At 43.2% G+C, this 57671-nt stretch carries 41 protein-coding genes; 22 read left to right on the plus strand and 19 right to left on the minus strand.

The window, feature by feature from the left end; genetic code table 11:
• The first annotated feature begins 65 nt into the window (after positions 1 to 65).
• Positions 66 to 1472 (plus strand): aldo/keto reductase, encoded by a 1407-nt coding sequence (locus E5331_RS02755; RefSeq protein WP_123484057.1) that lies wholly within the window; start codon positions 66 to 68, stop codon positions 1470 to 1472.
• Between the two features lie 278 nt (positions 1473 to 1750).
• On the opposite strand, the gene E5331_RS02760 is transcribed toward E5331_RS02755, so the two are convergent.
• Positions 1751 to 2098, minus strand: a complete 348-nt coding sequence (locus E5331_RS02760; protein ID WP_275441041.1) for a hypothetical protein — start codon at positions 2096 to 2098, stop codon at positions 1751 to 1753.
• A complete protein-coding gene (locus tag E5331_RS02765; protein ID WP_135986403.1) occupies positions 2095 to 3327 on the minus strand; it encodes an AAA family ATPase in 1233 nt (410 codons plus the stop codon). The genes E5331_RS02760 and E5331_RS02765 overlap by 4 nt, the downstream gene beginning before the upstream one ends.
• A 414-nt stretch (positions 3328 to 3741) precedes the next feature.
• Here E5331_RS02765 and E5331_RS02770 point away from each other — a divergent pair, with 414 nt between their 5' ends.
• The 6 genes from E5331_RS02770 to E5331_RS02795 all read left to right on the plus strand — a co-directional run bounded on the left by E5331_RS02770 (position 3742) and on the right by E5331_RS02795 (position 13549).
• Positions 3742 to 4959 (plus strand): glycoside hydrolase family 76 protein, encoded by a 1218-nt coding sequence (locus tag E5331_RS02770; protein WP_123484059.1) that lies wholly within the window; start codon positions 3742 to 3744, stop codon positions 4957 to 4959.
• Positions 4960 to 5062: 103 nt separating this feature from the next.
• Complete coding sequence (locus tag E5331_RS02775) at positions 5063 to 5299, plus strand: hypothetical protein (RefSeq protein ID WP_123484060.1); 237 nt, start codon at positions 5063 to 5065, stop codon at positions 5297 to 5299.
• A 325-nt stretch (positions 5300 to 5624) separates the two neighbouring features.
• Complete coding sequence (locus E5331_RS02780) at positions 5625 to 8684, plus strand: glycoside hydrolase family 2 TIM barrel-domain containing protein (RefSeq protein ID WP_123483489.1); 3060 nt, start codon at positions 5625 to 5627, stop codon at positions 8682 to 8684.
• 167 nt (positions 8685 to 8851) lie between these two features.
• Positions 8852 to 10246, plus strand: coding sequence for a hypothetical protein (locus E5331_RS02785; RefSeq protein ID WP_123483488.1), 1395 nt, complete (start codon positions 8852 to 8854; stop codon positions 10244 to 10246).
• Between the two features lie 238 nt (positions 10247 to 10484).
• Positions 10485 to 10820 (plus strand): hypothetical protein, encoded by a 336-nt coding sequence (locus E5331_RS02790; RefSeq protein WP_123483494.1) that lies wholly within the window; start codon positions 10485 to 10487, stop codon positions 10818 to 10820.
• 62 nt (positions 10821 to 10882) lie between these two features.
• Positions 10883 to 13549 carry a calcium-translocating P-type ATPase, PMCA-type gene (locus E5331_RS02795; protein WP_135985813.1) on the plus strand — a complete coding sequence of 889 codons (2667 nt, stop codon included), beginning with the start codon at positions 10883 to 10885 and terminating at the stop codon, positions 13547 to 13549.
• 141 nt (positions 13550 to 13690) lie between these two features.
• On the opposite strand, the gene E5331_RS02800 is transcribed toward E5331_RS02795, so the two are convergent.
• From E5331_RS02800 to E5331_RS02810, 3 genes are read right to left on the minus strand one after another with little or no spacing between them, the layout of a single operon-like run.
• Positions 13691 to 13921 (minus strand): hypothetical protein, encoded by a 231-nt coding sequence (locus E5331_RS02800; protein WP_123483486.1) that lies wholly within the window; start codon positions 13919 to 13921, stop codon positions 13691 to 13693.
• A complete protein-coding gene (locus E5331_RS02805) occupies positions 13899 to 14396 on the minus strand; it encodes a DUF3990 domain-containing protein (RefSeq protein WP_123483485.1) in 498 nt (165 codons plus the stop codon). The genes E5331_RS02800 and E5331_RS02805 overlap by 23 nt, the downstream gene beginning before the upstream one ends.
• Positions 14396 to 14611, minus strand: a complete 216-nt coding sequence (locus tag E5331_RS02810; protein WP_123483484.1) for a DUF3791 domain-containing protein — start codon at positions 14609 to 14611, stop codon at positions 14396 to 14398. The genes E5331_RS02805 and E5331_RS02810 overlap by 1 nt, the downstream gene beginning before the upstream one ends.
• A 309-nt stretch (positions 14612 to 14920) precedes the next feature.
• Here E5331_RS02810 and E5331_RS02815 point away from each other — a divergent pair, with 309 nt between their 5' ends.
• A complete protein-coding gene (locus tag E5331_RS02815; RefSeq protein WP_135985815.1) occupies positions 14921 to 15298 on the plus strand; it encodes a helix-turn-helix domain-containing protein in 378 nt (125 codons plus the stop codon).
• Between the two features lie 179 nt (positions 15299 to 15477).
• Here the strand turns inward: E5331_RS02815 and E5331_RS02820 are convergent, their stop codons facing one another.
• Complete coding sequence (locus E5331_RS02820; protein ID WP_135985817.1) at positions 15478 to 15714, minus strand: DUF2442 domain-containing protein; 237 nt, start codon at positions 15712 to 15714, stop codon at positions 15478 to 15480.
• Between the two features lie 12 nt (positions 15715 to 15726).
• Positions 15727 to 15978 carry a DUF4160 domain-containing protein gene (locus E5331_RS02825; RefSeq protein WP_135985819.1) on the minus strand — a complete coding sequence of 84 codons (252 nt, stop codon included), beginning with the start codon at positions 15976 to 15978 and terminating at the stop codon, positions 15727 to 15729.
• Positions 15979 to 16599: 621 nt separating this feature from the next.
• Here E5331_RS02825 and E5331_RS02830 point away from each other — a divergent pair.
• Together E5331_RS02830 and E5331_RS02835 are read left to right on the plus strand one after the other, a co-directional pair.
• Positions 16600 to 17718 carry a DUF4221 family protein gene (locus E5331_RS02830; protein ID WP_135985821.1) on the plus strand — a complete coding sequence of 373 codons (1119 nt, stop codon included), beginning with the start codon at positions 16600 to 16602 and terminating at the stop codon, positions 17716 to 17718.
• Between the two features lie 529 nt (positions 17719 to 18247).
• Positions 18248 to 20128: a hypothetical protein gene (locus E5331_RS02835; protein WP_135985823.1), complete on the plus strand. Its 1881-nt coding sequence runs from the start codon at positions 18248 to 18250 to the stop codon at positions 20126 to 20128.
• A 278-nt stretch (positions 20129 to 20406) separates the two neighbouring features.
• Here the strand turns inward: E5331_RS02835 and E5331_RS02840 are convergent, their stop codons facing one another.
• A complete protein-coding gene (locus E5331_RS02840; RefSeq protein WP_168355113.1) occupies positions 20407 to 21972 on the minus strand; it encodes a transglutaminase domain-containing protein in 1566 nt (521 codons plus the stop codon).
• An 868-nt stretch (positions 21973 to 22840) separates the two neighbouring features.
• Between E5331_RS02840 and E5331_RS02845 the strand changes: the two genes are divergently transcribed.
• From E5331_RS02845 to E5331_RS02900, 12 genes are all read left to right on the plus strand, one after another.
• The gene (locus E5331_RS02845; protein ID WP_123484595.1) at positions 22841 to 23200 is read left to right on the plus strand and encodes a hypothetical protein; all 360 of its coding nucleotides are present in this window, start codon (positions 22841 to 22843) and stop codon (positions 23198 to 23200) included.
• 13 nt (positions 23201 to 23213) lie between these two features.
• Positions 23214 to 24107: a DUF1573 domain-containing protein gene (locus E5331_RS02850; RefSeq protein WP_123484596.1), complete on the plus strand. Its 894-nt coding sequence runs from the start codon at positions 23214 to 23216 to the stop codon at positions 24105 to 24107.
• 362 nt (positions 24108 to 24469) lie between these two features.
• Positions 24470 to 25549 carry a BF3164 family lipoprotein gene (locus tag E5331_RS02855; RefSeq protein WP_123484597.1) on the plus strand — a complete coding sequence of 360 codons (1080 nt, stop codon included), beginning with the start codon at positions 24470 to 24472 and terminating at the stop codon, positions 25547 to 25549.
• 154 nt (positions 25550 to 25703) lie between these two features.
• The gene (lepB, locus tag E5331_RS02860; protein WP_123484598.1) at positions 25704 to 26588 is read left to right on the plus strand and encodes a signal peptidase I; all 885 of its coding nucleotides are present in this window, start codon (positions 25704 to 25706) and stop codon (positions 26586 to 26588) included.
• A 2-nt stretch (positions 26589 to 26590) separates the two neighbouring features.
• The gene (locus E5331_RS02865) at positions 26591 to 28141 is read left to right on the plus strand and encodes an O-antigen ligase family protein (RefSeq protein ID WP_168355115.1); all 1551 of its coding nucleotides are present in this window, start codon (positions 26591 to 26593) and stop codon (positions 28139 to 28141) included.
• A 130-nt stretch (positions 28142 to 28271) separates the two neighbouring features.
• Complete coding sequence (locus E5331_RS02870) at positions 28272 to 28499, plus strand: hypothetical protein (protein WP_123484600.1); 228 nt, start codon at positions 28272 to 28274, stop codon at positions 28497 to 28499.
• An 80-nt stretch (positions 28500 to 28579) separates the two neighbouring features.
• Complete coding sequence (locus E5331_RS02875; RefSeq protein WP_135985826.1) at positions 28580 to 29617, plus strand: BF3164 family lipoprotein; 1038 nt, start codon at positions 28580 to 28582, stop codon at positions 29615 to 29617.
• Positions 29618 to 29878: 261 nt separating this feature from the next.
• Positions 29879 to 31432 (plus strand): hypothetical protein, encoded by a 1554-nt coding sequence (locus E5331_RS02880; RefSeq protein WP_135985828.1) that lies wholly within the window; start codon positions 29879 to 29881, stop codon positions 31430 to 31432.
• Between the two features lie 144 nt (positions 31433 to 31576).
• Entirely contained in the window at positions 31577 to 33046 is a 1470-nt protein-coding gene (locus tag E5331_RS02885) for a TolC family protein (protein ID WP_123484603.1), read from the plus strand.
• 155 nt (positions 33047 to 33201) lie between these two features.
• A complete protein-coding gene (locus E5331_RS02890) occupies positions 33202 to 34257 on the plus strand; it encodes an efflux RND transporter periplasmic adaptor subunit (RefSeq protein ID WP_123484604.1) in 1056 nt (351 codons plus the stop codon).
• A gap of 37 nt (positions 34258 to 34294) precedes the next feature.
• A complete protein-coding gene (locus E5331_RS02895; RefSeq protein WP_123484605.1) occupies positions 34295 to 37306 on the plus strand; it encodes an efflux RND transporter permease subunit in 3012 nt (1003 codons plus the stop codon).
• 19 nt (positions 37307 to 37325) lie between these two features.
• On the plus strand, positions 37326 to 40448 hold the full coding sequence (locus E5331_RS02900) for an efflux RND transporter permease subunit (RefSeq protein WP_275441042.1): 3123 nt from the start codon (positions 37326 to 37328) through the stop codon (positions 40446 to 40448).
• 58 nt (positions 40449 to 40506) lie between these two features.
• Here E5331_RS02900 and E5331_RS20235 read toward each other — a convergent pair whose 3' ends face one another.
• From E5331_RS20235 to E5331_RS02955, 11 genes are all read right to left on the minus strand, one after another.
• Complete coding sequence (locus E5331_RS20235; RefSeq protein ID WP_168355116.1) at positions 40507 to 40665, minus strand: hypothetical protein; 159 nt, start codon at positions 40663 to 40665, stop codon at positions 40507 to 40509.
• A gap of 263 nt (positions 40666 to 40928) precedes the next feature.
• Entirely contained in the window at positions 40929 to 41789 is an 861-nt protein-coding gene (locus tag E5331_RS02905; protein ID WP_123484608.1) for a DUF7281 domain-containing protein, read from the minus strand.
• Complete coding sequence (locus E5331_RS02910) at positions 41786 to 45442, minus strand: ATP-binding protein (RefSeq protein ID WP_135985830.1); 3657 nt, start codon at positions 45440 to 45442, stop codon at positions 41786 to 41788. The genes E5331_RS02905 and E5331_RS02910 overlap by 4 nt, the downstream gene beginning before the upstream one ends.
• The gene (locus E5331_RS02915; protein WP_135985832.1) at positions 45426 to 45977 is read right to left on the minus strand and encodes a condensin complex protein MksE; all 552 of its coding nucleotides are present in this window, start codon (positions 45975 to 45977) and stop codon (positions 45426 to 45428) included. Before E5331_RS02915 ends, E5331_RS02910 begins: the two co-directional genes overlap by 17 nt.
• Complete coding sequence (locus E5331_RS02920) at positions 45974 to 47164, minus strand: hypothetical protein (protein ID WP_135985833.1); 1191 nt, start codon at positions 47162 to 47164, stop codon at positions 45974 to 45976. The genes E5331_RS02915 and E5331_RS02920 overlap by 4 nt, the downstream gene beginning before the upstream one ends.
• Positions 47165 to 47261: 97 nt before the next feature.
• Complete coding sequence (locus E5331_RS02925) at positions 47262 to 48062, minus strand: Fic family protein (RefSeq protein WP_275441043.1); 801 nt, start codon at positions 48060 to 48062, stop codon at positions 47262 to 47264.
• 595 nt (positions 48063 to 48657) lie between these two features.
• The gene (locus E5331_RS02930) at positions 48658 to 50121 is read right to left on the minus strand and encodes an RNA-binding domain-containing protein (RefSeq protein WP_135985835.1); all 1464 of its coding nucleotides are present in this window, start codon (positions 50119 to 50121) and stop codon (positions 48658 to 48660) included.
• Between the two features lie 435 nt (positions 50122 to 50556).
• Positions 50557 to 52413: a hypothetical protein gene (locus E5331_RS02940; RefSeq protein WP_135985837.1), complete on the minus strand. Its 1857-nt coding sequence runs from the start codon at positions 52411 to 52413 to the stop codon at positions 50557 to 50559.
• Positions 52414 to 52638: 225 nt separating this feature from the next.
• On the minus strand, positions 52639 to 53823 hold the full coding sequence (locus tag E5331_RS02945; RefSeq protein WP_135985839.1) for a hypothetical protein: 1185 nt from the start codon (positions 53821 to 53823) through the stop codon (positions 52639 to 52641).
• Between the two features lie 2 nt (positions 53824 to 53825).
• Positions 53826 to 56216, minus strand: coding sequence for an N-6 DNA methylase (locus E5331_RS02950; RefSeq protein ID WP_135985841.1), 2391 nt, complete (start codon positions 56214 to 56216; stop codon positions 53826 to 53828).
• A gap of 76 nt (positions 56217 to 56292) precedes the next feature.
• Positions 56293 to 57297, minus strand: coding sequence for a helix-turn-helix transcriptional regulator (locus tag E5331_RS02955; protein WP_135985843.1), 1005 nt, complete (start codon positions 57295 to 57297; stop codon positions 56293 to 56295).
• Positions 57298 to 57671 lie beyond the last annotated feature (374 nt).

Here is a 57671-nt window from a genome sequence, read left to right on the forward strand (position 1 = left end):
TAAACCTTAAACCATTTAAGTGAAGCAAGTTGGAAAACTTGCGAAACTTAAATAAGATAAGAGATATGAAAAATATAGACCGACGGGAATTTCTGAAGCGTCTCGGTATGGGCACGGCGGCTATCTCTGCCGCAGCTCTTGCAGGATGCGACTCGAAACAGAATACTGTGACGGGCAACCGGACTTCAACCGGGGAGATTCCGACCGACAAGATGACGTATCGTAAGAATCCGAAGACGGGAGAACAGGTATCGATTCTCGGATATGGCATGATGCGTCTCCCGACGATAGAGAAGAGTGAGGGCGAGGAGGTGAATAAGGATGAGATTGATCAGGAGACGGTCAACCGTCTTGTGGACTATGCGCTGGAGCATGGCGTGAATTATTTCGACACGTCGCCGGCATACTGCAAGGGGCGTTCGGAGCGTGCTACCGGTATCGCGCTTAGCCGCCATCCGCGCGACAGCTATTTCATTGCCACAAAATTGTCGAATTTCGCGAAATCCACATGGAGCCGGGAGAAGTCGATTGAGATGTACCGCAATTCTCTGAAGGAGCTTCAGACCGATCATATCGACTATATGCTGCTTCATGCCATTGGCATGGGGGCGGATGGACCGCAGGAGTTCCGTTCGAGATATATCGACAATGGTATTCTCGATTTCCTCATGGGGGAGCGTGAGGCGGGACGCATACGTAATCTCGGTTTCTCTTATCATGGCGACGTGCGTGTGTTTGATGATATGCTTGCGCAGCATGACAAGTATAAATGGGATTTCGTGCAGATTCAGATGAATTATCTTGACTGGGCTCATGCCAAGGAGATAAATCCGAGCAACACAGATGCGGAGTATCTTTATGGAGAGCTGGAGAAGATGGGAATCCCGGCTGTCATCATGGAGCCGTTGCTTGGCGGACGTCTTGCGAATGTGCCTGACAATATCGTGGCGCGTCTCAAGCAGCGTGAGCCGGAACGCAGTGTGGCGTCGTGGGCGTTCAGATACGCCGGAACCATGCCGAATGTGCTCACCGTGTTGAGCGGTATGACGTATATGGAGCATCTTCAGGATAACCTGCGGTCATATTGTCCGCTTCTGCCGCTTACGGATGAGGAGATGAAATTCCTTTATTCCACGGCAAACCTAATTGTCAAATTCCCGACGGTGCCGTGCAACGATTGCAAGTATTGCATGCCCTGCCCTTACGGACTTGATATTCCGGGAATATTGCTTCATTACAACAAATGCGTAAATGAGGGTAACACTCCGGAGAGCAGTCAGGATGAGAATTATAAGGAGGCACGTCGTGCGTTTCTTGTGGGCTACGACAGGAGCGTGCCGAAATTACGTCAGGCGAGCCATTGCATAGGTTGTGGAGCCTGTGCACCGCATTGTCCGCAGGGTATCAATATCCCGAATGCGCTTGCAAGGATTGACAAGTATGTGGAGAATCTGAAACAGGATAAATTATGACAGACATACGTATGCGGATATAACGTATGCGATATGATAGAAATAGACGAGGACACTGAAAGAGTATTGATTTTTCAGTGTCCTCGCTTCTCTATCAGAACTCTGTTTTATCAGGATTCTGTCATTCGATATTTATCCTATTTTCAATTCTCAAAATATACTTGGTTTCTGAGAAGAAACGGTCCATCCTTACAGCTTGCCCTGTCCTGAACAAGGGTCTTTCACTATTGGCTATATATGCTTTCTTTTTGGAAAAATTACGGGACTCATCCTGCTGTTCAAAATATTTGATAGTGGAACGCAATTGTTTTTTCTCCCTCCTTTATCCAATAGTTGTCCTTACCGCCTCGTTGTTTAAGTTCCACAAAGATGATTGCGTCTTCATAAAACAGACATCCATCACAACGATTGTCCATCTTCCCATTCTCTTTGCGCAGTTCGATGCAATGATCTATCGGTACAAAATTCACTTTAATCTGATAATGATTATCTACCACCGCAATCCAATCCTGACCTTCGTTTTCTGCAATGTAGGCCTTATCTGCGGCAGGAGCAGGACGGTCGCATATACCGAATTTTCGCTTACTTGATGAAGCAATATGTTCTATTGGGAAAAAATCGATCATAATTCTTGTTGTATTTCCAATAAATCTGCAAAATCATTGTTTGTCTTATCCAACATCCTGTTAAGGAAATTGTCATCTGAAGGCAGAGCATGATAAGTATCCAAAACAGTTACAGTTCCGTCTGATTCATTAAACTCATAAATGGCAATATCATCCGGTTGTATGGTAGCCTCAATAGGATAAACGGCATTCAATCTTTCACGTACACCATCGGGTATATTTCTGTATGCCGACAACATTCCTGTCTTTACAGCTATTGTCAGACTGTTTATAAGGTAAGGACTATGTGTCGTGACAACCAATCTGTTTGCATCTAATGAATTATTAAAAGCCAATAATTGCTTCATTATCATCCATTGTGATTCCGGATATAGATTTTGTTCCGGTTCTTCCACTATATTTATGAAAGCTGACTTATTAAACCTTGCAGAAAGAGTTGAAAGGGCTATCCTGCGTTGCTCATCCGTAAGATTTGGAATGTTCCAGATATTGGCGACTTCCGCTTCAAACCGTTTTGTCTCATCACTACTCATTTTATGAGCATGGCTTGCCTGACTTTTTACAGATTCGGATAAATACAACGAAACCAAATAAAGGGGAACCATTGACTGGAAGCCACTTGATGCCTCCATTAACTTCACCTTGTAGTCCTCACCTTTGACTGAGACTACATCATTCTGTTTGTTGTATTCCAATTGCGCATTATTGATCGGCAATTCCAGACCACCTTTTATAAATTGCTTGGCATTGTTATACTCCGTCAGGAATACAAGCAATGCATCCGGCAGGTCTTTAATCAGATTCGGTCTGTTGACCATGCTGATGAAATTACGTTCGGCAGGGATATACATGATTTGAGGAAGTGAATAATCATTCAATGTGTCCTCTCTCTTTTCTATGATAAAATCTCCATCTTTAGTATAGGTAAACTTGTAGGTGTCTCCCTCGTAGAAAATTTCGGTCTTTTCCTTTATAAAGTAATTGGATATTCGATGATAGGCGCAATATTTGTTCTTAAAACGTGCCGCCGTAAATTCCTTATCTTTGAAATCTCCTCGTGTCAAAACCTTCTCCATCCATGTAAAGGTGGAAATCAGTTTAGCGACTGTGCTTTTGCCGCTACCCTGATTACCTGTAAAAATGGTCACTTTTTTTATGTCAATCCATCCATCGGTTGAAGAGGTTATACACTTTACCGGACCGAAATTTTTAATTTTGATTCTACTCATATAATTTTGTATAGACTTGTGCAAAGATAGTGTTTCCAAATGATATAACCTAACAAAGATGTATATATATCATTTAAGTTTCGCAAGTTTTCCAACTTGCTTCACTTAAATGGTTTAAGGTTTAATGTTTATGGTTTATGATCATTAAATTTTGTATAATGAAAAGATTCGTGGATTTTCGTGAATCTTAAACCTTAAACTATAAACTTTAAACCACTGAAGTGCAGCTTGCGAAACTTCAGTATATCATAAATTACTGTCATTATAGTCGGGAGATGTGGGGTGTGTCGGTGTCTGCCAAATTTGTATGCGATAGGGATGATTCGGGGAGTGTTATGTTTTTGGCGGGGATGTGGACTCTTGTATGGGATATTAGGTATATTTTTGCAAGAAACTGAGAAATTTCTTTTTGATATGAGAAAAATTTATGGCACGGTTCTGATGCTCTCGGCAGCGGTAGGGATTAATCCGGTGGCAGTAATGTCGCAGGGGGATTCCCGTCATTATGCAGCGATGAGTGAGGAGACATTAGATTCGATATATTCCCGATATGGTATTCCGGGTACAGGATTGCTTCGCGAGAACTATCCGTTTGACAGCGGATATAAGGCGGGCTATCTCGCCGGGGATGACGGTGTACAAGGTAATCCCTATTCCTATCTGTGGCCCTTCTCCGGCACATTGTCGGCTGTGTCGGCAATCTATGAGGCAACATCGGACAAGAAATGGCTTCAGGTGCTTGATGAAAGGGTTATGCCCGGTCTGGAGATGTATGCCGATGAGAAACGGATCCCTCCGGCATACGCATCATACGTCAACACGGCGGCACAGAGCGACCGTTTCTATGACGACAATATATGGCTCGGCATAGATTTCGTCGACCTTTACAACTCCACAAAGGATGCCATCTGGCTACATCGGGCGCAGAAGATATGGGAGTTCATAGAGTGCGGTACGGATGACGTGTTAGGTGGTGGCATATACTGGTGTGAGCAGAAAAAGGGGAGTAAGAACACTTGCTCGAATGCTCCGGGTGCGGTGTTGGCACTGAAACTGTATGGCGCGACATCCGACAAAAGGTATCTGGAGAAGGGTAGGAGACTTTACGATTGGACCAAGAGAAATCTTCAGGATCCTGAAGATGGTCTTTATTTCGATAACATCAACCTGAAAGGGGAGATTGGACGTTCAAAATTTGCGTACAATACGGGGCAGATGATTGAGGCGGCAGTGCTGCTATATCGTCATACCGGCAAAAAGGGGTATCTGCGGGAAGCAGAACGTGTGGCGGAGAGCGGCTACCGTCATTTCTTCAATGGCGGAGAGGGATTGGATGAGAAGGGTAGTTTCCGTCTGCTGAATCCGAGGGATGTATGGTTCTCGGCAGTCATGATGCGCGGATATGCCGCTCTTGAAAGGGTGAACCATAACCCTGTCTACATGGATGCCTTCTGCCGAAATCTTGATTACGTATGGAGAAACATGCGCGATGCGTCGACCGGACTTGTTGACAGTGACTGGTCGGGCACGGTGAAGGATGAGAAGAAATGGCTCCTCACACAGGCGGCATACAGCGAAATGCTTGCGCGTGCCGCTTATTACAGGAAATCAAATAACCACCAACATCAATAACATGAAGAGATTGACAACGGCGATGATCTGCATGGTTGCCATTATTTGCAGCTACGGGCGAGACGTATGGAGTTAAGGCTGCTCCGTTGTCCTCCATCTCATCGTGTCGGCTGGCAGTGAGAATCCGGGCTATATCACGTCTGCCTGTGTCCTGTATGGCAAGAGCGACAAGGATTCCGATTGGGAGACGCTGGATTACGTCACTTCAAACAAGAAGAACAAGCTGCATCGTAAGTTGCAGAATCCGCGCAGTGTGCGCTACCTGCGTCTGATGGTATTGCAGCCGTTGCAGACTCCGGAGGTTGTGGCTACACGAATTTATGAATTTTCAGTGCACTGAATCTTTATTTTTTAGGATGTATTATTTTTAGGTAGAGAGGAAAACTTGACCGGCTTCCCTCTTTTTTATGTTTTAACATTTCGGAATAAAGTCAGATAACTTAGATCGATATATGAATTATTTCAAATTTTATAGTATCTTTGCGGTACACAATACATTCTTCTACGGAATGAAGTTTAGACAACTTTAATGTATTGTGCTTTAATTGAAAAAGATAATTTTGAAGTTTAGGTAACTTCGTTATATAAATATAACTTGTATGCACAATGTACTGAAACTACAATCGCGATATCTTTTGGGAAACTTTATTGCTGCACTGTCCATAATGAATGGAACCGTAAATGCAAAAGATATTGTAAATGATTGGGAGAATCCCGATGTCTTGGGAATTAACAAGAGATCGTATCACGCCACGCTTATCCCTCCATCAAAAAAGAAAGATAATGCATCGGTAATAAGTCTTGACGGTATTTGGCGATTCAAATGGTCGGCAGATCCTGAACATCGCCCTGTGAATTTTTATAAGGATAATTATGATGTGGGGGAATGGGATTCAATACAAGTGCCGGGTAATTGGCAGATGCAAGGCTACGGCATACCGATATACACCAACATCAATTATCCATTTGCTCCGAATGTGCCCAAAGTTACAGATGAGCCACCATCGGATTTTTATAGCAACAGTCATAGGAATCCGGTAGGATCATACGTCCGTGATTTCAATATAGGTAAGAAAAATGCGTCGAAACGTTATCTTCTGCATTTCGAAGGGGTAAAGTCAGCTTTTTATCTATGGGTGAATGGTCGGCGTGTCGGTTACAGTCAGAATTCCATGTCGCCGGCAGAATTTGATATCACGTCTTATATCCGATCCGGAGATAACCGTATCGCGGTGGAGGTGTATCGTTGGAGTGACGGTAGTTATCTTGAAGATCAGGATATGTGGCGTTTCTGCGGAATATTCCGTCCTGTGGAATTATGGGTTCGTCCGACAGTCATGATGTCGGATTATTCTATTGAGGTGGTTCCTGCAAATGATTTCTCTTATGCTGTGGTGAAGGGATCGGTGAGAGTGGATAACTGTAGTGGCAAAAAAGCGGAAGGGGTATCTCTGTCGTTTGAAATTGATGATGGCTGCACTGTCGCAGATTATAACAGATGCAAGAGAACCACTACCACTCCTGTAACCTTGAAAAAGGGTGAAAGCCGGATGCTGATGGTGGAGGATACGATATATAATCCGCGCTTATGGTCAAGTGAGTCACCGGAGTTGTATGATGTGCGCCTTACCTTGTCTGACAGGAATGGAGAGTGTGAATCATTTGCCTCTTATTTCGGAGTGCGTAAGGTGGAGATAAAGGGAGAAGTGCTTTACGTAAACGGTAAGCCTGTTAAAATTAAAGGCGTGAACAGGCATGAGCATCATCCGCGCACAGGCAGATATGTCGATTCCTTGACATTGCTTACGGATCTGAAACTGATCAAACAGGCAAATATCAATATGATCCGTACGAGTCATTATCCCAATATGCCGCTTTTTTATGAACTTTGCGACCGTATGGGCATCTACGTGATGGACGAGGCAAACAATGAGAGTCACGGATTCGGGATAGGCAATAGAAAATTGGGTGATGATCCTACTTGGCGGAAAGCACATGTTGACCGTGCAGTGTCGCTTGTCATGCGCGACAGAAATCATCCGTCGGTAATAATGTGGTCGCTTGGTAATGAGGGAGCGGCTGGTGATAATATAAAGGCAATGGCTGATACAGTTCGTGCGATAGACTCCACAAGAGTGGTATATTATGATTCCGACCGCAGTGTATCCGATATTTATGATGAAGGCTATTTGCTGCCGGATGCGTTGCGGAGTCTTGCCGAAAGGGTGACAGACCGTCCGGTAATGATGCGGGAATATGCTCATGCGATGGGAAACTCAATGGGGAATTTACGTGAATATTGGGATGTTATATATGCAGATCCCTCAATTGCCGGCGGTGCGATATGGGACTGGGTGGATCAGGGAATTGCGAAACGTATTGACGGTTCGCCTCTTGAATATTCCGGCAATGTGGCGAATCTCAAATTGCGCGAAGGGGAATTCTGGGCTTTTGGTGGAGATTTCGGAGATCGTCCTAACGATGGAAATTTCAATATAAATGGACTTGTCGCGCCCGACCGCACTCCCCATCCGCATTATTATGAGGTGAAGAAGGTGTATCAGAACATTGATTTCGTCAAGGACGGGGATAAAATTAGATTGATAGATAGACATTGCTTCACTCCATTGGATAAGTTCCGCTACACGTTTGATGTGCTCGTCGACGGGATTGTTGTCTCTTCGGGAGAATTGTCGCCTGATTCCGGATATCTTCCACTCCCTTATGTGGATTGCAGCAAGGGTGAGACTTATATAAATGTCTATGCCCGTCTGAAGGAATCTACGTCATGGGCAGATGCCGGTTTTGCTGTTGCCTCGGAGCAGATATATCTCGGTGGTGAAATTGCGCCTGTTGAATGTGCTGTAATCGGTGAGGTCTCGGTGGATAGGGAAAAGGATAAGGCGATTGTGAGATTTGCTGACAATATGGTAGAGATCGGTTCTGACGGCTCTTTACTGAAATGGGTAAGGAACGGTTCGGAAATATTTAAGTCGCCGATGAAACCTTATTTTTGGAAACCTGCCAATGACAGTCAGAAGCATAATGGCTATAACGAACGTCTTGGTGCATGGCGTGATGCCGCCGACCGTCGGGAGATCATATCTTTCCGTGTCGAGAGGCTGGATTCATGTGTGGAGATAGCATCATCTTCAAGATTGGATATTGGGGCGGTGCTTGATCTCACTTACAGAGTGTCGGGAAATGGATATATTGATGTGGAGATGCGATATTCTCCGGACGAACAACCTAAACCGTTTATTCCGAAATTTGGAATGAATGTGTCGCTGCCGTCAGATTTCAAGAAGGTTGGCTGGTATGGATGCGGACCACATGAGAATTATCCTGACAGGAAAGAATCTGCGTTCATCGGACGGTATGAAATGCCGCTGTCGGAATTTGCAACATATTATGAGGCACCACAGGATAATTCCAACAGATGTGATGTGAAAGAGATTACTATTGAGGGTGATTCTATCCCGGCAATAAAGATTCTTGCGCCTGAGCGTGGTGTTTCATTCCGTATATGGCAATATTCTGAGGATGATATAGAGCGGGCGGCTCATCATTACATGCTTCCGGTTGCGGATGTGTTTACGCTTAATATTGATTCGGAAATACATGGTGTGGGTGGTGCTGATGCATGGGGAGCTCGCACTCTTGAGAAATATTCGGTTGACGGGAATGTTCCGCATCATCTTCATTTCAGGCTCTTTGCCGACTGATTATCCGCTGTCATATATGTTGGTAAACTTACATGTATGGTGTAAAAAAAACAGTATGGTTTGTGGATAGTTTACGTTTTTTTTCATAGTTTTGCAAAGTGTAGCCCGTTGTCATGCTGTTGTCTGTAAGGCAGAGGGATTGACGCAAATGAAATAACCCAAAAGAGATGAAAAGTAATGAACGCATAGCATACTGCCGGGTTTTCTCCGACCTGATAATGGCGGACTCGGTTATCGATGCCGGTGAGATGGATTATTTCACCGGCTTCCGTGCTGATTTCCGTCTGTCGCGACAGGAGGAGATCGAGGCAAAGGGGATGACGCTTGCCGAAGCAATCGGCATATTGCGTGAGTCGGACAAGGAGACGCGTGAGGAGCTTGTAAGCCGATGCCGCGCACTCTCCGTCAGCGACGGCTTTTGTGCGCGTTTGGAAGCATTGCTGATAATGGGGGTGGCGAGGGCTCTTGATGACCTGTATGGAGAGGTGAGCCATATATATTCCTTCCCGAAGAATATTTTCGACATACCTACATCTTGCCTTATCTACATAGAGGGTGAGCCGGCGGAGTGCGTTGATAATTTGGTGGAGCGCAATTATCGTGGACTCTTCTCGGAGTTCCGTCTGGGTGGCTTCGAGTTTATCTACATACCGGAGATCATACGCCATTACCGCGAGGCGGAACCGGGACTTATGGAGAGAATAGCCGGATTCATTGCACCGCAACTATCGGAGGAGCGGCGACGGGAAGGGGTGGAGAAACTTCTGAGAATGACCACGTATGAGTTTACGAAGGATATATTGTGCAACAAACTCGGTATGGATTCATTGCGCAACACCACTCCTGCATTCTTTCTGAAGATCGGCACATCATTCGTTGGCGACACCATCTATTCCAACTATCTGAAGATGGATATAGAGGGGGATCTGATGCGCGACGTCCATGAGTTTCTTGATGAGTTCACGTCAATGCTAAGTTCGGACGTGGTCATCGTCAGCAACAACCGTGAGCAGCACAACCAGTTCCTGTATGCCGGTTTCTACAAACTGCTTCTTGACATGCACCTTATGCGTCGCAACGTTCGCAGCCGTATATTCATTAATCCCTACAAGGAGGAGATCTCATTCCCGGATATAGACACGGTGCTTCACGGGCTTCACCGCAGGGAGAAGGCGTTGTATCTGACCATGCTTGTGATGTCGAGCCGTGGAGGCGTCAACTTCGCTTCGCCTGCCACTTCGCGTCAACGGGAGGCGTATGACCGGCGTATGAACAAGTTGCAGGAGATGTATCGTCATTTCTATGGGATTTTCGGAGGGGATAAGGATAAGGCGCCGGATTTGCGCCAGTCTGACATACGTCGCCCGATGCTCAGCCTTATCAAACGTCAGCTTGGAAAACTGTCCGGTCAATTGCTCAACATAGGGGATTACGTTGTCAGCAAGGATAAGGACAACACTCTCTTCATTCATCTTGACAGCAGTCTGGTGGAGGTGAAGGATGGCATGACGGGGGATATGGTTCCGCTGACGGAATGGATTAAGACTTCATCTCAATTTTGATATGGAGCATAAGAGGGTTGCAATGTTGCAACCATAATGACGTGAATATCGTTTAAAAGAATGAATATGTTGCAAAAATACGTGTTCATATCGTAAAAATAGCGAAATTCGCTTATTGAAGAGTATTAACCTATAAAAATTGAGTATGTATAACAGCAATAACAATGTGAACGTCCCGACACAGGTGACGAAAGGTATTATTTGGGGAATCGCGGGAGTGGTTTTCGTGATAGTAGCAATGGCATTTATCCGTCCGTGGTATAATGTCTGGTCGCAGGAGATGGAGGGTAAGGCAGAGTTTGCCAAGGCGGAGCAGAACCGTAAGATCAAGATAGAGGAGGCGCGAGCCAACCTTGAGGCGGAGAAACTCAACGCACAGGCGGAGATAGAGCGTGCGAAGGGTGCGGCGGAAGCGATCCGCATAGAGAACGGCTCAATCACGCCGACCTACATACAGTATCTCTGGGTGCGCCAGCAGTCTGACCTCAGCGACAAGACAGTCATCTACGTGCCTACTGAGGCTAACTTGCCCATATTGGAGTCGACAAGGGGATTGTCGTTGCCAAAGGAATGAAGTTTAGACAACATCAATAGGTAATCTTTCAAAAAGCAACCAAAAGCAAAAATATAAACTATATGCAGACAAATCATCTGACAGGCTTGACCGATGCCCAAGTGGCACAGAGCCGAGAAAAGAATGGTGCCAATATTCTGACGCCACCCAAGAAAGATTCTTTGTTTAAGAAATTTCTTGAGAAATTCGGAGACCCGTTGATAATAATCCTGCTTGTGGCGGGAGCATTGTCGATCGGTATCTCATGTTATGAATATTTCGGATTAGGAAAGGATGCTGGAGTATTCTTCGAACCTATCGGCATATTCATTGCCATATTGCTTGCCACCGGGCTGGCATTCATATTCGAATTGAAGGCTGACAAGGAGTTCTCTCTGCTCAATCAGGTGAATGATGACGAGCCGGTGCGCGTGCTGCGTAACTCAACCACCATAGAGATTCCCAAGAAGGACGTGGTTGTGGGTGATGTGGTATATCTCTCCACAGGTGATGAGATTCCGGCTGACGGCACATTGGTGGAGGCGGTGACTCTCACGGTGGATGAATCGACTCTCACCGGCGAACCTGCCTGTCACAAGACCATCGACCCGAATGATTTTGATCCGGATGCCACCTATAAGAGCAACTACGTGTTGCGCGGCACAAAGGTGATGGAGGGTCATGGCATCTTCATTGTGGATAAGGTGGGTGATGCCACGGAGAATGGCAAGGTGTTTGAAGAGGCACAGATCGACGACAGCGTAAAGACTCCGCTCAACGAGCAGCTTGACGGTCTGGGTGATCTCATCAGTAAGGTGAGCTATGCGATAGCCGCACTGATTGTGGTGGGGCGTTGCGTGATGTATTACTTTGATCCTCATTTTGCAGAGACAGGAGGTTTCTTCACAGTAGATTTCGGTGCCTACCTGCTTCAGAGCATCATGATAGCCGTGACGCTGGTGGTTGTGGCTGTGCCGGAGGGTCTTCCTATGGCTGTCACTCTCTCGCTTGCTTACTCCATGCGCCGTATGCTCAAGACCAATAACCTTGTGCGCAAGATGCACGCCTGCGAGACGATGGGTGCGACTACGGTGATATGTACTGATAAGACCGGTACGCTTACGCAGAACCAGATGCAGGTGGCTGAGGCTAATTTCTACGGCGACACCCCACAGGCTATCATTGAGGAGGGTATAGCCGTAAACTCTACTGCCACTCTCGACTTCTCCGGTAGCAAACCTAAGGCTCTTGGTAATCCCACCGAGGGTGCGCTTCTTCTCTGGCTCAATGCTGCCGGGAAGAACTACGATGAGATAAAGGCTGCGGCTCCGCGTCTGGAAGAGCTTCCGTTTACTACGGAGCGTAAGTTCATGGCTACAATTGTCAAGTCAGCCGTTACAGGTAAACCGATGCTTTACGTCAAGGGTGCGCCGGAGATTGTGCTTGGACTCTGTAAGAATGTGGCTGGCAACGTTTCGAGGGATGAGATAGCCAAGCAGCTTCTTGCATATCAGAATCAGGCTATGCGTACACTCGGTTTCGCCTATCAGGAACTTGCGTCGGTTGATGGCGTGATAGAGAATGGTAAGGTCAATGCCGACAACCTCACGTTTGAGGGTATCGTGGCTATCTCCGATCCCGTGCGTGCGGATGTCCCGGCGGCTGTGAAGGAGTGTCTCGATGCAGGTATCAACGTGAAGATTGTGACTGGTGACACACCTGCCACGGCACGTGAGATCGGTCGTCAGATCGGGCTCATCACTGAGTCGGATGGTAAGGAATGTGTAATCACAGGTCCGGAATTTGCGGAGCTTTCCGAGGGTGAACTTCGTAAGCGCGTGGGCGATTTCAAGATTATAGCGCGTGCGCGTCCTACTGACAAGAAGCGTCTCGTGGAGGCTCTTCAGGCAAACAATCAGGTAGTGGCGGTGACCGGCGACGGCACCAACGACGCCCCGGCGTTGAAGGCAGCCCATGTGGGTCTGTCGATGGGCGACGGCACATCTGTGGCTAAGGAGGCATCCGACATCACAATCGTCGATAACTCATTCTCGTCGATTGGACGTGCCGTGATGTGGGGACGTTCACTGTTCCAAAATATACAACGTTTCATACTGTTCCAGATGACAGTCAACGTGGCGGCGTGTCTTATCGTGCTTGCCGGTGCGTTCATGGGTACTGAGTCACCGCTTACGGTCACTCAGATGCTGTGGGTGAACCTAATCATGGATACATTTGCGGCTATGGCACTCGCGTCGCTTCCGCCGTCGGAGAGCGTAATGCGTGACAAACCGCGCGACCGTAATGCGTTTATCATATCGCGCAGCATGTGGACGTCGATCATCAGTGTCGGAGGTCTGTTCTTTGCCGTGTTGCTCGGTCTGCTATATATCTTCGAACATTCCGACATCACCTCCATGAGTCAGCTTTGCGGACTTCAGCTTGGAGCGCGTGATTCGCTCACTCCGTATGAGTTGAGTCTGTTCTTCACGATCTTCGTATTCCTTCAGTTCTGGAACATGTTTAATGCACGTGCGTTTATGACCGGACGTTCTGCCTTCCATTTCAAGGGATGCCGCGGTTTTGCGATGATTGCGTTGATAATACTTATCGGACAGGTATTCATTGTTGAGCTTGGTGGTGAGTTCTTCAATGTGACACCGTTGAAGTTCATGGACTGGGTGTGGATCATCGCCTCCACCTCAGTAGTGCTCTGGATAGGTGAGTTGATCCGCCTCTTCAAGAAGTAACCACCTACACCGCATAACGCGAATACACCGTATAACGCGTGTGTGAAATTAAACCGCAGAGAGCGCGGAGATCACGGAGAATTTTGTTTATGCAGAAAACTTCGTGTTCTCCGCGTTCTTCGTGGTTAAATTTGCACGAGATTACTCCATGATTGATTCCTTAGTTGGATAACGCTTCAGTAATTCGTATGCATACGCCGAACTTTGAGAAGTAAGGTCATCATCATTGTCTTGAAGCCAATTTACAACAGGTGATTGATATACCCGTTTCATTGCCGTCAATATATCACACTCCTTATCATGCATGACATTTTTTACAAGATTATCAATAATGTTTGATGCAAGGAATTTATGTTGTTGTAATTTTGTCATAATCTATTCTATATAAATGTTTGATTGCTTTATATGTACCAAAAAATATTTGGTTATTAAGTTTTGAATATCGTAATCCTTTTACAACATCTTCCATTGAAAAAGATCCCTCCAGATAACGGTTTAAAATATATGCCACTCCATCATCAGCCACAGGACCAATTACAATATCATAAGAATGCTCAAAAGGTGGATTTGTTTGTTCTCTGTTTGAGAGAATAAATTCAGCCCATTCTTCATTAGGTTCTTCAAACTTAAGGACTTTACAATCGCCTTCGCCTTGTAAAATCATATCATCAATTTGATATGTGTGTATAATTGGATTACCAAATCGACGACTTTTTCTTTTTGCCATATCGTAAGCCTGTTCCCGGATATTAGTCAGATAAAAACCTTGTCCAAAATCTTTATATGGCATACATTTTGATAAATCAATTTTATCAAAATACATATTTGTACCATGATACAATATCATTATTTTATCGACCCTCCTGCATCGCAACAAGTTGCAGCTAATTCGTCTAATGTATCCTCTATTGGTAGAGTATGTTCAATTTCGTAAAAATCAATTAGATACTTCATTCCACCAAATTTTAACAGATATTCAAACGCATTCTGAAGCGTCAAAGAATAACGTTCCGCAAACTTACGGACAATCATATTCAGATATGGTATACGATACTTATCCATACTATTGATTATATATAAGTGATTATTTATAAAACGTTTTTTTTCATAAATTATTTGGATTCAAGTCACTTCATTACAATAAAACTCTGTGCTCTCCGCGTTCTCGGTGGTTAAAATTGCACAAAGAAATGAAAGAAACGAAAGAAATAGATTTTTGAAGAAATTATAAAAATTTTTTCTTTTATTTCTTTCTTTTCTTAGTGATTGATATAAATTCAGTAGAATTATTTGTTTATTTGGAAGATCCTGTGTTACTTTACAATATGAAAAATGACTACTATATGAATAATGAAGATAGTTTCACTAACAATGACAAAGATTGAAAATGAAATTCAGTATAAGATTGCATTAAAACGTGTTGAGGAGTTGATGCTATCTCTGCCGGAGGATACTCCTGAAGATACTCCGGAAATGGTTGAACTGACGTTGCTTGGTAATTTGGTTGCCGATTATGAGGAAGAGCATTTCCCAATTGAAAGACCCTCTTTGGTGGATATGCTTAAATTGCGTATGTATGAAATGGGGTTGACACAGGTGGCTCTGTCAAAATTATTGGGTATTAATCCATCCCGTATTTGTGAATATCTTTCAGGCAAAAAGGAACCGACACTTATGCAGGCTCGCGTAATGAGTCAGAAATTGAATATCGACCCTGCAATTGTCCTTGGTGTCGATACCCCATGTTGACCGTCACTGTCATTACGCCACATAGCGCACGGGTCATTATACCGCAGCGCGTGAAAGATCGCACCGCATAACGCGTAAAAAATTACACCGCAGAGAGCGCGGAGAGCGCGGAGATCACGGAGATTATATAATAAGACTCTGTGCTCTCCGCGCTCTTTGTGGTTAAATTTGTACGAGATTTATTGTTCGGACACTCCGTTGGAGTAGAGCCATTCCGGTGCAATGTCTGCACCATTTGCCCAAAATATAGTTTCGTCTAATCCAAATTGCTTGAATTTTTCAATGTCAGTCAATTCTTGAAATGCCGGAGCAGACAAGATAGGAGTCAGATCTACATTTTTTACCACTCCATCATTGAATGTACATTTCAGAACATAGTTTCCTTTATATTCAACATCAGTTACTTGCAGATACATAATAATTTTAATTTATCGATTGATTTTTGTTAATTTTTCACCTCTCTGAGCTTTTTCCCAAAGTTCCATAACTTCAGATTCGTGCTTGTCAAGAAATTTGTTGACAAGTGCAACGGATTTGAATCTTGCTTTACCTTCAATAAGACGATCTTTAATTGTAATGGTAAATTCTTCAGAACCTCTCCTAACGTGAATATGTGGAGGATTATGGTCAAATCCATAGATGTATATCAACAAACCCTCAAGTATGTATATTGCACCCATTTTAATTATAATTTATCTTATTAAATGTACAAAGATAGTGATTTTAAATCATTTTATCATATAAAAGAGAAAAATAAAAAAAACTCTGTGCTCTCCGCGCTCTTTGTGGTTAAAATTGCACAAAGAAATGAAAGAAACGAAAGAAATTATTTATTGAAGAAATTATAAAAAAATTTCTTTAAATTCTTTCTTTTCTTCGTGCGATTTCATGTCGGGTGTCATTAACCGCTCGTTGTATTTGGTGTTGTGATTAACTATCAGGTCTTTATTAATGTTATTTATTTGTTTTAAACATATTTTAATGCCTTTATTTTTTTGAAAAAGTATTGATCTGACTAATTTTGCAATCATCTCATGAACATGATTGATTGCACCGCAGAGCACACGGAGATTACGGAGATTTTGTGTTTTGAGATAATAAAAACTCCGTGTTCTCCGCGCTCTCAGTGGTTAAAATAGCACTAAGAAATAAAAGAAACGAAAGAAATTATAAAAAATTTTCTTTAATTTCCTTCTTTTCTTCGTGCGATTTCATGTCACTGGGATAAAAAACTCCGTGTTCTCCGCGTTCTTGGTGGTGAGATTTACATGAGACTTTTTTACATATAAACTATAATAACTATGCGTAACTATTTATTTTTATTGTTGCCGTTATGCTTGCTATCTTGTAATGGTAACAATTCCGGCACGTCCAAGAGTGTGGATGAGCCGGAAGTCGTCGAGGTGTCAATTGATTCCGTATCTGTTGCCGGCGACACCTCGAAGCTCCACCTGCAAAGCTATAACCCTACCTCTTACCTTGATCAGAACAGGTCGGTCTATGGCTATAACTACAAGCGTCATGGGTTGGATGTGATAGATATGGCTGGTTTGAAGATAGACCGTTTCATCCCGTTTGAGCATCACGGACCGGATGCCGTCAACATGCAGGTGGCGGGATTAAAGGCACTCTCCCCGGACACCATCGCGATATATGACGGCATTGCCGTATGCCTTATCGACAGCATGGGGAAGGTGAGGGATAGGATCAAGTTGTCGGATGACTATTACTGTAACATTGAGACAAATTCCCGTATGAACATAACGGATTTCAATATAGATTTTGACAAGCATACAGTGACGTATCCTGCCGTGAACCATGAAAAGGGTTTTGAGGTTGTGGTGTATGATTTTGGATCGGGCTCTGTACTGAAGAATGTCCGGTTGAGGAAACCTGTGAGCGAGGGGAAGCATGGTTTCATGGGAGCCCCTAACGTCACATTCAATAAGGATCTTGCCATATACAACTATCCTTTTGAATCAGACATATACGTTTACGATATGTCTGCCGACAGCACAAGGGTGATCCATGCCAAGAGCAACTTCGTAGATGAGGTGATGCCGGAGAGCAAGGGTGATACTTCCGAACTTCTGGAACGTTATGGAATGGAAAATTTCTTCCATTCGCCTCTGTATTATCTTGAGAAGGAGGGGAAGTATGTCATGGTCACGCTTGACGGCGCACCGGTGGAGCCGAACGGAGACATTGCGGAGGCAATATATGGAAGGAAACTGTATGCGATGTATTTCGATAAGGATTTCAATCCGGTAGGAGAATGTGAACTGCCGCAGAACCGCTATAACCCATTCGTCGGCTGGTTCACGACACCGGAATACCTCGGCTTTTTTGTAGAGAACGTATTCCATCCGGTGGATGAAGACACCATCATCATCGATAAAGTGACCTATAAAAACCGCTGATCACACCGCAGAGCACGCGAAAATTACACCGCAGAGAACGCGGAGATCACGGAGATTTTGTGTTTTGAGATAATAAAAAACTCTGCGATCTTTGCGCTCTTGGTGGTTTAATTTGCACAAAGAAATAAAAGAAACGAAAGAAATTATTTATTGAAGAAATTATAAAAAAATTTCTTTTATTTCTTTCTTTCTTTTCTTCGTGCTATTTCATGTTACAGGGATAAAAAAAACTCTGTGCTCTCCGCGCTCTTTGTGGTTAAATTTGCACGAAGAAAAAAAAGAAACGAAAGAAATTATTTATTGGAGAAATTATAAAAATTTTTTCTTTTCTTTCTTTCTTTTCTTCGTGCTATTTCATTTTACAGGAATAAAAAAACTCTGTGCTCTCCGCGCTCTTTGTGGTTAAATCTTCGTGCGATTTTAATCTTCGTGTGGATTTTGGTGTCGGATTTTGATGGCAATCGGAAATTGTGTTAACTTTGTGGATTGTAAAATATTTGGCTTGTTTGCCGGAGTTTTTGCCACAATTATGAAACGAATTATCGATTATATTACAATATGTAGTGCGATTCCACGACACATGTTATCGCACCGTAGGATAGTTACACCGCAGTGCACACGGAGATTATATAAAAAACTCAGCGATCTCCGCGCACTTTGTGGTTTAGTTGAAATTTTAGTTATCGGAGTTGTTGTCGCTACGGGTTGCGACAGACATTCCGCAGTGAGGAGCGAACTTGACAGGGCTGATGCCCTCATGGAGGAGCATCCCGACTCCTCCCTCCGTATGTTGGAGGCTATCCGATCGGATAGCCTTAGCGGAGAGGAACTTGCGCGTCATTCTCTACTCATCTCAATGGCTATCGACAAGAATTATATTGATACTACAGTATTTGACATATTGCAACCGGCAATTGACTTTTACAAGAAACACGGCACTCCGGATGAGCGTCTACAGACACTCTATTATCTCGGTCGGATATATCAGAATCGTGGAGAATCGGAAAAGGCGAACAAGGTATTTCTGAATGCTCTTGAACTGAAAGGGGAGGTTACAGATTCCATGGTTCTGGCAAGAACCAATGTTGCCATTGCGCAGACATTTAAGTATTGGCTTGTACTGACGGAATACGTGAAATATTATTCCTATGCAGCCGATATTTACAGACATCTTGGTCGTGAAGAATTGTACTACGATTGTCTGCTGAGTATGCTCAACGGATATAATCTGCTTGATAATAAGGAAAGGGCGGACAGTATTTTGATGTTGTGTTCGGAGGGTCGTAAGGATGGGCATATAGAATCATCGTTGTTCCGGAGTTATCATTTGGCGTATATCACGCATTTTGGATTGTCCGCTCAGTTGGATTCAATAATAAATCTGTGTCGAGATAATCGTGTAGGTTCAACAATAGATCTTATGATGATTGCCAATGGTTGCCTGGAAGCGGGCGATACTTCAAGGGCGGCAGAGATATTGAAAGATGTAAGGACATCTGGTATAGAGTATGACACGTTGAAATATCAAAGTATTCTGATAGACTTGTATCGAGTCACGGGTGATTATAAGAATGCCTTTGAGGAATGTCTGCGTTTTTTCAATACTAATGACAGTCTGAACCTTATCAAGTTCAGGAATGCACAGATAGAAAGTCAGCATCATCATGAGTTCCAACTCGCCGTCATATCCGACAGTCAGTTCAAATCCGGCATTATTACTGTCATTATTGCAGTCATGTTTACATTGCTGTTTGCTGTCATGATATTGGTGTATTCCCTTCGTATCCATAAGGCAAAAAACCATAGGCTCGCAATGAACAATCAGATGACAGACCTTGAACAGAATTTGATTCGGCAGATAGCCAAGACGACAGAGGCGGAAAACATCCGGTTGCATCTTGAACGAAAGCAACAAGAGTTGGAATCGGATAACATGCGGTTGCGCATGGCTGAATTGTCTTCGGAGATAGAGCATCTGAAGGAGATAAATTCAGAAAACAATCACGACGTGGCACAAGAGGTAAAGGAGGTAATACAAAACCGAATATCGATGCTCAATGCCTTTCTTGCATCGCGTTTGTCATCAAGTGCCCGTCATGAGGATTTGTATGAGAAATGGACAAGAGAACTGATCTCCGACAAGAATAAATTCATGCAGGAGAATAGACTCGCATTTCAGGTATGTTATCCCAAATTTATAGATAATCTCAAGAATCAGGATCTTGACGATGGGGAGATTGAATATGTATGCCTGTATGCAATCGGTCTACGTGGGACTGAGATTTCCTCTTATCTGAATTCAACGAGCCATCTGCATATAAGCAGTGCCGTAAGGAAGAAATTAGGTTTGGGAAAACATGACACCAATCTTGGGAATTATATAAAAAAACTATTGGATGAATCCAGATGACTTATGTTTTTCATTGCTTTTTTGATTTGAATGTCGGTAAATTCAAACTTTTGATTTTAGATTCAAACTTTTAGGTTCTAATTTTGCAGAAAAAACTATAATAAATATGCATAACTATTTATTTCTGTGGATGAAGACACCATCATCATCGATAAAGTGAGCTATAAAGGTTCATAGGGATTAGATATCGTGCTAATAAACATATAGATTGCAGTCTTATCTTTGCCAATCAATGATAAGACTGCAATCTATATGTTTAAAGATAATGATACGTTTAATTACAAGTCGTGCACAAATACCTGTTTCCCGTTACGCCATATAAATGGTTGTTCCTCATGACCTTTGGTGAGGTCTCGTAACCAATACAATGCATTCTCCGGAGCATCAAAGGTCAAAGAATGATTTTCTGCAATGGCTCTATCTACTTCTTTCCATCCTTTTTCAACAGAATCAAAATATAGAAGTTGATAATGATCTCCAGGCCAAACGAAATTATCATTGTTACGGGGTATAAATGCTACTGCTTCCACATTTTGTGGACTATCAAGTTCCAATATCAGCTTTCGTCTTTCTTTTGGCATGGCGAAAAAGGATAGTATGTCACCATCAATAGCATTTTCAGGATGAAAATATCCGTCAAACTTAGAAAATATAGAGCAGTTGATTTTTTTCTTTGCAGTGGAATCTGAGTAAATCTCTATCTGACCGATAACAATCTGATCTTCTCCCGGTACTGTCAATCTCACGTATTTTGAGTATGTTGGAGGGAATAACGATAGATGGAAATTGGTATCCAAAGTGTCGGGGAAACTTGCACCTCTGACGGATTTTTCAAAATTAAGGGAATTACTCAATTCAAAATAGCCTCCCGATACGCCTTTGGAAAACCAGTCATAAAGCCAAGGCATAAACGGCATCTTTCGGTTAATGGTGAGTTTAACCGTTTTTGGGGAAGGTTTAAGCATAGTAATTGAGCCATCCCTTTCAAATATGAATGGGAAACCACATAATTTAGTCTGTCCGGATTCCCCTTTTTCCAATACAGGGGCATAGATACTTCCAGGTTCTATATTCTTGAACACAGCTTCCGTTTCTGAATATTCCGAGGCATAATCTATTATTCTCCATTCTCCGGGAGAGAATACCCCAAGCATTACACGTTTTTCTGATGGATTGTCTATGGAGACCATGATACTGTTTTGTCCGAAATATTCTTCTGTCACATCCTTGATAAAATAATTACGGATTGGTGTCTTAATTCGCGTTGTCTCCACTATAGACTCCTTGCGTTCATTTTGCAAGGAAGGCATATATCGATATACTTTCCCCTTTTTTCTCCAATCATTGATTGAAGAATCCCTCCGCTCAACCATATTCTTACTTAAAGGGATGAACCGTCCTGTGATATTATCACGCACCACCACCCATTGATGGGATGTGGCGGTTTCAGGAGAACTGAAATATGTATCAACGGCACATGGTATTCCGACCGACCGTAGTGCATAGACTGCATGGTCACATTGGTCGCGGCATGGACCCGAATGACTTAAGAAGAGGTCAGTGGCTTTTCTGTGAGGCCATATTGCACATATATTATATTTGAAATTCTCTTTTTCCAACTCTTCGTAAATGATTTCCGCTGCCTTAAGAACGTCATTCCCTTTAGGATAAAGAGAATCAAGAAGAATTCCGTAATGCGACAAATAAAGATGACGCCAGTCTGACAGTTTTTCATCTCCGATGCGATGTGGAAGAATAAAATTATTGAAATCATCGTCTTTCAGTTCCACATTCCATTCCCTGATGTTACGTTGTTTCCATGCGTCATCAATATTTTTTATCAAAAGAGAATCTGTAATGGTATGGCAATCGTAAAGTCTGGGGAGTGTCGTATAGTTGAAAGATGACCAGTCCCTTTTCGTAATATCTTTGAAATACCATAGGTTTTCTGTTACAGCAATCTGATGCAATAGATTTTCAATTGAGTCAAGTTCTCCCTTATCTGAATAGGAATACCAGTGAGGCAGGTTTCTAATAATAAATTTAGCGGATGATAATTTTTCAGGACTTTCATTATAATGAGCTAACACATTTTCCAATGCATGCCGATTATCGGCTGCATAATCTAAGACAGTCTCTAAAGAGTTATTTTGTCTACATGAAAATAGACCTAAAAAAGTTATCAGAAATGATATTTTCTGAAGATTCATGATGTGTATATTTTTATATTATAATTTAGTTGTTTTATATCAAAAATCAAGTCAATCTAATTCTACTATACTTAAAGAATATTATTGATAGTAAAATTGATCAAGTGATGAATTATGAAGCTAACTTTTTTAGGTGACTGCAAAGTTATAATATTTATTTAAATAATAAAAAAAAGATTGTAAAAATGTAAGGTATAAAGTGTTTTTAGATTATATGGTCAGTTATTTTTTAGAGGTAAATAGCATGCATATTATTCGTTGTTTATTGAGTTAAAAATTTTTTTTTAATATTCAGATGATAGAGGTTTTTCTATTGTAATGCGTATAAGATGAGGGCAAATTCAAACTTTTAAAACTTTTCGGTTAGTTTGATTTGTGATTGCATTGTAATTTCTTAATTATAATACAATTATAAAATGTTAAAAAATATAAATTCAAACTTTTGATTTTAAATTCAAACTTTTGAATATTAATTTTGCGAAAAAATTTAACACGTAATAACATGAAAAGATTTGCATTAATAATGTCGGTATTGCTTATGGCATTCTGCTCAACTGCGGAAGCTAAAGAAGATGAAAAAGATGTCATAACAATTGTAATTAATAAAACAAACATACCAGATAAACCCCATAGAATGCCTTTGCGTCATAATATATCCGCGTGGTATGACACATTGGAGAATGCCATATATATGGAATCTTCTATGTCGGATGAGGTAGAGGTATATATAACATCGAATAATGAGGTGTTGCATTATTCCCCGACTATAAATACCGTATTTTATCTGCCATCAAATAACGGTACATATATGATAGAGATATATAGTAAAAGTTGGAGTGCATACGGTATTCTTGAACTATGATAACGCGTAAGAGATGAAGATTTCGGCAAGGTCGGTAGCAGTAGGATTCATAGCGTTTGTGGGTTGTATGCTCCCCTCATGTGTCAAATCCGGAGATGATGCAGCAGCAATTGTCAGAGAATGGATGGGCAAGGAGATTGTTGTTCCGGAGAATCTGACATTTGTATTGCAAGGCGATACTGTGAATTATAATTGGCAGAGTGCTGACTACCGTATCGTCACTTATATTGATGGCGAGGGTTGCACGGAATGTAGTATGAAATTGCCGATCTGGCAACAAATGATTGACAGATTCAATTCTTTGGGTGAGACAGATGTGTCTTTCCTTATGATTGTGGAGACAGATTCAGCAGGATACGACAAGGTTATAGAATTAGAGAGGAAGAATAAATTTTCTCAGCCTATAGTTATTGACGTAAACGGGTTATTCAGTAAGAGCAATTCCTTATCGCAGGAATTAGCATATCAAACTTTCCTACTTGATTCAGACAATCGTGTTGTTGCTATTGGTAATCCGGTGTATAATCATAATGTGAGTTCATTATATGAGGATATAATCCGAGGATCCGAAAGTATTGGGATGACTGATAGTGTAAGGAGTCTTGTCGGTTCACCAATCTTGTGTAGGAACATAGGGATGACTCATAAAGGAAAAACCAGCAAGATTTATTTTGAAATAACAAACTATTCCGATCAAGACATAATTATAGATAGGATTGCGACATCATGCGAATGCACTGAAGCTTATTCAGATAACGATACAATCCAATCGAAACAGAGTGTGACACTTTTTGTCAACTACACTCCGGATAGTGTCACGGAAGGAGAGTTTGAGAGAGAAATTATGGTCAATTTTAAAGGTATTGAAGAACCATTGGTTTATAGGATTATCGGATTTGTAAAATAATCTGATTTAATCTGAAATCAAATAAATTTTATTATAATTAGTGAACATGACAAAGAAAATTATCTTGTCTGCAGCGGCGACCTTAGCAGCTGCTGTGACAGTTGCTATTACCATTGATAGTAGCAACATTGAAAATGACTTCTCCAAATTGGAGATGGCAAATATAGAGGCTCTGTCAGAGTCTGAAATTGGGAGAGAATGCGGTGGATGTAGGACAGATTATCCAGGGAGGTATTGCTGTACCTTATACATAGGAGGTTTACCGTGGGTGTTTTATCATAGAAGTTGGTAATTAATGAAAAATATAGAGTCTGGCTGCTTAGGTGGTCGGGCTCTGTTTAAACTAATGTCTTTAGTAGATTATGGGATTTTATAATAGGAAAATAAAGTTATTGGCAACAGCTGTTGTCCTGTCGGGTATGTTTTCATGCCGGGAAAATAAGGAAGTGGGAGTACTTGACAACTTGGATGGGATTGAAGTTGTCAAGAGTGAGCACATATTGGATAGTTGTAGGTTTCTGAGTCCGTTTACGTTGACAATGGCAGGAAACACACTCCTTGTTAGTGAAAATCAAGCTGAAGGGATGCTTGGAGCCTTTGATCTCAATAATGAGACGGCTCTTGGAGGAATCGGAATGAGGGGAAGAGGGCCTAATGAGTTTATGAACATGAGGGTGGTCAGATATTCCGATCAAGATTCATTGCTGTTTATCCTTGATACGGGATCACGCAAGGCATCGTACTTTAAATTTAATCCGGAGAACCCCATGTTGTCGGAGAATAATCTGGTGAAGCTATTGGATCTTAAATCCGCTAACGCGCATGATATCCAGCCATCTAAATATGGACTGATCACAGATGTGGTTAACGGGGATGACTTATTTGCATTACTTGATGACAATGGAGGGGTGAAGTACACCTTCGGGAAATATCCGGGAGACAATAAGGGTATTGAGAATCCTATAGAATTTTTGATGGCTCATCAGGCGTTGTTCTGCACGAATCCCGGTGGCAACAAATTTGTATTGGCAGGGGCATTCAGCGACTGGGTGGCGTTCTACAATATAAAAGCAGATTCTGCCGAGTTGAGTAAGGAGTATTTCACTTTTGAAACTCCGGTAAATGTCCATAGCAGCGGAGACGAGGGGGAGCAGATTGTGTCAATGAGATACCTGCCTGAGACTAAGTTGGTCTTCACTCAACTGATTCCTACAGATAATTATGTCTATATCGTCTATAGCGGTGCTACAAATGCAGAGATTGAAGCAGGCGAAAAGAAACCAAAAAGTATTTTGAAGTTTAATTGGGACGGAGAGTTTATAAATGGATACAGACTTGATGTTAATACAATTACAGAGAGTGTCACATCTGATGATAAATATATAATTGCTTCAACTGAGGATGAAGATGGTAATTTCCGAATCCTAAGATTTACGATGTGATATTTAAATGGTTTAAGGTTTAAAGTTTATGGTTTATTGTCATTGAATTTTGTATAATTGAAAAGATTCGAGGATTCCCGTGAATCTTAAACCTTAAACTATAAACTATAAACTATCAACCACTGAAATGTAGCTGGTCAACTTCGGATATAGAATGCAATTATTTTTACAATATGATTTTTTAAGAAAGATATTTAGAGCAGTTTGTCGGGTTATCATTATTATCTTCTGTGTAGTATCACTGTATCAGATTGTGAGGATATTTGTCTTTGATCAATTTGTCATACCGTCCAACTCCATGATGCCTACGTTATGTCCCGGAGACAGGGTTATCGTGAATAAGCTGCATTTGGGGGCGAGAATCTATACGGATTTTGATTTCCGCAGTGAAGGGAATCAGCTTGAGTCCATAAGGCTTAAAGGATTACGAAGGCTGCGACATAATGATGTGGTGGTGTTCAATTTCCCGATAAACAACGGCAGAATAGCTTTCAAAATCAATTATGTATATTGTAAACGTATAATGGGTTTGCCTGGAGACACCATAAGAATAACCGACGGATTCTACAAATCAAATAATTTTTCTGGAGAACTCGGTATCCCTCGGAGACAGAGACAATTGACGGTTTATGGAGTGAATCCGGAGGTATATGAGGGATGGGGCGTCGGACCGGAACAGATTGGATGGAATTGTCTGAATGCCGGACCATGGTATATTCCGAGATGTGGGGATATTGTCAGGATAGGCTGTAAGGAGGGTTATCTTTATAAGGATATATTGGAATATGAGACAGGAAAGAGGGTGACAGTTGACGATTCCCTCAGGCGGGTGTATGTCGGAGACCGGAGAATTGAACAGTATGAATTCATACATGACTATTATTTCGCTGCAGGCGACAATGCCTACGATTCTTATGATTCAAGGTATTGGGGATTGGTGCCGGAGGAATATATTGTAGGGGTAGTTGATCTCATTTCGTATTCAAAGGATCCTTACAGTGGGAAACTCAGATTCGACAGGATGCTTAAAAAGATATGAGGATGGTTGAGACTACAGCAATATCGGAGAATCGAACAGGTGTCAATGGTATAGATATCATGGTGACGGCATTTTTCGTGTATTGTGCCGTCAATGCCCTGGTGGTGTCTGACGTGCCATGCCGGACTGAATCGCTGACCATTGCTCTGTGCTTCGGATTATATCTGATTTTCAGGGTGCTTTTCTCATTCCGTTTGCCATCGGATATGTTTGTGGCATACTTGCTGCTCATTGTCGGCGAATATGAGGTGATTGTGGGATTCCTACAGTTGTTTGGATTCATTCAGTCAGGACATACCCATTATGCAGTCACCGGAACATTCCCCAACCCGGGTCCCTTCGGAGGATTTATTGCGATAAGTCTATCCGCAGGTTTTTGGTTATATCGTCACAGGGGAGGTGGATGGGTCATGTACGCAATGTTGCCTATGATGATTGCATTGTTGGTGTCAATGAGCCGTGGGGCGTGGCTGGCGTTGGTGGTGTCGCTGTCAGTGTTATACCGCGATAGGCTGAGGTTTGAGAAACGGTATGCTGTCGCAGGCATCATACTGATTGCTGCAGTAGGGGTAGCCGTCTATCTTATAAAACGTGGGTCAGCCGACGGGAGAGTGGCAATGGCATTTATGGCATTGAAGGCCTGTGGTGTTTCGCCATTCCTTGGCTGGGGTGCCGGTGGATTCCTGTATGCGATATCGGAAATGCAGATAATGCACTTCTCGTCATATCCCGACTCCGCGCTTATATCGGTAACGGGAGTGGCAGACTATCCATTCAACGAGTATCTTCATGTGGCGGTGGAATTCGGCATTATCGGATTATTGCTGTTCTTGTCGGTAGTGGTATCTGTATTCCGTAAGTTATATGTTGCCGGGAGGGTTGAGATGTATCCGTTCCTGACGTTCCTTGTATTTGCCATTTTCTCTTATCCATTCTCATTATTGCCGTTTGGAGTATTGTTTATCCTTATAGTTGCTTTGGCGGCGGGTATTGAGGGGGATTTCAGGAGTGGGAAAAATGGGGTATTTGGAATAATTACCCTTGTAATTGGAGTGCTCATTACGGTGGGGAGTCTGGTATGTTATGTTCCGGTAATACGGGCATCAGAGATATTTGCAGGCTACGGAAATATTTCGAACCCGGCATCCATAAATCCGGCTCGTGAACTTTCCGCTGATCTTTCAGATAACCGAGACTTCCTGTTCTCGTATGGAAAAAGTCTTCGGGAGAGTGGCAGGTATAACGACAGCAATGCGATATTGCGTCAGGGTATGCTTGTCTGCAACGACCCAATGATGCGTATTGTCATGGGAAGGAACTATGAATCGCTCTCATGCTATGATAAGGCGGAGGAGATGTATCTTCAGGCGTTTCACATGCAGCCCAACAGACTATATCCACTATATAGGATGATGCTGCTTCAAGAGGCAACAGGAGACAGTATCAGGACTAAGGAATATGCCAATAAGGTCTTGGAATTCGATCCCAAGGTGCAATCACCTGCCATAAGGGAGATGAAATGGAAGGCCAAAGAGATAATTAACCAAATGTAACATCGTTAAAAATATATTGTGGTCACGAAACAGACATGAAACATATATCAGTATAGCTATGAGCTATTCCGGTTGAAATGATATATACCGTGATAATTTATAAAAACAAACCATAAAATCAACATTCAAAATGAATAGGAAAATTTCTTCAGCTATTCTTGGTATTGCTTTTTTAGGCGCAACTGCATTTGCGTTGCATACCAACAATTTCGGCAAGACGGTTTCAGACCTTGAACTTGCTAACATCGAGGCTCTTAGCGAAACGGATACTTCTGTAACAGAATGCCCTCCTGGAGGATATACAGAATGCCATAGAATTTTGGCAGGCAATGTAATTTATATTTTCAATAGGAAGTAATAATTGTAACCTAATATTGTGTGGGATATTTCAATAATTTGCCTTATCCCACACATTTTTTACTTTAAATTGAGAAATTTATGAAAAAAAATAGTTTGTTGTCCGGAATTATGGCAGGAGTCCTGATAATCGGGATAAATAGTTGTGAGTTAGATAATACAAATAAAGAGCATATTTTTGATTTTAATATCTTACACACTAATGCGTTGATTGATACCCCTTTGGATATTGCTGTGAAGGGGGATTCATTGCTGGTCAATCAGTATTTTGGCGATAAATTCCTTGTGTGGTTGTCGTTAAAGGATGGGAGTCTGATTAAGACGGATATATCCAAAGGGAACGGAAGACGGGAGATGCAGGGACCGTTGTTGGTCAATTCTTTCTCAGACAGCTTGTTGATATACGATAGGCAGAGATTCGGTTTGTATAAGACTGATTTTATGTGCGATTCCATAATCACAGCCACAGAGCGACTGCCATTCTGGACTACAAAAGTATTTCCTTTTAAAAACGGGAATATGCTGGTTTCCAAAATCCCTTTCGGAGTGGAGGATGCGGAGATTGCTGACACGAGATTTGCCATCATGCGTGGGGATTCGGTATTGTCACATTTTGGGGATTACCCGAGATTGAGTAATTCTGATAAGGAGAGTGATTCAGAGGAATTGGCCAATTTTCATCAGATACGAGGTTTTCAGGAATTGCCGGATAATGAGTTTGCAGTGGTGTCGTCTCACGTATTGAGTCTATATTCGGCATCCGAAGATGGTTATGTCCTGAAAAAGGAGATAGCGGTTGTCCCTTATGAGTATAATACACGGGCTGCCACACAAAATCAGTCGGCAATGTCTTCCTTAAAAGAGGGGGAGAGTATAGGCGTTCCCATAGGACTTGCATATCATTCCGGAAAAATATATCTGCCTTTCCAGGAAACGGAGGATGACGATATAGTCATAATGTGCTATGACATGGATTTGAATCTTGTAGGCACAATAAAACCTGCGGTTTCAATAATGCCTCCATTTGTGATTGATGACAATGGCAGGATAGTGGCTCTTTCAGAGAATGATAAGGAGACAAGCATCGTTGTCTCGACAACAAGCGTGGATGATATCTAAGGAAGTGGTCTAAACTTATAATAAGTTTAGACCACTTGGAATGAATCGTTTAAGTAATTGTAGAAAAATAAGTTGTGAAAGTTTGGCGCATATTTCCGAGGGATTCCGCGCTCCGAAAGCACCGGAAAGATGCTGCCACAAGAAAAATTTAGATTTATAACTTTAACAAGTTTTTTTTGAAGATTACTAAATTCGGAATAATAAAGTTCATGTATGACGTTCTTTAAAAGAAATAATTTTCACAAATTTTTTATTGTCGGTATGACATTTCTGCTTGCCGCATCATGTCAAAAGTATAGTCAGGATGTTGTGGATTGTAATATATCCGGTAATGAAGCCGTGACTGTTAAGATTGATAAATGGTCATTATGTGAAAGTGATGTTATGCCTGATAGCCTTCAGTGTCATAGAAGTCTGTTGGATGCTGATGTAGAAAGGAGGATGTTTCTCTTTTCGCAAAGAGCTGTCGGCAACAGGTATATTCTGAATGGTGATACCCTTGAATTGAAAAGATTCGAACAGCAGAATTATTATCCGGTATTTCTGAAGGAGGGAATCAACGAACTTATTGCAATTACTGACACAGCAAGTAGGGAACGGCATATAAGTCTGGAATTGTGTGACAGCGTGATTGCCATACGGTTGATGGCTGAGTCAATGTTTGGCAGGATGTTTTATCCATTAATCAATCCGGACTCAATGATGTTGAATCTTGATATGAAGTATTGTAAAGTGATACCGTTGGAGTCTTCGATGGAGATATTTGATGTGGTAGGACGTAAGATTCATGAGCTGAAGATTACGGATGATAATCTTAGATATGAATTGCCTGCATTGGAGGTGGGTAAATCTTACATGAGTAAATGGACTATTGGGGAGAGTTCGACATGGCAGACATTTCTCTGTGGGGATCCGGATAAGGTATATGAAATGTATCGCAATAGATTTGATTCTGTCCGGATAAGTGTCGCAGACTCTTTGGAGATAGACCAATTGTTATGGAGATTCCGATTCTTGCTTGAACATCCTTCAAGAAAGGATGACTGGTGGTGGCAGTTTAAGATTGCGCCTATAGCATATCAATTGGAGTATGCTTTCCGTCGCATGGAAGGGGAGGATGGAATCGCGCCCACCCTTAACTTTGAATCATATAATTCAAGGATAGACGGGATGGTTCAGAGATGTGTGGTGTTTACTCCCAAGGATATGACAAGGCATTATCCATTGGTTGTGATGATTCGACCTAATGAGGAAAACAGACATGAGTTCTTTTCTTGTCCACAGTTGGCACGTCAATGGGCAGTCAATAATGTGCAGATGCTTTGTGATAAGTATGGGTTGATTGTAATGATGCCTGAGGGAAGGATGCGTTCATTTGGTCTGTTGGATGAGGATAACGAGAGGGAAATAATGAATGCCATTGACTTTGTGAAGAAGAAGTATCCTGTAGAGGATGGTAAGGTATATCTTCATGCCAATTGCAGCGGAGGAGAACGTGCATTGCAGCTTGCATCTCATCATCCGGATAAATTCAATGGTATGGGTCTGTATGCTCCATTTTTCAGTAGGTTGAAAAATGAAAAATATCCCGATAAGATTCAGATAAAATTGGAGAACCTTAAAGGGATGCCTATTTTTGTGCATGGGGATCCGCTCGATGGACATAGCCCACCGATATTTTATAAGGATCTTATCAATGGTATGGATAAGGTGGGGAATCCCTGCAAAGTGAGTATGGAATACCACTCCGGAGAATTGTATAATGTGACAATTGTGGGGGAGGAGGCTCTTCAATATTTTAAACAAATTGAATAGAACGGAATCTCTTTTTTTTATATTGTTAAGGTAATTTTGTTAATTTTATGATAACGGATAGTGGTATTTTCATTAATTTTGTGAATTATCGCTTTTTTAGAGTGGCATTGAGAAATCTTTGTTAAATTTAGAGTGTATTGGTTTATGCGTTTCTTTTGGGTTGTTATACTTGGAGTTGTGGCGAGAGGGGCGGTTGCGCAGAAGTTGTCGCTGTCGCTCGATGATGCCATACGGTTGGCGTCGGAGTATTCGCTGGATGCGCAGTTGGCGAAGTTCAGCTATACGGGTGCGTATTGGACTTACCGTTCGTTTCGCGCAGAACTGTTGCCGTCGATTAATCTTGGCGGGAATCTGCTGAATTATAATCATTCCACTGTGGAGGCCCGTAATTATGAGACAGGCGAGATCAATTATGTAGACAACAACACGCTTGCAAACAGCCTCACCCTATCCATCGACCAGAATATACCGTTGCTTGGGGGTAAACTTTCGGTGCAGTCTTATCTGTATCGCCTTGACCAGTTTGAGTATGACCGCACGATGTATAATTCCCAACCCCTGCGTCTGCAATACACCCAACCGCTCCGCACATATAATGAGCTTAAATGGAGGAAGAAGACTGAACCCGTGGCTTTTGACAGGGCGGGGAGGGTGTATCTCGAATCGATGCAGAACGTGAGTCTACGCGTGACCGGTCTGTATTTCAACGTGCTTTCCGCGCAGAGCCGATATAATCAGGCTCTCGCCACGCTGAAGGACCGCGAGACGCTGTATGAGCAGGCGAAGAAACGCCATGAACTCACAACGCTCTCGAAGAGTGAGCTGCTTCAGCTGGAACTGTCGCTTATCAATGCACGCGTGGAGTCGAAGGATCTGAAGCTGAAGCTCGACAATGAGCGGTTTGCTCTATTCAGCTATATACGCGCCACGGATTATGACCGGGTAGAACTCGTGCCCCCCACCAACGTGCCGGATATCGTGCTGATGCCCGACGACGTGCTCCAACGTGCTTACGACAACTCTTCCTATCTTCCCAACAACAGGCTGCAGCTCTTGCAGTCGGAGCAGAGTGTGGCATACGCGAAGTCGTTGAAGGGGCTACAGTTGACCCTCAGCGGCGAGGTGGGTTTCAACAAGACGGGCTATTCATTCTCAAAGGCGTACAGTCGTCTTAATGATAACGAGATTGTGGGGCTAACGCTGTCGCTGCCGCTTTTCGACTGGGGAGTGAGCAAGGGGCGTGTGAAGATTGCGGAGGCTAACCTCGACGTGGTGAAGACGGAGCAGGAGATTGCCGACATGGAGTTTCGCCAGCAGGTGCGCAGTCAGGTGGAGACTTTCAACACCCAGAGTAGCCAGTTTACCGACTCTCGGCGTATGCTTGAGATTGCGGAGGAGAGGTATCAGCTCACCTACCGGCGGTTTGAGTCGGGGGGCGTGACGGTCACGGAACTGAACACCGCCCAGCAGGAACTTGACAATTCGCGTGCGCAGTATATCAGCCAACTCTCTTCGTTCTGGACAAGCTACTACAATATCCAGAAGATCACGCTGCATGACTACCGCACCGGGACGGATCTTTCCGACGGATATATCTACGAACTGCAAAAATAAAACTTAAATGGTTTAAAGTTTAAAGTTTAAGGTTTAAAGTTTATTGTCATTAAATATTTAATAATGAAAAGATTCGTAGATTCTCATCATCCATCACCCATAAACCATCAACTATCAACCATCAACCATCAACCATCACCCATCAACCATAGATTATGAGACCTTACATGATACCATTGCTGCTGCTCTGCCTTATGGGCTGCAAGCCTGCGAAGGAGGAGACGAAGGGGGAGAACTCTCCACGCAGCAACGCCACGCTGACTGAGAATTTTGTCGACACAATGAGGCTGTCGCGACGCGATTTCCGACATCAGACGGTGTGCAACGGCGTGTTGCGTGCCGGGGTGAAGAGCCGCCTTGCCACAAGGCATCCCGACGTGATTACGGAGGTAAGGGTAAAGACCGGGCAACGCGTCGGGAAAGGGGAGCTGCTTGCCGTTACGGAGGAGGAGAAGTATATCCGCGCTTTGGAGAAGGCGAAGCGTGATCTGGAGAAAGCGGAGATCGATTTTGCCGACAAACTGATTACTTTGGGCTATGACGACAAGGGGAGCGTGCCGGAGGAGACTCTGAAGCGTGCGGAGGTGACGTCGGGTCTGTTCTCGGCGCGTCATCAGCTGAAGCAGGCGGAGAGTGATCTTGCCGATTGTCGCCTGTATGCCCCGTTTGCCGGGGTGGTGGCTGACCTTGACGGGAAACTGTATCAGAAGTGTGACAATTTCTGCAACCTTATCGATGAGTCGGCTTTCGATGTGGATTTCAGCGTGCTGGAGTCGGAACTGCCTTCGGTGGCGGTGGGGTATGATGCGATGGTGATACCGTTCGCGGGCGATAAGGGTACGCGTAAGGGGAGAATCACGGCTATCAATCCGACGGTTTCGGATAAGGGTCTTGTGAAGGTGACGGCACGCATAGCCGGCGACAAGGGGGTGATCGACGGGATGAACGTGAAGGTGATAGTGGAGCGCACGGAGTCGGGGCAGTTTGTGGTGCCGAAGGATGCCGTGGTGGAGAGGGACGGCTACAACGTGGTGTTTCTCTATCGCGACGGTAAGGCGGTCTGGACCTACGTGGATGTGGTGTCGTCAAACACCGACAGCCATGCCATAACGGGGTGCGAACGTAAGGAGACGGAACTGCATGAGGGGGACGTGGTTGTGACGTCGGGGAATATGAACCTTGCCGACGGCACGGAGATAAAGGCACGATGATATAGGGGTGGATTTTTGATAAGACTGACAGAGGATTATGATTCTGAGACTGATAAAGCGTCCGGTGGCGGTGACTATGTGCGTGATAGCGTTGACGGTGGTGTGTATCCTGAGTCTTCGCGGTCTGCCGGTGTCGCTCATGCCGGATATCGACATACCGAGGATAACGGTCAACGTGCCGATGCCGGGCGCGTCGGTGAGGGAGGTGGAGACAAGGGTGGCGGCTCCGTTGCGCGGACAGCTCATGCAGATAGCCGGAATAAAGGAGATCAGGAGCGAGTCGAAGACCGACGGCACGACCATCACGATGGAGTTCACGCCGGGGAGCCGCATGGATCTTCTATTTATAGAGGCGAATGAGAAGGTTGACCGTGCGATGGGTATGCTTCCGGAGGGGATGGAGCGTCCGAAGGTGGTGAAGGCGGGGGCTACGGATATCCCGGCGTTCTATATCGACGTATATTCGGATGACGACAGTGAGGAGGGTTTCGCACGATTGTCTGACTACGTGACGGGGGTGGTGCGTAAACGCGTGGAGCAGTTGCCACAGACTGCCATGGTCGATGTCAGCGGCGACACGAAGCCGGAGATCGTCATTGAGCCGTATGCGGAGAAGACGGAGGCTTTGGGTATCACTCCGGAGCAGATAGGCGCGGCGGTATCTTCCGCCGACCTGCGTCTGGAGGCTCTCAGCGTGGCTGATGGCGCATACCGCTACAGCCTGCATTTCGATTCGCAGATGTCGACGCTCGATGATATCCGCAACATAACCCTTCGTCATGACGGACGCCTTCTGCGGCTCGGTGATCTCTGCTGCGTGTCGCAAAGGCAGATGGGTGACAACGGGAGCGTGAGGCATGGTGAGAACCGTGCGATCTCGCTTGCCGTCATAAAGCAGAATGATGCGCGGATGGAGGATCTTAAAGAGAGTGTGGAGGGTCTGTTGGAGGAGGTGCGTCGGGATAATCCGGGCGTGAAGTTCGTGCTGACGCGCGACCAGACAAGTCTGCTTTCATATTCTATCAATAACCTTTCGTGGAACCTCGCTCTCGGTATCGCGCTGGCGTGTCTTGTGCTTTTCGCGTTTATTCGCGACGTGAGGATTCCGCTGCTCATCGTGGTGAGCATACCGCTGTCGCTGCTGCTGACGATGCTCTGCTTCAAACTCGCTGGTATCTCTATCAACGTCATATCGCTTGCCGGTCTGATTCTCGGTGTGGGTATGATGGTGGATAACTCGATAATCGTGATTGACAATATCACGCGTCTTGCCGATGAGGGGAAGCCGCTGGATGATGCTGTGGCGCTGGGTGCGTCGGAGGTGTTCACCCCGATGCTCTCGTCGGTGCTGACCACTTGCTCGGTGTTTATCCCGCTGATATTCCTGAGCGGCACGGCAGGGGCATTGTTTTATGATCAGGCGATGGCGGTAACGATCTCGCTTTTCTCATCGTTGGCTGTGGCGATGCTCGTGATTCCGGTCTATTTCCGCGTGTTTTTCAAGCGGAAGGGGGTAAGGATGAAGCATCGGAAGGATGGAAGTGTGCCGTTGGTTGAGAGGGTCTACAACCGTGTGCTTGCCGCCACGCTGGCGCATCCGTGGAAGGTGGCTCTGTCGATTGCCGTGCTGGTGGTCGTAGGTGTGGCGTGTGGCTTGGGTCTGCGCAAGGAGCGTATGCCCGACGTGTCGCATACGGATATGCTTGTGACGGTAGACTGGAATGAGGGTGTGTCGCTCAATACGAATGAGGAGCGTATGGCGCAGCTCAGGAGCCGGATAAAGGGGATGGCGCAGACCACCACGACGATGGCAGGGAGCCAGGGTTTCATCTTGTCGCATACGCCTGGACTCTCGTCGTCGGAGTCGGTGATGTATGTCGCGGCTGATTCGGAGGATAGGATTGCGGAGATAAAGGATAGTATTTCGGGATTCGTGCGCGGGCGTTATCCGTCTGCCTCGCTGTCGTATGCCGTGTCGGGCAACGTGTATGACATGATCTTCTCGTCGGATATGCCGGATCTGGAGATAAGGCTTCAGACTGCCACGGGGGGACTCCCCGACGTGGTGCGTAGCCGCAGTTTCTGCGACTCGCTTGCCTTCCGATTCCCTGACGTGGAGATCTCGCCTGTAGCCACGGAGGAGAATCTGAGGTATGAGGTGGCGGGTGATGTGGCATCGCTCTATGGGATAGGCTACAGCCGTCTATATTCGCGTCTGCGTGAGCTTGCCGGGAGCAACAGTGTATATACGATTAATGACGGGTCACATTCCGTGCCGGTGATAGTGGGTGCGGAGCGTGCCGACAGGTATGGTATGCTTCAGAACAGCATACGCACGAATGACGGCGTTGACGTGCCGCTATCTACTCTGCTCAGGGAGCGGCGCGGTGAGGACTACAAGCATCTCTATGCCTCTTCGTCGGGGGCATATTATCCTGTGGGTGTGGATGCCGACGACAAGACTGTGGAGAGCGTGATGGATGAGGTGAAGGCTCGCGTCAACAGGGCGGATTCCGGGTTGTCGGTGCTGTTTGCCGGTGCGTATTTTGATAGCCGCCGTCTGATCGGGGAACTTATGGTGGTGCTTGCCGTGGCTCTCGCGATGCTCTATTTCATACTCGCGGCGCAGTTTGAGAGTATGCTTCAGCCGCTCATCATCCTCAGTGAGGTGGCGGTGGATATAGCGGCTGTGCTTATCGCGCTCTGGATAGCGGGTGAGTCGCTCAATCTGATGTCGATGATCGGAGTGGTGGTGATGTGCGGCATAATCATCAATGACTCGATTCTGAAGATAGATACCATCAACCGTCTGCGTCGCGGCGGGATGAAGACTGATGCCGCGATAATCACGGCTGGTCATCAGCGTCTGAAACCTATCATCATGACGTCGCTGACCACGATTCTTGCCGTGGCACCATTCCTGACGCGTGGTGACATGGGTTCTGACCTTCAGTTTCCGCTTTCGTTCACGCTGATAGTCGGTATGACGGTCGGCACTCTCGTGAGTCTTTTCATAATACCCTTATTCTATAAACTTGCTTATGACTGAGACTCCATCTAATAAACAAATGCGTTCTCAATTTCGCGCCATATTCGTGATGGGGGTGCTGATGCTCATCGGTGCTGCCCTGATATTCAAGGTGGACACGGCTATAGATCCGCGACCGAAGCAGGGGAAGACGCTGACGGTCACGTTCTCATGGCAGGGTGCTCCGGCAAAGGTGGTGGAGCAGAATGTCACGTCGGTGGTGGAGGGGCTTGTGTCGTCGGTGAGGGATGTGGCTCGCACTGAATCCACGTCGCGTTTCGGGTCGGGGAGTGTCAAGGTGGAGCTTAAACCGGAGGCTGACGTGTCGGCTGTGAAGTTTGAGATAGCGTCGCTTATGCGTCAGATGAAATCGACGCTTCCGGAGGGTGCATCGTATCCTGTGGTGACGGGTGGTGAGGTGGTCAATGAGAGCCGCGATGATAAGAAGACGGTCACTCTGCTGACCTACCGCATTGTGGATGACCTGCCCACGAATGTGCTGCGGGAGTATGTGAAGAACAGGCTTGAACCGGCTTTCGCGTCAATTGATGAGGTGACGGGGGTTGACGTCAACGGCGGTACGGAGAAGTATCTGGAGGTGAGCTATGACCCTGCGATGCTCGCACGCTATGGCATAACGTCGGCGGAGATAAGCGAGGCTGTGAGGGGATATATCGGAGAGAAGGGCATAATCGGTGAGGTGGATGATGAGGGTGGACGCATGGCGTTGTGGCTTGATTCCGACGGCACGGGTACACCGCTGGAGCATCTGGCTGTAAGACAGTCGGGACCTAATGGGAAGACGGTCTATCTTAATGATATAGCACGGTGCGCCTATAAGTATAAGGAGCCGAATGATTATTACCGTATCAACGGTATGAACACGGTCTACGTCAACGTGAAGGCACAGGCGGGCACTAATCTGATATCGCTGTCAGACAGGGTGCAGCGTAAGGTGGAGGAGGTGGAGAGGTCGCTCTCCATACCGGTGGGTCTGGAGCTTACCTACGATTCTGCCGAGCGTCAGCGGTCGGAGTTGGGGAAACTGGTGAGCCGTTCGCTACTGTCGCTGCTGATACTGATGGCGTTGGTGCTTGCGGTGAGCCGGAGCGTGAGGTATTTCTCTGTGGTGGGTATCACGCTTGCTGCTGCGTTGCTGATTTCGGTGATAGCTTATTATCTGCTTGACATAAGGCTCCATATCTTCTCGCTTGCGGGGATTACGGTGTCGTTGGGTCTGATTATCGATGCGGTGATAGTGATGGTGGATCATTATGGGCGTTACCGCGACCGTGGGGCGTTTTTCGCGATATTGGCGGCGTTGCTGACTACGATCGGTTCGCTCGTGCTGATATTCTTTATGCCGGATTATATTCAGGATGACCTTCATGATTTCGCGCTTATCGTGATGGTGAATCTCACTGTGGCGTTGCTTGTGGCGTATCTCTTCGCGCCTGCGCTGGTGGATGCGCTCATGAAGCGGAGTGGCAGGAAGCGGAAGAGGGGAAGCGGAGGCAGGAGATGGAGCCGGCTGACGATGAGGCTGACAAGGGTGTATGCTCGGAGTATCATGACGGGGAGAAGGTTCAGATGGCTTGTGACGGTGTTGCTGGTATTCGCTTTCGGATTGCCGCTGTTTGCTCTTCCGAAGGATTGGGAGTTTCCGTATAGGAAGGAGCTTACGGTCTGGCTCGGCGGCACGCTCCGTATGTTTGCAGATTGTCTTGATTCCAACACCTATTCACCGAAGAAGGAGGAGATGAAACTCCATATCATCGCGCAGATGCCGCTCGGCGGCACGGCGACGCAGCTTAATGAGAAGGTGCTGGCATTGGATGAGTTTCTGAAGACTCAGGAGGGCATAAAACGCTGGACCACGAATGTGGGTGCGTGGGGTGCGACGGTTGAGGTGGAGTTTACGCCGGAGGCGTTGAAGACCTCGCTGCCGTATAATCTGGAGAATCGGGTGATAGGTCGCGTGATTGATATAGGTGGCGCGGATTGGGCTACGTATGGGGTGAGTGAACGAGGGTTCAGCAATTCGCTGAATCTTTCTTACAGGAGCAGCCGTATAATGGTGAAGGGTTATAATTATGAGCGGCTTGTGAGGATTGCGGAGACGATATGCGACACGCTGCAACGTAATCCGAGGGTGGCGGATATCGCGGTCCAGACTCCCGGTTATGAGAATCAGGAGGATGAGTTGTTTGTGAAGTATGACCGTGAGCAGATGGCTCTATACGGTATACCGGCTCAGAAGCTACATTCGGCACTCGGTGATCTTCTCTCCACGCGCCGGGTGGGGGTGATTGATGATGGTGTGACTGTCACGGATGTGATGTTGCGTCCGGAGAGTCGGGAGACGTTTGATCTCTGGTCGCTCGGTAATTCCTACATACGTATTGACTCGGCTGATTATCGTGTCGGTGATTTCGTGATGATCGGGCGGCGTGAGGCGAAGAATGTAATAGAGAAGCGCGACCAGCAGTATGTGCTTAACGTGGCGTTTAATGTCATCGGGTCATATACTTATACGTCGAAGTATATAGAGGGGGTTGTTGACACGTTCAGTCGGACGCTTCCGGTGGGTTTCAGTTGTGAGGTGGCTACCTACGGATGGTATCAGGATACGGGTGAGCAGTATTGGTTGCTGATAGTGGTGGTGCTGATCATCTATATGCTATGCGGCATATTGTTTGAGTCGTGGACGCGTCCGTTTGTCATCATATTGCTGATACCGGTGTCGTTTATCGGAGTATTCCTTACGTTCCGGTTTACGGGGATACCGTTCGGCACGGGTGGGTTTGCATCGTTGGTGCTTCTGTGTGGCATCACGGTGAATGCGGCGATATATATCTTGAATGAGTATGACCGTCTGACGCGACTGTATACTGGAAGGAGAGGGGTGGATATATATGTGAAGGCGTTCAGCCGGAAGATAGTGGCGGTAATACTTACGGTAGTCTCGACGGTAGCCGGACTTATACCCTTCCTGCTCGACGGACCGGAAGAGAAGTTCTGGTATTCGTTTGCTGTCGGCACAATCTCCGGACTGACCTTCTCCCTGCTCGTGCTGGTGCTCGTGATGCCCCTCTACATGCGCCTCCCCACCGCTGCTAAGTTATCAACCGCAAAGCACGCAGAGAGCACAGAGAAATTATAATTTCCACATATAGATTCAAAAGATTAGAAAGATTTTATTCAAAAGCAATAATCTTTAGTTACATTGGGAATGTACTGATAGCTTTGAACGCTTCATACGCTTTTCTGGCAGCTTCTTTTTCGGAATTGCTGACAGGAGATGGATTCGCTATCCTACGGGCAAAATTCTCAGCGTCTTTACCTCTTAGAACCGGTGTCTCTTTTATTGGTCTTGCCATATTGTTACTTAATTTATATTTGATTACAAATATACAACAAATTTCTGATATGTAGAGTTGAAATTGAAAAGATTTGTAAAGTAATTTGTTAGAATAGAAAAATCTGATTAACTTTGCAAAACGAAAAAAGTGTATTTGGATGGTCCAGATGCTGCCAACTGCACTATAAACAAGATGAAACCGAGTCCAGTCTCTTAGATTGGGCTCGTCTTGCTTTTTTATAGAATATTGGTTGTTGTCTGTATATAACCCCATGCGGTAGATTACGGGATAAATCCTTCCTGATCGTAGCCGCGATGGTGGCGGTGGATTGAGTTGATAAGGGGTTGAAGGCGCGTATCGGTAAGAGGTGTTGATGCGAATTGCAATTGGTCGTTATAGCGGTCGGGAGATCCGGATGCAATCCGTTGGTCAAAATCTGAGGGGATAAGAAATGATGAGCGTTCTCCCAAATGGCAGAAATATTCGGTGAGGTATATCCTTATACCGGCAAGGTCAAGGTCGCCAAAATGGACGTATCTGTTGGGAATTGCTTTAAGCCATCTTATCAAATCGCCATGTTGAGTCTGCGGATAACGGCTTACAAACAGGAGGGGAGAGGATGATGAAAGGTTTTCTTTAAAGAAAACCTTCTGTCGTGAAATCCAACGGAAATTTTCGGGATTCTCAATTCCAACGACCATTACATCCTCCGGGATAGCGAAGCCGTCGAAGTCATATATGAAAGTGAATGTGCCCTCTTGCGGATGAAGTGTAAATGGTTTACTGTTGAGGGTGACTTCTATCGGCTGATAGCAGCTGACCATAAACCCTTTGAAACTGCGTGTGGATTTGAATTTTGAATCACCGATGGTGTGCACTTGTTCAGCACGGCTGGTATCGCCGGATTCCGCCAAACGTAGCAATTCCTCCGGATTGCGTATGCCATAGACGCTATTCAGATACGACATCAGAGCCGTAGCATCTTGAACGCGCCAACTCTTCCGGCTGCCACGGGTCATGGCAACCAGAAGTTTCTCCTCTTTCAACCGGTTGAATAAGTCGCCCTTCAATCGGCTGTCGGCGATGGTCTCTCCGTTTGCAAGAGCTATGAGGAGTCTTAATGAGGATGCCGAATATTTCATCTTATAGTAAGAAGAGATTTTACGATGGTGTTGCTTTTGGCATCCTTGCTAAGGGAGTAGGTATAGCGGTAGGCTGAGGCATTGTATGTAGTGGGCGAACTATTGATCAGCCGGATGTTGCGTGCGTTTGCAAAGGCAAGTATCCCGGCTACATTGTTGGGATGAAGTTTGCCGATTTCATCCATCATGCAATGGAGAGTGAAATCCCCGAAGCGGGATGAAGCCTTACGCTTGAATACGTTGATGAGCATGATGTTGACAATCGCTTTCACAAGAATATCCGTGCCGTCAGAACCGACATTTGTGAGCTTTTCCACCCAGTTTGTATCCTGGTCATTCTGTTTCACCTTAAATTCCAGTTTGAACGTGTCGGCAAGCGTCACCCTCTCACGTTTACTTTCAGCATCCATAAGGTCGCCGAGAGTCATGAGCATCTTTGCAGCACGCTCGTTTGTCTTATCCCTGTTTTCAATGTCGGAAAAGAGATTGAGTTCGCCAAGGTCTTGACCGTGGTTGTCATCAAAGCTCTTGATGATTAGCAGTTGCTGCATTATGCGGTCGTTGCTCTCCACAGCCCTGAGTTCAATCTCCTTTATCACTCCGGCGAAGTTATTGTCGCGGAAATCCTTGTTGATGTCGTTGATGGTCTTCCGAATGTCGGCACCATGCTGAATCAGGTCGCTGACCTCGCGTGAGATTCGTTGAATTATGTCAGCATACATTTCGTTGGTGCGTGTCCGCATGATCTCAATCATATTGTTGCTGATGAAATCACTTAGCTTCACAGCAAAATTCCGATAATCTGCGATAGATGATATGTCAAATTCAAAACCGAGTGTATTGACTGATGAGAAGTTACCCTTGAAGTCGTTGACCGTTTTACGGAAACTCTCCTCACACCGCTGATAGTTCATCAGTCTGTCGCGCAGACTCTCAAAAATATCGGATAGCGACTTGACAGTCTCAAACGGTAGGATGGAATCGAAATTTTTCGGTCGTGATTCCGATGATAGAAAACCTTTTACTTTTGAAATTGCCGTTTCTCGTCTTGAACGGTCTTCGCATGTTTTTTTCAATTCAGAATCCAGACGATGCAGCTCAGAGTCGAGACGCAGTTTCCTATCATCGTATTTTCTCTTCAGGTCGTCTAATTTCTTACGTGTCGCTTTAAGTTCCGAACGTTTCTCATCCTCCTGATCCAAGAATTCCTTCTTGTCTTTTAGCCATTCGAAGTAAGTCTGTTTATTGCGTTCTATGTAGACGAGTTCATCAGAGATTTTGGATAGCTGCCTGCGTAGTTCATCAAGCTGTTGGAGATTTACTCCGGCACCTTTCAGTTCTGCATCCATACGGGCAGTGATTATGCACAATTCCTTTTCTGACTCCTCCGTTTTGAGGTTCTTCTCTTTTTCGATCTCCGCTTTCAGAAGATTAGTTCTCTTTGCAATATCATCTCTCTGTTTACGCAGATTATCCTCGCATGTCTTCTTATCCTTCCTGTATTTTGCGTCTGCCTGTTGTTGACGCGATTTGATTCCGTCAATCCTTTTCAATACCTCTGACAGGGCTGAGTCTATTTCATCCAGTTGCGCTTTCTGCCATTTTTTAAGTTTGTCATCCAATTCCGACAACTCCTTTTTAAGGCGAGTCATGCGTGCGGGTATGGAGGATAATTCTGTGTTTATTGTCAGTTCATCTTCCTGTAAGGACTTCCGGAATTTCTTTGATTTGCCAAGAATATCATTGATATCAGAACGCAATTTTTCCTTACGACATATAATTTGATTCTGAAGTTCAGAGATATTCCGTTCAAGAGAGTCCATACGATTCTTCAGCTCCCGTGGGCTTCGCACATCGCGCTCAATATTGGCAGTATTAAGACGTATTCCGTAGATAGAGTCGGAATCATCTCCCATTTGTGGGTTGAGATTGGTATTGTAGAGCACTGCCTGCTCATCAAGAAGCAGCCCTATATTCTCTTCCCAACCGGGTCTGTTTTCACAAAGCCATTCCATCAACGATCCGTCATAACGTTTCAGCAGATCGTTATTTTTTTCAAGTTCAGTATTGAGAAGGGCAATCTGATTCTCGATTTGAGCCACATCTTTCTCACATGCTGCCGTCAGATCCTTTTCCGCAATTTCATCCTTATGCATACTGCGGTCGATTTCGCTGCGCGTCCGGGATAGCTTATCAGTCAACTCCTTCTCACGTGAAGAGTATTCGGAAATCTTGCCGTTAATCTCCGTCATCTCCTTACTGTAGGGATTGGTGTTGATGATTTGAATCTTGCGTATTTTTAGATCATTGCGTTCGTTTTCGGCAAGACGTAATTCCTCAGCTATGCTCTTTTTCTCTTCCTCATATTGATTGCGGATAGATTCGAGAGTCTTATTGTAAGCATCAATAAGTTGGTTTTTCTCTTCGGAAAGTATCTCCTTCTCCTTATTGAAATGGCTTTCAATCTCATTCAATGATTCCGAAAGTTTGTTCTTTTCCGTCTGGAGCAGGGCTTTATAACGGGTAGTGACATCAAGGTTCTTGTTAGTCAGGAGTTCAAGTTGCTTCTCAAGGTTCCCTTTCTGTATATTCAGTTCCCCCTCACGATTTATGCGAGATACAATATCCGATATTCGGATGTTTTGGTAGTATTGAATTTTATCTTTAACGCGTTTCAGAAAATCGTTCAGTATCCCTTCCGTCTGTTTCAGTTTGTCGCGTTCATTACTGTATTTTCCGGCTTCCTCGCTGATAAGACGTCTTTGTCGGGTGAGATCATTGGAAAGTTTTGTTTCCAGTTCAATCATTTCCGGTAAGGATTTTTCATCGCGTTCGAGGGCATACATGAGTTGTCCGCACAGTTCGTTGATTTCACTGCACAATGCCTCGTATTTAATGTGAGAGTCGATCACTTTGTCGGCATCCACACGCACCTTCACGGATCCGTTTTTCTCCCTCTTATACCATTTCCAGATATCGTCATATCGGTTGCGGAATTCATTGATATGTTCCCTGTAGGATGCGAGGTCAACATTGTCATTTGAGAAGTCGAGAGAATCGATTATGGTATCCTTGATTACCCTTGATTCCAATGACTGGTTAAGGAAAATATTGGTTATGGCTCGCACGATATTCTGATAGCGGTCGCTCTCCATGATACAGAATCGGCGCAGATTAGGATCTACGTTCTGGCGATTGCCATAGATGATATCGCGAAACTCCTCATAATGGCGCAGAATCCTGCTCTTGAATATATTCTGACCGATTGCCTCGTTGATTTTTCCCCACTCACGTGCCATGCCGGCTTCATCGATGAATTGGCTGCGGTCATATTTACAGTCTACTATGCGGAATGCTGTCCGTCCTTGCGAACGGAACGACATTATGAAAAAGATACCGTTTTCGCGCACCACCTCATATATGATATAGGAATTGGAGTAGGGGAGATAGAAATCGTCATATCCCTGCTGCTTGTCTTGGGTGCGTATGCCAAGTCGGCTCTTGTCGGCATTATAGAAGAAAAGTATTGAGCGGAGAAGGGTAGATTTGCCTACGCCTTGTGTGCCGATGAAATGCACGTTGCCGTCAAGGGATACTTCTGCGTAAGGCACGTGTGCGCTGTTGATAAAAATAATTCTATTCAGGTATCTCATCTTCAATATCTTCGTTGATGTTGATGCATAATATTATCTGTTCGATATATCCGAAAGCAGAGGTCACTTGAAACTCCTCTTCCTCGGCATTTATCAGTTCGGCAAACCCGATTGCCACCATATCGTCGGCAATCTTCCGGATCTTGTCATGGTTTGCAGCAATGTCAAGGTTCAGGTTTGCAAGTTTGTCGCGCAGCTCCAGATCCGACGCCATTCTCCCCTCTATCTGAGAGATACGGAACTGAGTGCCGCTGCAGAAAGTGGTATCGTATGTCTTCAGGAAATCAAGATAATCTATCCATTTGAACAAGGACTGGAGCTTGTTCTCAATAATCTGCCTTGCCTCATCACGGCTGAAATAGAAATAGCCGTCTCCCCCCATCAGTTTGAAATCAATCTGGCTGAAATAGTCATAGTATTCCTGTCGGTTCTCTTCAAGGTCGTTATAGAGCACCTGTATATCCCGGTCAACACTGTTGCTTGAGATAAATTGTCCGCGTGATAGTCGCTGGAATATTTCTTTGGTATGTCTCATAATGGGTAAATCAATGGATATTCATAATTCCCTTTCTTCGCAAATGTATCGGTGAACCTCAGCGATTCATAGAATTGAGATGCGAGCTGAAGGAAAAGAACGAGTCGTTCCTCCTCATTGACTTCGGCAGCAAACCGATAGTTCCAGATAAAGGAGAAAAGATCATCGCTTTGAGCAGAGAATGCCTCGGCAAGCGATCTATGGTCGAATGCGCGTGTGGTCTCTTTCTGCTCTTCAAGATATTGGGGATCAATGGTGGAAGCGCATCGGTTCTTTATGGCGGTGGATTTATTCAGTTTACGTCTGACGTTTGCCAGCAATTCCAGTGCACCATCCTCATTGCGAAGGAAATCGATGGAGACCTTGGTGGAGAATGTGGTGCGTGGTTCAAGCCAGACTGCATTCTCGTTTTCAATCACGTTCTTGATATCGGTGCCCTCATTGATAAGGAGCTGATCGCGCAGATATTTTAATTTGCGGACTTTCTTGACAATGCGGCTTTGGTATTGTATCCGGTTAAGATAGTCAATGATGAGCGACTTTATTGAGATTAATCCATGTGCGGATTCCTTCAATCCGTTTTTCACCTCGGCAATGGTCTCTTTCAGACCGATGTCTTGCACGGTTGAGAAAAAGATTGCCTCATCATCTATCAGAGTTTCAGTCTTGGTTATAAGTTCCTTTATGGCGGTGGCTTTCTCATCAAAGGCTTTGAGACGCAATTCTTTTATCTTGAAATTCGGTTCCTGCTTGTAGGTATGTTCTACGTTTCGTTTCAGATCAAGCACGTTGCGACGCGTGTTCTGATTTATTTTGCTGAATATATGCCTTATCTGACGCAGAAACTGGGGTTGTCTCATACTGTCGGCAGCAAGATACGACGCTATATTGAGTTTCAGGGAGTCGATATTTTCCTTTACGGATGCAATACTTATCTCCTCGTTGACGGCAAGTATTTTCTCGAAAAACTCCTGATATGTGCCGTCAAGTTCAAGATTGTTGCCCGACTGAATGATGACTCCGAATTTAATCATCCTTTTCAGGGAGTCCTCCTTCCCCTCAAGAGTCTCCACAGCATCGTCATACTTTACGGATATGGTCTTCCTTTTCTGAAACATATCGAAAAGCAACTTCTGCCCTTGGTAGAGAGTGTGGGTGAGTTCTTTGATATTTCGGAAGTATGCCATGCTGAAAGAGGATTTGTTATGCGGTCTGCAAAAGTAAATAAAAAACTTGGAATTACTTACATTAACCGCTTATAAATGTAAATAATCCAAAATTATTTTAGGAATCGCCTATGGATTTATGATATTGCAAGATCCGTTTTTCCAGATTTGCTATGTGCTGTGATAGCATAATGTCCTGAATGATTGTGCTGTCCTCATTCTCCCTACTATCAATCAAGGCTTGAATGTATTCCCCCTTATCCTCTTTGGTGACGATTGATGGGATGAGTCCTAATTGTAGTTGCAAGATATTCATTAGCAGGCGAGTGGTGCGTCCGTTACCATCCACCCATGGATGAATTGTCACCAACCGGAAGTGCGCTTCAAAACTCAACCGATAGCACGCCGCAACATCGTTTTTATCAATTGCAGCCAATTCTTGGTTCAGCCATGTGCAGAAATCTGCCGTTGCCTTAGGTACTTTTGAAAAAGCCAAGTAGCTTGTCCCTCCGATACCGGCACTCACATTGCAACGACGAAGGTCCCCTTTAGAAGAGTCGAAGGTGCCGCCTAATGTAGAATATTCCGATCCGGTGCGGCGCATTACCTTGGCAGACAGTCGGCATAATAAATCAACAGAGTAGGGTTGATTGCTTTTTGCCCAATCAAAGCCATAGAGATATGCGTCTTTCAGGTCGATATTCATCATCTGCTCATTTAGACTTCTACCTTTTGCCGCGATACCCTCATCGAACAGCAATTGATTCTCCACCTCTGTAACCGTGGAACCTTCAATAGCCGTGGAATGGGTAATAAGAGAATAGAGGTAGAATTTCTCATAATCCACCTGTTGCTCTATACCTGAATCCTTATATCGGTTGATTGTATCAACCAGCTTCTTGTCCAACTCTTTCATCATGCTGCCTTATTACTGAAGTTTAGCAAGCTGCACTTCAGTGGTTTATAGTTTATAGCTTAAGGTTTAAAATTCACGGAAATCTACGAATCTTTTGATTATACAAAATTTAATGACAATAAACCATAAACCTTAAACTTTTTTACAATGCAAATGTAGATAAAAATCCTGAGATTATCTACATTTGCTTACGACTTTGAGATTTAATGTAAACTTCACGCATCTTTTGACGCATATTCTTTTTGTCAGGCAGTGCAAGTTCATCGCGTGCAACCATAGTAGACGATAGTCTTCGGCTCATCGCGTATTCCTCCATCTTATTTTTAAGTAAGGGTAAGCGATTGAACGAGATGAATATACATTTGGTTAGGGACATGAATGTCCCTAAGTTCACATTAAGCATACGGTCTTACAGGAATAATATTTTAAGTAAAGGTAAGCGATTGAAAGAGTTTGAGTTATAATTTGCTTCCGTCATGAATGTCGGGAGCAAAAACGTAAGCATTAACTGAAGAATCCTTGGCATGTGCAAATTTTACACATGCCAAGGATTTCTTCTTGTGCTTGAAATGCTGGGCGTACTTCACCACTTGGTCAATTATAGAGTTTTATATTTCTGAAAACGACTTGTGGGCTTGTCGGGGATTGTCATTTGGATGCAAGTGCCGAGAAGTGGATTCAGGTAACGCTCTCGGAACTTTCGCTTATCTTGGAAACCGCAATGAGCGGTTATTTCTGCCAATGAACGTGGCTCCTTGCAAAACTCGATGATTTTTTCTTCGATGGTTTTGGCTTCTTGACTTGTGCCTTGACTTGTGCCTTGACTTGTGCCTTGACTTGTGCCTTGACTTGTGCCCTTTGATAAGTCATCTTTCTTTGTGGCGTTGACGGTGACGCGGAATGCTGTGATTGTATTCACATCGAAGACTGCCGGAGTGTTGCCGTTGTCTTTGAGCATTTCTTGGACACGGGTCACACCTCGGTTGAACTTGTTGACGTACTTCATTACGCGCATAGCCTCGGCAACAAGTGGATTGCGATAGTCATTGACTGACGGGAAGTTTTCAGGACGGGCTTCCCCATATAGACCTCCGGCATTCATTATCTCAATATAGTCGTCAAACTGATATAATCGTATCGGCATGTTTGACTGATAATCACGGTGCATACAGGCGTTCATCATCAGCTCGCGTATTGCTCCCTCCGGATAGTTCCATACCGTCTTTTCGCGGAAGAGAGATTCGGGCACAGGTCGCTGGGTTATGATGCCGTCTCGGACAAATGACTCCAATATGGGTAGCATCTTGTACAGCGGACCCGCAAATTGGCGTTCATTGAGAATGTCGCCACCCTTGTCTTTCCCGGCAAACCGCACGAACTGAACATAGTCACCGAGAAGAAAATATTTCGGATTCTTTCCAAAGAGTATGATTCCGGCGTAGGTCGGGCAATCGTTTTCTCTGTCATAGAGATGTATTGATGCAAGTTGCTCTTTTATGTCGCGCTTATCATTTGTCAATGTTTCATCATCAAGAAAAGTAGGAAGGTATGAGTTCTTGATGTAATCAACATCTAAATCTTCCAATTTTGCATTCAGACAAGGAGTAGCGTCAAATGTTGCCATAAATGAACAGCGACGCTCTGCAAGAATCCGCTCTTCTGCTTCAGTTGCGATGTCTCGCCGTGGACCAATACGGATAAAGGCTCTGCCACGATAGCGCACAGGCGGTAAATCCGATGGTCTAACCTCGGCAACGAGCAATTCTCCTTCCGGGAACACAAATCTATCCACCGACATGGTAGGGAGAGGAAGTATGTTGCCATCCGAGCGAATACCTGAAATTTTCTTCAACAGGGCATCATCTACCTTCATTCCTACCAGTTTTCCGTCATCATTAGCCCCGATGATAAGATAGCCGTTCTTTCTGGAATTAGGCATATCGTTGGCAAACGCACAAATGGCCTCACAAAACTTGTCCATGTTGCCAGTGCTGACAGTGCGCTCCACCCGATACGTCTCGGTGGATCTCAGCAATTCCGAAACTTCTTCTTTTGTTATCATATATAGACTATTACAAATGCAAAATTACAAAAAATCTGTGAAATCTCAATAATTTGCTATTTCAGGAATAGTCACAATCTTAAATTCTTCAGAAGTAAGTTTTAAGATTAAATTTAAATTAATTCAAGCCGTATGCGAATATCTCATCTTATACTCACTACCAGTACCGCCCAAGATATTTTGAAGGCTATGAACAGAGATTCTTTGGAAAGATAGTGTTCCTGCTTAAAATTTCTTTTGACAATGCCAACTTGGTCTATTCAATTACCAAGTAGTGCTCAATATGAGAATATTTCTGACAGTGTAGATTGGGTGCTGAGAGACCACATGTGTAAATTTTGCACATGTGGGGGGTGATGGTTATCAACAATACGTCACAACTCTTTATAATCTTGATGTGATCATTTCAGTCGGCTATCTTGCCTAAGATGCAGACTACTTCCTATATCTTGAGTAAAGTCTAAGCAATCTATCAACAGCATATTTCCATTCTATATAATCTCTATGGATTATTCTTGTGTATCTAAGTATGGAAGGAGTATTGAAAGAGATTTGTTTCTGGCACAATTTAAAACGTTTGTTTTCTATGTCACTTGATAGAAAACGCTTTATCACATCTATCGCCTCATCATATTTTGAAGTAATTACATTGAACACCAAGCTACTTCGTGATGAATCAGAAGTGTTCTCATATAATAAGACACATTTGTCATTATCCTGATAAATCGTAAATAAATACCCATCCTCATCATATTGATTTTCAGAAGCCGAATGTATGACTGTTTCCAACATTGAAAATATTGTTCTTTCTTTAACCTGTAGGGTACTCAAATACGACAAAAAAGGAGACTTCCTAACAAATGAATTTTGTTGAAATATTTCAACGTAAAAAGAGTTACTAAATTGTTTACGGAATGAATAACTAATATCATTATCATCAATTGAAGAATAGTCAACAAAAGTTGGTATCAGAGATCTGAAATCTTCAAAATTCAACAGTCCGATAATATTACCATCTTTTGATTCAACCCTTAATAGGGGTGAGCGTTCCTTAATATACATCATTATATCTCGGAAACTCTTTTTTATATCTGGATGACGAAAATGGAATGGATTTATATGGGCTTGTTGTGAACCATTTGGATGATTCAGATACATTATCCCATCGTAAAAAGTCACATATCTCCAAGGGAGATCAAATTCTCCATCTAATGGATATTCGTTATTCTTTTCTTTAATTTGAACTTTTTGATGTCGATCAATTTCTGCCAACAAATACGATAGATCATTAGCCGGATTAAACAGGAACCCGGAATATTCTTTAACAGAATAATCTTTTACCAACTCAAATTTATGATCTATTTGGTATAGTATTTTTTTATTCTTTAGATTAGGTATTCTTACCGACTTAAGAATAAAATCACCATATTTAATACAACCCTTGCTGATGACTAATTCACTGGCAGAAACATCTTTTGCGATTATTTTTCTCGCCAATAACTCCTCTTTGGAAAAAGTGAAAGGCAAGGTGCTGTTTTCCTGTTTATATTCTGAATGTAGAGTACTATCTTTTGCGATTATTTTTCTTTCCAATGACTCCTCTTTGGAAAAAGTCAAAGGCAAGGTATTGCTTTCCTGTTTATATTCTGAATGTAGAGTACTATCGTATTTTCGCTTATCTGTTGAAAATAAATAATTCAACACTTTCGTGTAATCATCCTTATCCCAAAATGTAAACTGCCTATGTCTGTTATGAATGCGTCTTTTTTCTACTAATACAACCACATTAAAATCAGAATCAGAATCAAAATCAATTACGAGATTCTGATTTATGTTAGGGATTTTAGATATTTTACAATAATAATACCTTCCCGAATATTTATATTGAATATATTTTTTATGGGCATTTATTCCTAATATTTTAAAATCAGATAGGGAGGGGAATGGAATAATATTATATGTCTCTATTGTTTGCTGAATATAAGGCTTTTCCAAAAATGTAACATCATTAATGTTATCTAAACTTAAATTGTTATTTATGTTACTTTCAATCTGAGATAATAAAATATTTTGTAACAATTTGAATGCAAATTTTCCAATCTTTAACTCTAATTTATTGGTGAAGTCTTTTGATGTGAATAAAGTAAAATCAAGACATAAAAGGATAGTCCATTTTCTTAGCAATTTTGATATTGAATCATTTTTATTCAACCAGTCTAAGGCATTAGCTGTTAATTCTAAAGGATTGTATGCTAATAAATTGTTTTTTTGATGTTTCTTTTTTTTGCTCATAAAAGTTAAGAATAATATATCAGGATGTAACTATTCAGCGAATATGTGGTAATTAAGTGGCTGATAATCTATTGTTTGTAAAATATGATAACTGCCAGTAAATTTACAAATAAACCATTTTGTCTGAAATTAGAATAAGTTTTAAGCTATATTCAGTTGTAAATCAAAGATGATTATTCGCTGAACAGTTACATCAAGATTGTTGATTGTTAAATTGTGTCACTATTATTTAGTCATAATCTCCACAACATAAGCGAATTTAGGATAAATATGACGATATTTTGGGTTTTTATTCTCAGTTATGCTTTTAATCCGATGAGGGACTTGATTGTATTCTTGTTGCTTCAAGAGACACTCTCCTGTTGCCCACATGCCATTCTCATCTTTTGATGGGATAAAAACATATCCAACTTCATTTTCTTTTGCGTTCTCATTAATCAAGAGAGTCCTCTTAGACTTGTTGCGTTCAATGTCAGATGAAGACTCGCTGTATAAGTCCTTAATCTGTGTTACTAAATGGCATAAACCAAGTGTAAGGCTAAATATTAGGCTTCTTGACATCGCAGAACTTACTTTTTCTTCTTGTTGGATTGACGGTACATCCTCTGAAGGTGTATGTGAATGAGCATTTCCATAGGTAATCACGGATAAAACAATACCGCTTAGATATGTAGAAATTAAACTATCTCCCGGATGTCCATAACGAACACCGGAATGTTTTGTTTCAATTCCGGCAATATATCTTGAACTTTCCATCAGATTTACATCCCCATTGGATAAACATTCTTCAGGAATAAGACCACATCTAAGCATGACACGGAAAACATACTCCAAGGCTGTACGTAATCTTGGATAATAATCCGCAGGCACAAAATCTGTGTGATTCGCAGGAAAGTGCATTACCCTTAATATGGCAACAATAATCCTAATCGATTCACTGTCGAGTTTTACGGATTCGGCGGAATGAAAAAAATCAGAATATATCATTTCGATCTGTTTCCTTTCCGATTCTCCCATAGCCTTTTTCATATCCTCGAATAGTCTTTCATCATCCCTCTCCTTTATGTAATAGTTGGGATGAATTTGACGAAACATTTCATTATCGATTAAATCCGGTTGACCTGTAGATATGAAATATGGTACTGACCTTTTCAAATCAAGCTGATTAATTCGATTGACTGCTTTTTGCAAACCATTTAGATTAGCTTGCTCATTGTCGGATTCATCGAACATCTTTGCATCAAGCAGAACACCGTCAATTGATTCAATTTGACGTTCAAAGAATTCCATACCTTCTTTTCGATTACGAAAGGGAATTAACTCAATATTATGAGACTCACGACATTCCTCTTGGAACAATGGCATCTTATCCCATTCGTCGTCAATCCAAATCACTCTGTACTGTAACATAATCAATTAGATTTTAACGGTAAATATACTCTTACTGTTGGATTACCATTTAGAGTCACTATGTCATAGTCACCTCCGAAATGCTTCACAATCCTATTAACAATGTTTCCTCCTTTGCCATCTCCTCCGGTAAGTCCGGCTTTCTCTCCAAGCAATCCATATCGTTCTTTCGTGAGCCCTTCGGGAAATGGAGTACCATTGTTTGATATATCAATCTGGAACATCTTATGATCATTAGCATTGACAACAGATACTCTTATCTCAACCTTATTCCCTTTGATATTTCTTTGAGAAAGGAAACCATGCTTGATGGCATTTTCGAGGATATTGTTCACCAGTCGTTCAAAATCCACATGGTTAATGGAGGTATAAAGGGGGTATATCTCAATTTCTTCCTGCCTGGATACGGTATGATTCAATGAAGAATCTATGATACGTTCTTCAATAGCATCTGTTATTATTCCAGCTTCTTGAATAGAAGCAGAGTCAGATGTATATTCTATATCGAAATATTCTGAATGAGTATTTTGGATACAGAGTCTACAGAAATATTCGTCAATATTGAAATCTTCAGGAGTTCCAAAAGCATCCTCTTCAGAAAGAATCTCAACAAGATTTGACAAAGCTTTTATAGCTACTTCTTGCTTGTCAAGAACACCTAAAAGTCTATACGTTTCACCTTTATCAATATATTTACGAAGCAATCGAACTGCGGATGAAATTTCCCTTAGATAAGGGCGCATATCATGTTTCCGGCAACGGACTTCATTTATATATTCGGCTTTAATGGACTCAATAATATCCATTAAACCTTGTTCCTTTGCCATTAATATTTGATACGCTTTCTTTCGTTCTGAAAACAATGATCGCTGTTCTTCATAAGAAGACAATCCGACTACCGATGAAAGAAAACTTCTTTTGGTTATATGTGGAATAGCAATCCCAACTGCCAAATTAGAGGTGCGCTCCAATATTTCTTCCCGTAGGTATTCCAAACAAATGCCATCGCGCGAAACATGCCATGCCTGCACATTGGGCTTCAAATAAACAGGTGATTCAATTGAAGCATTACAAATCGTCGGTTTAACAGAACGTATGGTAGAGATTAAAAGACAACGTTCAGTTAGTTTTGTGAGATTTGAAACATTACCTTCACTAAGTTTTTCAATGACAATTTCATTTTGAAATGGTTTATCACTTAGGTCGGAGATAGAAACAATCCTCCCTGTTTTATCCTGATGGTTTCTATTGGATGGAATGAGTGTTAGAATATCTTTTAATGGAACGACTTCAAAACCCTCCGGAATCCCGATAGTAGTATCCTTGTATTTGTTGTAGATAAATGAATAATCCTTATTTCTGCATTCTTCAATGGATGGACTTAGAACATTGGAAGACTTATTTTCATATAAATTCAAAATGCGTTCATAATCAAGGATACGTCTCCATTTTTCAACTTGCTGAAAACACTCGCTGGCATCTATGATTGACAAATCGGATTTATTATCTTTGTCAAGCACAAGAACAGAACACACAATAGAAGTGCCATTCAGAATTTGTTGTGGCAGTTCTATAACAGCAGACACAATATGTGATTCTGTCAACTCTTTACGTATTCGCTGTGTACACCCTTGCTGAAAACAAAACGAATGAGGTACAATGACAATACCTTTATTCCATCCGGGCATGGATAGGAACTCAGCAATCACAAACTCTGAATCATTTTTGACTTCATAGCCAAAATTAGACATCCACCGGTACTTATCTTTGTTAATCTGCATTCCAAATGGGGGCATTGACATTATGGCTTTGCTCCCTAACCATGCGTGAGATCGTGAATCTTCAAGACAGATATCGCCCGTATTACAATTATGGGCATCAAGTCTATATTTGGCAATAGTCAATATCAACTCATCTAACTCTTCTCCATGATAATTTTCATAGTTGCCATATATCTCAAAGGAACACAAACCTGCATAAGGATTATACACGTCTTTAATGTTCATTGATTTTGAGATAGAAGTACATAGTAGAGCCAACTCCTTTGGCATAGCCCATTCGCCTCTAATTCCGGAGGATGAAACGTACAATTGAATTAGCGACTCAACGAAAGCAGTATAATTGTTGAGAAAGTCAGATTTGCATAATGTATTGTCAAGATGTGAAAATATATGCCGATCTTGGTCATACCTTTTTAATTCTGTTAAAAAGCCGCGTACAATATCGTCCGAAGCAAATTCTTCGTAATCACTAAAATCTTCAATGGCATATCGTTTATGCTTGCAATAAGTATACAGCATTATATAAATAAAAGCATCTCTTCTCGGGAGGAAGGCGATAGCACGATTGATTGTGTTGTAAACGAGAGCATCGATATTTGATACAGAATTCATAAGTAGTACAATTTTATTGAATCCGACATTGGATTCGATTGCAAAATTACTGTTGATTGGTTCAATCAATTTGCGCCTATTGGTAGTTTATTATGGCTTTTTCCAATCGAGACTTTATTTCATTAGCTAATGAACTGGGTGTTAACACTCTTAATCCTTCTCCAAAAGAGAGCAAAAGTTGCTTAAGTTCATAATTTACATATACTTGTATTTCAATATCCACATAATCAGGTCCTCGGTGATTTATTTTTTGTGTTTCATGAATCGGTTTTGTCGCTATATATGGAAACAAGTCGTTTGTAACTCTCAATATGATTTTTTGGACTGAGGTATCGTTCGGGCGAGTTACTCCGACCATATCAGAGAAATATTCATCATTGAAATCTATGTCTATATTAGGAATATATGGTTCGTCAACGAGCAGTTGAACATCTTTTATTCGGTCAAAAGCAAAAGTTGATATAGTTTCATAACCCTTTGTCCTTCCAAGAAGGAACCATCGATTATTATATTCTTTTATGTAATACGGATACACTATAATCTGCTTGTGTTTATTTTCTCTGAAGTTTTTATAAGAGATTGATATTGTATTCTTATTGCTTATAGCAGCAAGCAGTTTAGAGAAATGTTCACGACCAATCAAGTATTTATTTACATCGAAACCAACTACTCGAGTACCTTCCGGATCTATATTAAGTGATAATTTGAATCGTTCCATAAAGGATTCAAGCCACTCCATTTGAGGAAGTCCCTCAAATTTTGACAAAATTGCCATACATTGTGATAACTGGCCAAGTTCTTCATCGCTAAGTTGCAACTTATATATAGAAGAATTCGGATCTTCGTATGAATATGTTTTATTCCTTCCGGATTTAGTTTCTACAATAGTAACATTTGGATATGTGGCACCAATATATCTCAAATCATTGCGAATAGTATTCAAGGCTGTGACAGGTTCATAACCTTGAAATTCCAATTCTTTGCTTACGGCATCCATAAGTCTGGCTGTCGAGTAACCTCCACGCCGGAGACATCGGTCAAGAACTTTATATCTTATGTCAGAACTTTTGGTATTAGGCATATTCCAATGTTTATGATTGTTTTGCAATTGCGAAATTAATAAAAGTTTCAAAACATTCAAATAGATAGAATGGTTAAGTGATTATTTTGCATTAGCATAATGCCCAATAATCTACAATCGGGATGTAGATGTCAAACAAATTGCATAGTCCGGAATGGTAATTTATCATGAGGACAGACAGAATTTCAGTCGAGGCGGTATCCCTATCGACATGCTATCTTATTGCTGTCATAAACGTTGGTACAAATTGAATACCGAGGAATGAAAATAACTTGTGGAATTTTCATGAAGTCTTCAATGTACTTGGTGGAGAATGCTTATGTAGTCCAATGGTCATGGAAGACGGGTCGGTAACGTGTTTCAAACGTTTCGCT

The organism is Lepagella muris (assembly GCF_004793975.1).
In the GTDB taxonomy this organism is placed as follows: domain Bacteria; phylum Bacteroidota; class Bacteroidia; order Bacteroidales; family Muribaculaceae; genus Lepagella; species Lepagella muris.

Excerpts from the sequence above, each read along its gene's own strand:
- E5331_RS02905 (WP_123484608.1), bottom strand. The coding sequence starts at position 41,789 with ATGAAATATTCGGCATCCTCATTAAGACTCCTCATAGCTCTTGCAAAC.
- E5331_RS02770 (WP_123484059.1), top strand. The coding sequence starts at position 3,742 with ATGAGAAAAATTTATGGCACGGTTCTGATGCTCTCGGCAGCGGTAGGG.
- E5331_RS02820 (WP_135985817.1), bottom strand. The coding sequence starts at position 15,714 with ATGTATCTGCAAGTAACTGATGTTGAATATAAAGGAAACTATGTTCTG.
- E5331_RS02825 (WP_135985819.1), bottom strand. The coding sequence starts at position 15,978 with ATGGGTGCAATATACATACTTGAGGGTTTGTTGATATACATCTATGGA.
- lepB (WP_123484598.1), top strand. The coding sequence starts at position 25,704 with ATGCAATTATTTTTACAATATGATTTTTTAAGAAAGATATTTAGAGCA.
- E5331_RS02850 (WP_123484596.1), top strand. The coding sequence starts at position 23,214 with ATGAAGATTTCGGCAAGGTCGGTAGCAGTAGGATTCATAGCGTTTGTG.
- E5331_RS02810 (WP_123483484.1), bottom strand. The coding sequence starts at position 14,611 with ATGGATAAGTATCGTATACCATATCTGAATATGATTGTCCGTAAGTTT.
- E5331_RS02765 (WP_135986403.1), bottom strand. The coding sequence starts at position 3,327 with ATGAGTAGAATCAAAATTAAAAATTTCGGTCCGGTAAAGTGTATAACC.
- E5331_RS02845 (WP_123484595.1), top strand. The coding sequence starts at position 22,841 with ATGAAAAGATTTGCATTAATAATGTCGGTATTGCTTATGGCATTCTGC.
- E5331_RS02875 (WP_135985826.1), top strand. The coding sequence starts at position 28,580 with ATGAAAAAAAATAGTTTGTTGTCCGGAATTATGGCAGGAGTCCTGATA.
- E5331_RS02925 (WP_275441043.1), bottom strand. The coding sequence starts at position 48,062 with ATGATGAAAGAGTTGGACAAGAAGCTGGTTGATACAATCAACCGATAT.
- E5331_RS02865 (WP_168355115.1), top strand. The coding sequence starts at position 26,591 with ATGGTTGAGACTACAGCAATATCGGAGAATCGAACAGGTGTCAATGGT.
- E5331_RS02815 (WP_135985815.1), top strand. The coding sequence starts at position 14,921 with ATGACAAAGATTGAAAATGAAATTCAGTATAAGATTGCATTAAAACGT.
- E5331_RS02920 (WP_135985833.1), bottom strand. The coding sequence starts at position 47,164 with ATGGCATACTTCCGAAATATCAAAGAACTCACCCACACTCTCTACCAA.
- E5331_RS02835 (WP_135985823.1), top strand. The coding sequence starts at position 18,248 with ATGAAACGAATTATCGATTATATTACAATATGTAGTGCGATTCCACGA.
- E5331_RS02915 (WP_135985832.1), bottom strand. The coding sequence starts at position 45,977 with ATGAGACATACCAAAGAAATATTCCAGCGACTATCACGCGGACAATTT.
- E5331_RS02805 (WP_123483485.1), bottom strand. The coding sequence starts at position 14,396 with ATGATATTGTATCATGGTACAAATATGTATTTTGATAAAATTGATTTA.
- E5331_RS02885 (WP_123484603.1), top strand. The coding sequence starts at position 31,577 with ATGCGTTTCTTTTGGGTTGTTATACTTGGAGTTGTGGCGAGAGGGGCG.
- E5331_RS02880 (WP_135985828.1), top strand. The coding sequence starts at position 29,879 with ATGACATTTCTGCTTGCCGCATCATGTCAAAAGTATAGTCAGGATGTT.
- E5331_RS02945 (WP_135985839.1), bottom strand. The coding sequence starts at position 53,823 with ATGTTACAGTACAGAGTGATTTGGATTGACGACGAATGGGATAAGATG.
- E5331_RS02855 (WP_123484597.1), top strand. The coding sequence starts at position 24,470 with ATGGGATTTTATAATAGGAAAATAAAGTTATTGGCAACAGCTGTTGTC.
- E5331_RS02900 (WP_275441042.1), top strand. The coding sequence starts at position 37,326 with ATGCGTTCTCAATTTCGCGCCATATTCGTGATGGGGGTGCTGATGCTC.
- E5331_RS20235 (WP_168355116.1), bottom strand. The coding sequence starts at position 40,665 with ATGGCAAGACCAATAAAAGAGACACCGGTTCTAAGAGGTAAAGACGCT.
- E5331_RS02800 (WP_123483486.1), bottom strand. The coding sequence starts at position 13,921 with ATGACAAAATTACAACAACATAAATTCCTTGCATCAAACATTATTGAT.
- E5331_RS02785 (WP_123483488.1), top strand. The coding sequence starts at position 8,852 with ATGAAAAGTAATGAACGCATAGCATACTGCCGGGTTTTCTCCGACCTG.
- E5331_RS02755 (WP_123484057.1), top strand. The coding sequence starts at position 66 with ATGAAAAATATAGACCGACGGGAATTTCTGAAGCGTCTCGGTATGGGC.
- E5331_RS02870 (WP_123484600.1), top strand. The coding sequence starts at position 28,272 with ATGAATAGGAAAATTTCTTCAGCTATTCTTGGTATTGCTTTTTTAGGC.
- E5331_RS02955 (WP_135985843.1), bottom strand. The coding sequence starts at position 57,297 with ATGCCTAATACCAAAAGTTCTGACATAAGATATAAAGTTCTTGACCGA.
- E5331_RS02780 (WP_123483489.1), top strand. The coding sequence starts at position 5,625 with ATGAATGGAACCGTAAATGCAAAAGATATTGTAAATGATTGGGAGAAT.
- E5331_RS02940 (WP_135985837.1), bottom strand. The coding sequence starts at position 52,413 with ATGAGCAAAAAAAAGAAACATCAAAAAAACAATTTATTAGCATACAAT.
- E5331_RS02910 (WP_135985830.1), bottom strand. The coding sequence starts at position 45,442 with ATGAGATACCTGAATAGAATTATTTTTATCAACAGCGCACACGTGCCT.
- E5331_RS02760 (WP_275441041.1), bottom strand. The coding sequence starts at position 2,098 with ATGATCGATTTTTTCCCAATAGAACATATTGCTTCATCAAGTAAGCGA.
- E5331_RS02950 (WP_135985841.1), bottom strand. The coding sequence starts at position 56,216 with ATGAATTCTGTATCAAATATCGATGCTCTCGTTTACAACACAATCAAT.
- E5331_RS02895 (WP_123484605.1), top strand. The coding sequence starts at position 34,295 with ATGATTCTGAGACTGATAAAGCGTCCGGTGGCGGTGACTATGTGCGTG.
- E5331_RS02790 (WP_123483494.1), top strand. The coding sequence starts at position 10,485 with ATGGCATTTATCCGTCCGTGGTATAATGTCTGGTCGCAGGAGATGGAG.
- E5331_RS02930 (WP_135985835.1), bottom strand. The coding sequence starts at position 50,121 with ATGATAACAAAAGAAGAAGTTTCGGAATTGCTGAGATCCACCGAGACG.
- E5331_RS02890 (WP_123484604.1), top strand. The coding sequence starts at position 33,202 with ATGAGACCTTACATGATACCATTGCTGCTGCTCTGCCTTATGGGCTGC.
- E5331_RS02795 (WP_135985813.1), top strand. The coding sequence starts at position 10,883 with ATGCAGACAAATCATCTGACAGGCTTGACCGATGCCCAAGTGGCACAG.
- E5331_RS02830 (WP_135985821.1), top strand. The coding sequence starts at position 16,600 with ATGCGTAACTATTTATTTTTATTGTTGCCGTTATGCTTGCTATCTTGT.